This is a genomic window from Streptomyces sp. S.PNR 29 (assembly GCF_030386795.1).
Taxonomy (GTDB): Bacteria; Actinomycetota; Actinomycetes; order Streptomycetales; family Streptomycetaceae; genus Streptomyces.
In genome coordinates this window covers 283,843-340,021 of the sequence record NZ_JANUQM010000010.1, presented here as the reverse complement: position 1 = coordinate 340,021, position 56,179 = coordinate 283,843, and the positions used below count along the sequence as shown (strand labels likewise).

54 protein-coding genes (2 of these 54 running past the window's edge) are annotated in these 56,179 nt (G+C 71.9%); 27 read left to right on the top strand and 27 right to left on the bottom strand.

Annotated elements, in window-relative coordinates; genetic code table 11:
• The 3 genes in view from NW895_RS27065 to NW895_RS27055 are tightly spaced (each overlapping or abutting the next) and all read right to left on the bottom strand, a layout consistent with a single transcriptional unit that may run on beyond the window.
• A protein-coding gene (locus NW895_RS27065) for an iron-containing alcohol dehydrogenase family protein (RefSeq protein ID WP_289938715.1) crosses the window boundary here: on the bottom strand, positions 1-269 show its 5' end (the start). Its footprint begins 793 nt before the window's first position; the window shows 269 of its 1,062 coding nt (coding positions 1-269); its start codon is at positions 267-269; the stop codon falls past the left edge of the window.
• On the bottom strand, positions 257-1,009 hold the full coding sequence (locus NW895_RS27060) for a phosphocholine cytidylyltransferase family protein (protein WP_289938714.1): 753 nt from the start codon (positions 1,007-1,009) through the stop codon (positions 257-259). The genes NW895_RS27065 and NW895_RS27060 overlap by 13 nt, the downstream gene beginning before the upstream one ends.
• On the bottom strand, positions 1,006-2,850 hold the full coding sequence (locus tag NW895_RS27055) for a DUF5941 domain-containing protein (protein ID WP_289938713.1): 1,845 nt from the start codon (positions 2,848-2,850) through the stop codon (positions 1,006-1,008). Before NW895_RS27055 ends, NW895_RS27060 begins: the two co-directional genes overlap by 4 nt.
• Positions 2,851-3,126: 276 nt before the next feature.
• Between NW895_RS27055 and galE the strand changes: the two genes are divergently transcribed.
• The 3 genes from galE (at position 3,127) to idi (ending at position 5,976) form a co-directional block, all read left to right on the top strand.
• Positions 3,127-4,098, top strand: a complete 972-nt coding sequence (galE, locus tag NW895_RS27050; protein WP_289938712.1) for a UDP-glucose 4-epimerase GalE — start codon at positions 3,127-3,129, stop codon at positions 4,096-4,098.
• A 146-nt stretch (positions 4,099-4,244) separates the two neighbouring features.
• Entirely contained in the window at positions 4,245-5,183 is a 939-nt protein-coding gene (locus NW895_RS27045) for a cation diffusion facilitator family transporter (RefSeq protein ID WP_289938710.1), read from the top strand.
• A gap of 199 nt (positions 5,184-5,382) precedes the next feature.
• Entirely contained in the window at positions 5,383-5,976 is a 594-nt protein-coding gene (gene idi / locus NW895_RS27040; protein ID WP_289938709.1) for an isopentenyl-diphosphate Delta-isomerase, read from the top strand.
• 6 nt (positions 5,977-5,982) lie between these two features.
• Here the strand turns inward: idi and NW895_RS27035 are convergent, their stop codons facing one another.
• Positions 5,983-6,489: an ATP-binding protein gene (locus NW895_RS27035; RefSeq protein ID WP_289938748.1), complete on the bottom strand. Its 507-nt coding sequence runs from the start codon at positions 6,487-6,489 to the stop codon at positions 5,983-5,985.
• 269 nt (positions 6,490-6,758) lie between these two features.
• Here NW895_RS27035 and NW895_RS27030 point away from each other — a divergent pair, with 269 nt between their 5' ends.
• Positions 6,759-7,568 (top strand): enoyl-CoA hydratase/isomerase family protein, encoded by an 810-nt coding sequence (locus NW895_RS27030; RefSeq protein ID WP_289938707.1) that lies wholly within the window; start codon positions 6,759-6,761, stop codon positions 7,566-7,568.
• Here NW895_RS27030 and NW895_RS27025 read toward each other — a convergent pair.
• On the bottom strand, positions 7,555-8,190 hold the full coding sequence (locus NW895_RS27025; RefSeq protein WP_289938706.1) for a DJ-1/PfpI family protein: 636 nt from the start codon (positions 8,188-8,190) through the stop codon (positions 7,555-7,557). The genes NW895_RS27030 and NW895_RS27025 overlap by 14 nt on opposite strands.
• Before the next feature lie 15 nt (positions 8,191-8,205).
• On the bottom strand, positions 8,206-9,165 hold the full coding sequence (locus NW895_RS27020; RefSeq protein WP_289938705.1) for a GlxA family transcriptional regulator: 960 nt from the start codon (positions 9,163-9,165) through the stop codon (positions 8,206-8,208).
• A gap of 113 nt (positions 9,166-9,278) precedes the next feature.
• Here NW895_RS27020 and NW895_RS27015 point away from each other — a divergent pair, with 113 nt between their 5' ends.
• The 4 genes from NW895_RS27015 to NW895_RS27000 all read left to right on the top strand — a co-directional run bounded on the left by NW895_RS27015 (position 9,279) and on the right by NW895_RS27000 (position 13,766).
• Entirely contained in the window at positions 9,279-10,148 is an 870-nt protein-coding gene (locus tag NW895_RS27015) for a hypothetical protein (RefSeq protein ID WP_289938704.1), read from the top strand.
• A 390-nt stretch (positions 10,149-10,538) separates the two neighbouring features.
• Complete coding sequence (locus NW895_RS27010; protein WP_289938703.1) at positions 10,539-10,670, top strand: LPFR motif small protein; 132 nt, start codon at positions 10,539-10,541, stop codon at positions 10,668-10,670.
• 97 nt (positions 10,671-10,767) lie between these two features.
• Positions 10,768-13,125 carry a Tex family protein gene (locus NW895_RS27005; RefSeq protein WP_289938702.1) on the top strand — a complete coding sequence of 786 codons (2,358 nt, stop codon included), beginning with the start codon at positions 10,768-10,770 and terminating at the stop codon, positions 13,123-13,125.
• A gap of 71 nt (positions 13,126-13,196) precedes the next feature.
• Positions 13,197-13,766, top strand: a complete 570-nt coding sequence (locus tag NW895_RS27000) for a putative glycolipid-binding domain-containing protein (RefSeq protein ID WP_289938701.1) — start codon at positions 13,197-13,199, stop codon at positions 13,764-13,766.
• Here NW895_RS27000 and NW895_RS26995 read toward each other — a convergent pair.
• Positions 13,763-15,400: an ABC-F family ATP-binding cassette domain-containing protein gene (locus tag NW895_RS26995; RefSeq protein WP_289938700.1), complete on the bottom strand. Its 1,638-nt coding sequence runs from the start codon at positions 15,398-15,400 to the stop codon at positions 13,763-13,765. The genes NW895_RS27000 and NW895_RS26995 overlap by 4 nt on opposite strands.
• A gap of 13 nt (positions 15,401-15,413) precedes the next feature.
• Positions 15,414-16,472 (bottom strand): oxidoreductase, encoded by a 1,059-nt coding sequence (locus tag NW895_RS26990; RefSeq protein WP_289938698.1) that lies wholly within the window; start codon positions 16,470-16,472, stop codon positions 15,414-15,416.
• Between the two features lie 66 nt (positions 16,473-16,538).
• Here NW895_RS26990 and NW895_RS26985 point away from each other — a divergent pair, with 66 nt between their 5' ends.
• Complete coding sequence (locus tag NW895_RS26985) at positions 16,539-17,495, top strand: FAD-dependent oxidoreductase (protein ID WP_289938697.1); 957 nt, start codon at positions 16,539-16,541, stop codon at positions 17,493-17,495.
• A gap of 2 nt (positions 17,496-17,497) precedes the next feature.
• Here the strand turns inward: NW895_RS26985 and NW895_RS26980 are convergent, their stop codons facing one another.
• Complete coding sequence (locus NW895_RS26980) at positions 17,498-18,739, bottom strand: M14 family metallocarboxypeptidase (RefSeq protein ID WP_289938696.1); 1,242 nt, start codon at positions 18,737-18,739, stop codon at positions 17,498-17,500.
• Complete coding sequence (locus tag NW895_RS26975; protein WP_289938695.1) at positions 18,736-20,691, bottom strand: Xaa-Pro dipeptidyl-peptidase; 1,956 nt, start codon at positions 20,689-20,691, stop codon at positions 18,736-18,738. Before NW895_RS26975 ends, NW895_RS26980 begins: the two co-directional genes overlap by 4 nt.
• Before the next feature lie 200 nt (positions 20,692-20,891).
• Here NW895_RS26975 and NW895_RS26970 point away from each other — a divergent pair, with 200 nt between their 5' ends.
• Together NW895_RS26970 and NW895_RS26965 are read left to right on the top strand one after the other, a co-directional pair.
• Positions 20,892-22,415 (top strand): M1 family metallopeptidase, encoded by a 1,524-nt coding sequence (locus NW895_RS26970; RefSeq protein ID WP_289938694.1) that lies wholly within the window; start codon positions 20,892-20,894, stop codon positions 22,413-22,415.
• 6 nt (positions 22,416-22,421) lie between these two features.
• Positions 22,422-22,553 carry a hypothetical protein gene (locus tag NW895_RS26965; RefSeq protein ID WP_289938693.1) on the top strand — a complete coding sequence of 44 codons (132 nt, stop codon included), beginning with the start codon at positions 22,422-22,424 and terminating at the stop codon, positions 22,551-22,553.
• Between the two features lie 197 nt (positions 22,554-22,750).
• Here the strand turns inward: NW895_RS26965 and NW895_RS26960 are convergent, their stop codons facing one another.
• Entirely contained in the window at positions 22,751-24,217 is a 1,467-nt protein-coding gene (locus NW895_RS26960) for an amino acid permease (protein ID WP_289938692.1), read from the bottom strand.
• Between the two features lie 263 nt (positions 24,218-24,480).
• Between NW895_RS26960 and NW895_RS26955 the strand changes: the two genes are divergently transcribed.
• Positions 24,481-25,197: a MerR family transcriptional regulator gene (locus NW895_RS26955; protein ID WP_289938691.1), complete on the top strand. Its 717-nt coding sequence runs from the start codon at positions 24,481-24,483 to the stop codon at positions 25,195-25,197.
• On the opposite strand, the gene NW895_RS26950 is transcribed toward NW895_RS26955, so the two are convergent.
• The 4 genes from NW895_RS26950 to NW895_RS26935 all read right to left on the bottom strand — a co-directional run bounded on the left by NW895_RS26950 (position 25,183) and on the right by NW895_RS26935 (position 30,359).
• Positions 25,183-27,366 carry a 3-hydroxyacyl-CoA dehydrogenase NAD-binding domain-containing protein gene (locus NW895_RS26950; RefSeq protein WP_289938690.1) on the bottom strand — a complete coding sequence of 728 codons (2,184 nt, stop codon included), beginning with the start codon at positions 27,364-27,366 and terminating at the stop codon, positions 25,183-25,185. The two genes, NW895_RS26955 and NW895_RS26950, sit on opposite strands and share 15 nt — an antisense overlap.
• A gap of 40 nt (positions 27,367-27,406) precedes the next feature.
• Positions 27,407-28,621, bottom strand: a complete 1,215-nt coding sequence (locus NW895_RS26945; protein WP_289938688.1) for an acetyl-CoA C-acetyltransferase — start codon at positions 28,619-28,621, stop codon at positions 27,407-27,409.
• Positions 28,622-28,734: 113 nt separating this feature from the next.
• Entirely contained in the window at positions 28,735-29,865 is a 1,131-nt protein-coding gene (locus NW895_RS26940) for a CaiB/BaiF CoA-transferase family protein (protein WP_289938687.1), read from the bottom strand.
• Positions 29,866-29,978: 113 nt separating this feature from the next.
• The gene (locus tag NW895_RS26935) at positions 29,979-30,359 is read right to left on the bottom strand and encodes an MmcQ/YjbR family DNA-binding protein (protein ID WP_289938686.1); all 381 of its coding nucleotides are present in this window, start codon (positions 30,357-30,359) and stop codon (positions 29,979-29,981) included.
• 91 nt (positions 30,360-30,450) lie between these two features.
• Between NW895_RS26935 and NW895_RS26930 the strand changes: the two genes are divergently transcribed.
• Positions 30,451-31,629, top strand: coding sequence for a saccharopine dehydrogenase NADP-binding domain-containing protein (locus NW895_RS26930; protein WP_289938685.1), 1,179 nt, complete (start codon positions 30,451-30,453; stop codon positions 31,627-31,629).
• Between the two features lie 12 nt (positions 31,630-31,641).
• Here the strand turns inward: NW895_RS26930 and NW895_RS26925 are convergent, their stop codons facing one another.
• Entirely contained in the window at positions 31,642-31,782 is a 141-nt protein-coding gene (locus tag NW895_RS26925; protein ID WP_289938684.1) for a hypothetical protein, read from the bottom strand.
• Positions 31,783-31,986: 204 nt separating this feature from the next.
• On the opposite strand from NW895_RS26925, the gene NW895_RS26920 reads away from it, so the two are divergent.
• Positions 31,987-32,181, top strand: coding sequence for a hypothetical protein (locus tag NW895_RS26920; RefSeq protein ID WP_289938683.1), 195 nt, complete (start codon positions 31,987-31,989; stop codon positions 32,179-32,181).
• Here NW895_RS26920 and NW895_RS26915 read toward each other — a convergent pair.
• Complete coding sequence (locus tag NW895_RS26915) at positions 32,169-32,864, bottom strand: endonuclease V (protein WP_289938682.1); 696 nt, start codon at positions 32,862-32,864, stop codon at positions 32,169-32,171. The genes NW895_RS26920 and NW895_RS26915 overlap by 13 nt on opposite strands.
• 624 nt (positions 32,865-33,488) lie before the next feature.
• Here NW895_RS26915 and NW895_RS26910 point away from each other — a divergent pair.
• On the top strand, positions 33,489-33,785 hold the full coding sequence (locus NW895_RS26910) for a YciI family protein (RefSeq protein WP_289938681.1): 297 nt from the start codon (positions 33,489-33,491) through the stop codon (positions 33,783-33,785).
• A 10-nt stretch (positions 33,786-33,795) separates the two neighbouring features.
• On the opposite strand, the gene NW895_RS26905 is transcribed toward NW895_RS26910, so the two are convergent.
• Positions 33,796-34,119: a plasmid stabilization protein gene (locus NW895_RS26905; protein ID WP_289938680.1), complete on the bottom strand. Its 324-nt coding sequence runs from the start codon at positions 34,117-34,119 to the stop codon at positions 33,796-33,798.
• Between the two features lie 72 nt (positions 34,120-34,191).
• Positions 34,192-35,232: an oxidoreductase gene (locus NW895_RS26900; RefSeq protein ID WP_289938747.1), complete on the bottom strand. Its 1,041-nt coding sequence runs from the start codon at positions 35,230-35,232 to the stop codon at positions 34,192-34,194.
• A 319-nt stretch (positions 35,233-35,551) separates the two neighbouring features.
• On the opposite strand from NW895_RS26900, the gene NW895_RS26895 reads away from it, so the two are divergent.
• The gene (locus NW895_RS26895; RefSeq protein WP_289938679.1) at positions 35,552-35,968 is read left to right on the top strand and encodes an SsgA family sporulation/cell division regulator; all 417 of its coding nucleotides are present in this window, start codon (positions 35,552-35,554) and stop codon (positions 35,966-35,968) included.
• On the opposite strand, the gene NW895_RS26890 is transcribed toward NW895_RS26895, so the two are convergent.
• A complete protein-coding gene (locus NW895_RS26890; protein ID WP_289938678.1) occupies positions 35,965-36,789 on the bottom strand; it encodes an isocitrate lyase/phosphoenolpyruvate mutase family protein in 825 nt (274 codons plus the stop codon). The genes NW895_RS26895 and NW895_RS26890 overlap by 4 nt on opposite strands.
• 64 nt (positions 36,790-36,853) lie before the next feature.
• Entirely contained in the window at positions 36,854-37,480 is a 627-nt protein-coding gene (locus tag NW895_RS26885) for a GPP34 family phosphoprotein (RefSeq protein ID WP_289938677.1), read from the bottom strand.
• A gap of 312 nt (positions 37,481-37,792) precedes the next feature.
• On the opposite strand from NW895_RS26885, the gene NW895_RS26880 reads away from it, so the two are divergent.
• Together NW895_RS26880 and NW895_RS26875 are read left to right on the top strand one after the other, a co-directional pair.
• Positions 37,793-39,415, top strand: a complete 1,623-nt coding sequence (locus NW895_RS26880) for an ABC-F family ATP-binding cassette domain-containing protein (protein ID WP_289938676.1) — start codon at positions 37,793-37,795, stop codon at positions 39,413-39,415.
• Between the two features lie 10 nt (positions 39,416-39,425).
• Positions 39,426-41,693: an excinuclease ABC subunit UvrA gene (locus NW895_RS26875; protein WP_289938675.1), complete on the top strand. Its 2,268-nt coding sequence runs from the start codon at positions 39,426-39,428 to the stop codon at positions 41,691-41,693.
• On the opposite strand, the gene bla is transcribed toward NW895_RS26875, so the two are convergent.
• Entirely contained in the window at positions 41,690-42,631 is a 942-nt protein-coding gene (gene bla / locus NW895_RS26870) for a class A beta-lactamase (protein WP_289938674.1), read from the bottom strand. The genes NW895_RS26875 and bla overlap by 4 nt on opposite strands.
• Before the next feature lie 158 nt (positions 42,632-42,789).
• Between bla and NW895_RS26865 the strand changes: the two genes are divergently transcribed.
• The 5 genes from NW895_RS26865 (at position 42,790) to NW895_RS26845 (ending at position 47,254) form a co-directional block, all read left to right on the top strand.
• Positions 42,790-43,698 carry a LysR family transcriptional regulator gene (locus NW895_RS26865; protein WP_289938673.1) on the top strand — a complete coding sequence of 303 codons (909 nt, stop codon included), beginning with the start codon at positions 42,790-42,792 and terminating at the stop codon, positions 43,696-43,698.
• Positions 43,695-44,645 carry a serine hydrolase gene (locus NW895_RS26860; protein WP_289938672.1) on the top strand — a complete coding sequence of 317 codons (951 nt, stop codon included), beginning with the start codon at positions 43,695-43,697 and terminating at the stop codon, positions 44,643-44,645. The genes NW895_RS26865 and NW895_RS26860 overlap by 4 nt, the downstream gene beginning before the upstream one ends.
• Positions 44,646-44,714: 69 nt before the next feature.
• Positions 44,715-45,086, top strand: coding sequence for a hypothetical protein (locus NW895_RS26855; protein ID WP_289938671.1), 372 nt, complete (start codon positions 44,715-44,717; stop codon positions 45,084-45,086).
• A 209-nt stretch (positions 45,087-45,295) separates the two neighbouring features.
• A complete protein-coding gene (gene ddaH / locus NW895_RS26850; RefSeq protein WP_289938670.1) occupies positions 45,296-46,072 on the top strand; it encodes a dimethylargininase in 777 nt (258 codons plus the stop codon).
• Between the two features lie 207 nt (positions 46,073-46,279).
• Positions 46,280-47,254 (top strand): acyl-ACP desaturase, encoded by a 975-nt coding sequence (locus tag NW895_RS26845; protein WP_289938669.1) that lies wholly within the window; start codon positions 46,280-46,282, stop codon positions 47,252-47,254.
• Between the two features lie 407 nt (positions 47,255-47,661).
• Here the strand turns inward: NW895_RS26845 and NW895_RS26840 are convergent, their stop codons facing one another.
• Positions 47,662-47,940, bottom strand: coding sequence for a WhiB family transcriptional regulator (locus NW895_RS26840; protein WP_289938668.1), 279 nt, complete (start codon positions 47,938-47,940; stop codon positions 47,662-47,664).
• A gap of 262 nt (positions 47,941-48,202) precedes the next feature.
• On the opposite strand from NW895_RS26840, the gene NW895_RS26835 reads away from it, so the two are divergent.
• Positions 48,203-48,988, top strand: coding sequence for a VOC family protein (locus NW895_RS26835; RefSeq protein WP_289938667.1), 786 nt, complete (start codon positions 48,203-48,205; stop codon positions 48,986-48,988).
• A 45-nt stretch (positions 48,989-49,033) separates the two neighbouring features.
• Here NW895_RS26835 and NW895_RS26830 read toward each other — a convergent pair whose 3' ends face one another.
• Positions 49,034-50,080: a LacI family DNA-binding transcriptional regulator gene (locus NW895_RS26830; RefSeq protein WP_289938665.1), complete on the bottom strand. Its 1,047-nt coding sequence runs from the start codon at positions 50,078-50,080 to the stop codon at positions 49,034-49,036.
• 113 nt (positions 50,081-50,193) lie between these two features.
• Positions 50,194-51,216 (bottom strand): non-homologous end-joining DNA ligase, encoded by a 1,023-nt coding sequence (gene ligD, locus NW895_RS26825; protein ID WP_289938664.1) that lies wholly within the window; start codon positions 51,214-51,216, stop codon positions 50,194-50,196.
• A 74-nt stretch (positions 51,217-51,290) separates the two neighbouring features.
• Here ligD and NW895_RS26820 point away from each other — a divergent pair, with 74 nt between their 5' ends.
• Positions 51,291-52,355, top strand: a complete 1,065-nt coding sequence (locus tag NW895_RS26820; protein WP_289938663.1) for an ATP-dependent DNA ligase — start codon at positions 51,291-51,293, stop codon at positions 52,353-52,355.
• Positions 52,356-52,367: 12 nt separating this feature from the next.
• On the opposite strand, the gene NW895_RS26815 is transcribed toward NW895_RS26820, so the two are convergent.
• Positions 52,368-53,558 (bottom strand): zinc-dependent alcohol dehydrogenase, encoded by a 1,191-nt coding sequence (locus NW895_RS26815; RefSeq protein WP_289938662.1) that lies wholly within the window; start codon positions 53,556-53,558, stop codon positions 52,368-52,370.
• Between the two features lie 205 nt (positions 53,559-53,763).
• Here NW895_RS26815 and NW895_RS26810 point away from each other — a divergent pair, with 205 nt between their 5' ends.
• Positions 53,764-54,741 (top strand): DUF3048 domain-containing protein, encoded by a 978-nt coding sequence (locus tag NW895_RS26810; RefSeq protein WP_289938661.1) that lies wholly within the window; start codon positions 53,764-53,766, stop codon positions 54,739-54,741.
• A gap of 28 nt (positions 54,742-54,769) precedes the next feature.
• On the opposite strand, the gene NW895_RS26805 is transcribed toward NW895_RS26810, so the two are convergent.
• Positions 54,770-55,234, bottom strand: a complete 465-nt coding sequence (locus tag NW895_RS26805; RefSeq protein WP_289938660.1) for a MarR family transcriptional regulator — start codon at positions 55,232-55,234, stop codon at positions 54,770-54,772.
• Positions 55,235-55,445: 211 nt separating this feature from the next.
• Between NW895_RS26805 and NW895_RS26800 the strand changes: the two genes are divergently transcribed.
• A protein-coding gene (locus NW895_RS26800) for a CoA transferase subunit A (protein WP_289938659.1) crosses the window boundary here: on the top strand, positions 55,446-56,179 show its 5' portion. The gene runs 22 nt beyond the window's last position; the window shows 734 of its 756 coding nt (coding positions 1-734); its start codon is at positions 55,446-55,448; the stop codon falls past the right edge of the window.

Below are 56,179 nucleotides of genomic sequence, written 5' to 3'. Positions count from 1 at the left end.
ACCGCGTCGTAGTGGCCGGCCTTTATGTCGCTCGCCAGCCGGACCGCGTCGTCGAGGGTGCCGCCGCCGACCTCGTACCAGGTGGCGCCGGGCAGGGACGGGGCGATGCGCTCGCGCAGCGCGGCTCCCGAGCCGCCGCTGACGGCGACGGCGAGGCGGCCGGAGTGCGAGATCCGCTCGTCGGCGAGCACACAGGCCAGGTCTTCGAGGGCACCCGGGCGGATGTCCACGACGACCGGCGAGGGGATGAGCCGGGTCAGTACTGGCACGCGATCTCCCGTCCGCGGGCGAGATCGTCATGGTTGTCGATCTCCACCCACTTGACGTCGCCGATCGGCGCCACGTCGATACGGAAGCCGCGGTTGACGAGCTCCTGGTAGCCGTGCTCGTAGAACTGCTGCGGGTCGGTCTCCCACACGGCCTTCAGGGCGTCGGCCAGTTCGGGGGCGGCGTCGCCCTCGATCAGGGTGACCCCGATGTACTCGCCGGTGGCCTCGGCGGGGTCCATCAGCTTGGTGATCCTCGTCATGCCCTTCTCGGCATCGACGACGACCTTCATCTCCTCGTCGGCGAGCGGCTTCACGGTGTCCAGGGCGAGGATGATCTTCTTGCCGTCGCCGCGGGCGGCGAGCAGCGTCTTCTCGACGGAGACCGGGTGCACGGTGTCGCCGTTGGCGAGGATCACACCGTCCTTGAGGGCGTCACGGCCGCACCACAGGGAGTAGGCGTTGTTCCACTCCTCGGCCTTGTCGTTGTCGATGAGGGTGAGCTTGAGGCCGTACTTCCGCTCCAGGGCCTCCTTGCGCTCGTACACGGCCTCCTTGCGGTAGCCCACGATGATCGCGACCTCGGTCAGGCCGATCTCGGCGAAATTGCCGAGGGTGAGGTCCAGGACCGTCGGTTCGCCCTCTATGCCCGCGGGCCCCACCGGCACCAGCGCCTTGGGAAGGCTGTCGGTGTAGGGGCGAAGACGCCGTCCGGCGCCGGCCGCCAGCACGAGGCCGATCATGCGGGTTCTCCTTCATCGTGTACGGCGGGCGCCCCTGCGGACGCCCAGAAGCGGATGCTCTCGACGAGCACCACCAGAGCCACGGCCACGGCGATGGCCGTGAGCGCGACCGTGAACTGCGAGGCGGTGAGCAGCGCGGCGAGGACGGTGACGAGCAGGGTCCGCCCTTCGTGCCCCCCGATGGCACGCACCAGCCAGGCCGGGGGCGCGCCGGCGTTGCCGCGGATGCGGTACACCGTGTCGTAGTGATGGTAGGCGACCGCCGCCACCAGGCCGAAAGCCGCAGGAAGGGCGCCGTTCACGTCCGCCCTGGCGGCCAGGATCAGGACCGTGAGGTATTCGGCGGCGCGGAAGAACGGGGGGACGAGCCAGTCGAGGGCGCCCTTGAGGGGGCGGGTGACGGCCAGGCCGGACGTGACGGCGTACACGAAGGCGCCGATGACCGGCCACGGTGCGCCGAAGTCACCGGTCAGGGCCAGGGCAGTCACCGCGAGGCCGCCGAGCAGGGCGACGACGGGGGCCGTGAAACCGGGCAGCCGGCGCGCGGGGTTCCTGAACGCCTGGGCGAAGCCCTGTGCGAGCGGGCCCGAGTCCGCGAGGTCCGCCAGTGCCCGCGCCGCCCGGTCCGTGCGCTGCGCTTTCCGCGTCAGCGACCGCAGCACCCGCCCCGCCGTGGTGTACGTGGCCGCGAAGGCGCAGCCGACGAGCAGGGCGTAGAAGGTGATCCGCGGGGTCGTGGCCGCCGTGAGCACGGCGATCAGCGCCCAGCGCTCGCCGATCGGCAGGACGATCATCCGGCGTACCCACACCGTCCAGCCGACGCTGTCGAGCCTGCCGGAGAGGGCGGCGGTGGGGCTGGTGTTGGCGGTGGCGTCGTGGTTGGCCTCGTTGAAGGAGAAGTCCACGACGTGCCGGCAGGTCTGCAGGACCATCGCGCCGAGGGCGAGGGCCCACACGTCGTCGCCGCCGCGGGCGGCGCCCAGGGCGAGGCCCGCGTAGTAGGCGTACTCCTTGGCGCGGTCGAAGGTGGCGTCCAGCCAGGCGCCGAGGGTGGAGTACTGCAGGGAGTAGCGGGCGAGCTGGCCGTCGGTGCAGTCCAGCACGAAGGAGGCGATGAGCAGCACGCCGGCCGCGACGAAGCCGCCGCGGGTGCCGGTGGCCGCGCAGCCGGCCGCTATGAGCGCGGTGAGCAGGGAGGCGGTGGTGACCTGGTTGGGGGTCAGGCCGCGGCGGGCGCACCAGCGGGCGACGTAGCGGGAGTAGGGGCTGATGAAGAAGGTGGTGAAGAAGCCGTCGCGGGCCTTCACCGCCGACTTCAGGCGTACGGCCTCGTCGTCGACGGAGGCGACGGACTGCCGTGCCTCGTTACGGGCCTGCGGGTCGGCGGGGACGACGGCGACGAGACTGCCCAGCTCGGGGCGGTGCACGTCGGTGCCGTCGGCGTCGAGGGCGGTGACGATGCGGTCGGCGAGACTGTCGACGGCGCTGACGCCGGACTTCGCCCGCGCGGGGGCGCCCCCACCCGCGGCACCGCCGCCCAGGGAGTTCTCCCGGGCCATCGCACGGGTCAGGGCCTGGCGTCCCGCGGGCTGGGCCGTCACGGCGCCCGGGATCGCGGCGAGCGGGAAGCGGGGGTCGGTGAGGCCGAGACGCAGGGCGTGCAGATGGCCCACGAACCGGGCGTCGACGACGGCGACCCGTTCCCCGGCCGGCACCCTGGCCAGCAGCGTCTCGGCGTCGGCGGCGTCGGCGGCGACCTGCACGTCGAAGCCGAGCGACCGCAGATCGCCCTCGATCGACGAACCGGGGACCGGCTGACCGGTGAGGATTGCGGTCGACAACCGAACTCACTCCCTGGGTGCCGACGTGTCGCGCCGGCCGTGTACATGGCGGGGCGCCCGTGCCTGCGGCACCCGGGCGGCATGTCGGCAGAGGCTATCGGATGCCGGGAAGGCCGTGTTCACCGCCCGTTTCACGGCCCGATCAACACGGTTCGCGCAAGCTCCTGCCGCGATCATCATCGGGGATCCGGGGCCCGGCCCACAAACCGCGCTCCCAGAACGGGCATTGAGGACAATGAGCGCCTCGCCTGCCGCATCGGCATAGGGTGGGCGACCATGACGTGGCTGATCACCGGCGGTGCCGGATACATCGGGGCCCATGTGGCGCGGACCATGGCCGACGCCGGAGAGCGTGTCCTCGCCCTGGACGACCTCTCTGCCGGCCTCGCCGCACGACTGCCCGCCGGTGTCCCGCTGGTCGCGGGCTCGTCGCTCGACGCCGCTCTGCTGAAGCGGATCTTCGCCGAGCACGAGGTGACGGGCGTGGTGCATCTCGCAGCGCGCAAGCAGGTCGCCGAGTCGGTCGCGCAGCCGGCCCGGTACTACGCGGAGAACGTGGGCGGTCTCGCGACGCTTCTGGAGGCGGTCGCCGAGGCCGGGATCAGGCGCTTGGTGTTCTCCTCGTCCGCGGCCGTGTACGGCAACCCGGATGTGGGCCTGATCACCGAGGACACGCCGTGCGCCCCGGTGAACCCGTACGGCGAGACCAAGCTCGCCGGGGAGTGGCTGGTGCGGGCGGCGGGGCGGGCGCACGGCATCGCGACCGTGTGCCTGCGCTATTTCAACGTCGCCGGGGCGGCCTCGCCGGAGCTGGCCGACACGGGCGTCTACAACATAGTCCCGATGGTCTTCGACCGGCTCAGGCGCGACGAGGCCCCCCGGATCTTCGGTGACGACCATCCGACGCCGGACGGCACCTGCATCCGCGACTACGTCCACGTCTGCGACCTGGCCCAGGCGCACCTGGCGGCGGCCCGGCGGCTGGCCGACGAGAGCTCTACGGGCGACCTGACCCTCAACATCGGCCGCGGCGAGGGGGTCTCCGTCCGGGAGATGATCTCGGTCATCGGCGAGGTCACCGGCGATCGCCGGGCGCCCGTCATCGAGGAGCGCCGCCCCGGGGACGCGCCGCGCGCGGTCGCCTCCGCCGCCCGGGCCGCCCAGGAGCTCGGGTGGACCGCCCGGCGCGGGGTACGCGAGATGATCGAGTCGGCATGGCAGGGATGGCTGCTGCACCACGGCGGCTGAGCCCTCCGGCGCCCTGACCTGCGTAACGTTTCCGCAGGTCACGGCACATGACAACGGTGTTCAGTGCAGCGTTGCCCCATACCCCCCGCCCGTAGTTCACTGTGCTCGGCGGACGATCCGGGCGACCACGAGGAGGGCGGCCTTTCATGGGGGCTGGGCACGATCACGGGCATGCGCACGGCGCGCCTGCCGGCGCTACGGCGACCGCGGCGTACCGCGGCAGGCTGCGGGTCGCGCTGGCGATCACGCTCACCGTCATGGTCGTCGAGATCGTCGGCGGCGTGCTCGCCGACTCCCTCGCGCTGGTCGCCGACGCCGCGCACATGGCGACGGACGCGCTCGGCCTCGGGATGGCGCTGCTGGCGATCCACTTCGCGAACCGCCCGGCGAGCGATCGGGCCACCTTCGGGTACGCCCGGGCCGAGATCCTCGCCGCACTGGCCAACTGCCTGCTGCTGCTCGGCGTCGGCGGTTACGTCCTGTACGAGGCGATCCAGCGGTTCATCACCCCCGCCGGCACCGAGGGCGGGCTGACGGTCGTGTTCGGTGCCATCGGCCTGGTGGCCAACATGGTGTCGCTGACGCTGCTGGTGCGCGGCCAGCGGGAGAGCCTGAACGTGCGCGGCGCGTTCCTGGAGGTGGCGGCGGACGCGCTGGGCTCGCTCGCGGTGATCGTCTCGGCGCTGATCATCCTGGCCACCGGCTGGCAGGCCGCCGACCCGATCGCGTCGCTCGTGATCGGTCTGATGATCGTGCCGCGGACGTGGAAGCTGCTGCGCGAGACCCTGGACGTCCTGCTGGAGGCGGCACCCAAGGGCGTGGACATGGCAGAGGTACGGGCCCACATACTGGACCTGGACGGCGTCGAGGACGTCCACGATCTGCACGCCTGGACGATCACCTCCGGTATGCCGGTGCTGTCCGCGCACGTGGTCGTGCGCTCCGACGTCCTGAACGCCATAGGCCACGAGAAGATGCTCCACGAGCTCCAGGGCTGCCTCGGTGACCACTTCGACGTGGAGCACTGCACGTTCCAGCTGGAGCCCAGCGGGCACGCGGAGCACGAGGCGCGGTTGTGCCACTGAGGCACCCCCGGTCCGCTCCGGGCGGTTCCCCGCGCCCGGCGCCGGGCACGATCACCAGTCGGGCCCCGCTTCCGGCGTCCGAGCGGTGACGGCCGCGCCCGCGCCGCCGCGCGCGGGACATGCGGTGCGCCGCGAAGTGCCGGGAGTGCCGGACCGGTACGGCAGACTTGGGGCGCGAAGACCGATGTGAAGGATGGGTATGCCGATCACACCTGCCACCGCGACGCACAGTCCGTCGAACGGCGCCGCAGACGCGATTTTGCTGGAACTGGTCGACGAGAACGGTGTGACGATCGGCACCGCGGAGAAGCTCGCCGCGCACCAGCCGCCGGGGCAGCTGCACCGCGCCTTCTCCGTGTTCCTCTTCGACGAGCGCGGCCGGCTGCTGCTGCAGCAGCGGGCGCTGGGCAAGTACCACTCCCCCGGCGTGTGGTCCAACACCTGCTGCGGTCACCCCTACCCCGGTGAGGCGCCCTTCGCGGCGGCCGCCCGGCGCACCCACGAGGAGCTCGGTGTCTCGCCGTCACTGCTCGCCGAGGCGGGGACGGTCCGCTACAACCACCCCGACCCGGACTCCGGTCTGGTCGAACAGGAGTACAACCACCTCTTCGTCGGCATGGTGCAGTCCCCGCTGCGGCCGAACCCCGAGGAGGTGGCGGCGACGGCCTTCGTGACCCCCGCCGAGCTGGCGGAGCGGCACGCGAACGACATCTTCTCGTCGTGGTTCATGACCGTGCTGGACGCGGCCCGTCCGGCGATCAGGGAGCTGACGGGCCCGTCCGCCGGCTGGTGAGGGCGCCTACAGCAGGCCGGTGGGTTTGAGCGGCAGGGCGGTCCAGATCACCTTGCCGCCGCTCGCCGTGTGCTCGACGTCGCACACCCCGCCGGCCTCCCGGGCGATCTCGCGCACCAGGAGCAGTCCGCGACCGCCCGTCCGGCACTGATCGGCCTCCAGGGCGGTCGGGCGGTAGGGGTGGCTGTCCTCCACCGCCACCCGGATCCACTCGGCGCCGACGGCGACCTCCAGGCCGAGCACCGGCGACAGCAGCGCCGCGTGCCGGACCGCGTTCGTGACCAGCTCCGAGACGATCAGCAGTAAGCCCTGCGTCAGATCGTCCGAGATCGGCACGCCCTGGCGCAGCAGCAGGTCCCGTACGGCGTGCCGCGCCTGGGGGACGGAGGCGTCGACGGCGGGAGCGGTGAACCGCCAGACACCTTCGTAGGGCAGGGGACCCGCGGGCCTCGGGTCGAGGGGGGCGTCTGCGCCCTCTGGGCGTGGGCCGGGCCCGCGCCCGTGCATGTCCATCGTCCGGTCGCCACCCTTGCACTCGATTGTCACCACACCCTGAGTGTTGGTAACGCGCCGCTCCTCACCCCAGAGCTGAACAGAAGTCAGCGATTATCGAGCGCATTTGACCGTTGGCGTATGACAGCGTCAGTTGTGGGACCGATCCTGTCCCGGTTGTGCCGACCCGGCGAACTATTCGGGTTATACAGGTACGACACGGATCACCAGACTCCGGCCATCAGCGCCTCCTCGCCGTGCGCTCGGCCCCGGCGGATAGCATCCGGCCCATGGAGCCGCACCTGCAGCACAGCGTCACCGACTCGGTCGCCACCGTCGTCATCCGCCATCCGGCCAAGCGCAACGCCATGACGGCCGCGATGTGGCGGGCGCTGCCGCCCCTGCTCGACGGCCTCGCCGCCGATCCGGCGGTGCGGGCGCTGGTGCTCACCGGTGAGGGCGGGACGTTCTGCGCGGGGGCCGACATCTCGACGCTGCGGGGCTCTCCGGAGGAGGCGCAGCGGCTCGCCGAGTACGCCGAGGAGGCCCTTGCGGCCTTCCCGAAGCCGACGCTGGCGGCGGTCCGCGGCCACTGTGTGGGCGGTGGGGCGCAGCTGGCGGCGGCCTGCGATCTGCGGTTCGCCGAGCAGGGGGCGCTGTTCGGGGTGACCCCGGCCAAGCTCGGCGTCGTCTACGCGGCCTCCGCGACCCGGCGGCTCGTGTCGCTGGTGGGACCCGCCACCACCAAGTACCTGCTCTTCTCCGGTGAGTTGATCGACGCCGAGCAGGCGCTACGCACCGGCCTGGTCGACGAGGTGCTGCCCGAGGGTGAACTCGGCAAGCGCGTCGCCGAGTTCACCCGGATCCTGGTGTCGCGCTCGCAGCTGACGCAGGCCGCGGCGAAGGAGTTCGCGAACGGGCGTACCGACCGGGACGCCTACTGGGCCGGGCAGGCGCGCGGGAGCGGCGACACCGCGGAGGGGGTCGCCGCGTTCCTGGAGCGCAGGCGGCCGGAGTTCACGTGGAGCGTGCCGCCCTCGCCTGCGTCGCCTGCGTCGCCTGCGTCGCCTACGTCGCCTACGTCGCCTACGTCAGGATGAACCGGCTGCGGGCCCGGAGCCGGTCGACGATGTGCGCGGGCGCCTTCTCGGGGCTGCCCGCGTCGTAGGGCGGCTGCGGGTCGTACTCCGCGGCCAGCTGGACGGTCTGGGCGTGCTCGTCGCCGGCGATCCTGCCCACCAGGGTGAGCCCCATGTCGATGCCGGAGGAGACGCCGGCCGCGGTGACGTACTTGCCGTCGAAGACCACCCGCTCCCCCGTGGGCCGGGCCCCGAAGTGCTTCAGCTGGTCCAGGGCCAGCCAGTGGGAGGTGGCGCGGCGACCCGCCAGGAGCCCGGCGGCCCCCAGGAGCAGGGAGCCGGTGCACACGGAGGTCGTCCAGGCACTCGTGGCGTCGGCGGTACGCAGCCAGTCGAGGAGCGTCTCGTTCTCCATCTGTGCGCTCTGGCCGGGACCGCCGGGCACGACGACGATGTCGGGACTCGGAACCTCGGCCAGGGACCGGTCGGCCGTGAAGGCGAGGTTCCCCGTGTCGGTGCGGACCGGGCCGGTCCGTTCGGCCACGAAGACGGTCCGCGCGTCCGGGAGGCGGCCGAGGGTCTCGTACGGGCCCACGGCGTCGAGGGCGGTGAAGCGGTCGAAGAGGACGATGGCGATCTGCATCGGTTGACTTTCGGTTCAGTGGGCGGGTGCGGGGCGGAACCGGCGGCGGTATTCGGCCGGTGAGGTTCCGAGGGCCTTGAGGAACGCGCGCCGCATGGCCTCGGGGGTGCCGTAGCCGCTGGCGCGGGAGATCTCCTCGACGCCGTCGCCGGTGTCCTCCAGGAGGCGGCGGGCGTGTTCGAGGCGGACCCGGTCGACGTACCGGCCCGGTGTCATGCCGGTCTCGGCCTGGAAGGCGCGGGCGAAGTGGCGGGGCGAGAGGCTGGCGCGGGCGGCGAGGGACTCGACGGTCAGGTCGGCACCGGGGTGCTCGGTGATCCACAGCTGGACCTCCCGCAGTGGCTCGCGCTGCGCGGTCTGGGCGGCGAGCTGGGCGCTGAACTGGGCCTGGTTGCCCGGCCGGCGCAGGAAGACCACCAGGTGGCGGGCGATGGTGAGGGCCACGTCCCGGCCCAGGTCCTCCTCGACCAGGGCGAGGGCGAGGTCGATGCCCGCGGTGACGCCGGCGGAGGTGGCGACGTTCCCGTCGCGTACGTAGATCGGGTCGGGGTCGACCTCGATAGCGGGGTGGTCGCGGGCGAGCCTGTCGCAGTACGCCCAGTGGGTCGTCGCACGGCGTCCGTCCAGCAGCCCGGCGTCGGCGAGCAGGGCCGCGCCGGTGCAGACGGAGACGAGGCGTTCGGCGCGCGGACCGTGCTCGCGCACCCAGTCGACCAGGCGCGGGTCGGGGCGGCGGGTGCCCTGCCCACCGGGGACGAGCAGGGTGTGCGCGTCGGGTGCCGCGGCGAGGGACTGGTCGGGTACGAGGGTCAGGCCGCTGGAGGTGCGCACGGGGGCCCCGTCGAGAGAGGCCGTACGGATGCGGTACGTGCCCGGGGTGTGCTTCTCGGCGCCCGCGAAGACCTCCACGGGGCCGGTGACATCCAGGCTCTGGACCTCGTCGAAGACGACGACGAGAACGGTTCGCTGCGCCATGCGGATGATTCTTGGCGGACGGGATCACGGCGGCAATGACGCCTTCCCCACCTTTTCTGCCATGCGGTACACGACCCTGGAGGACGTACCAAGCGGTTGGTAACCTGCCCGCCATGACGACTGCCGCCATCGATCCGCGCGCCGGACGACGCTGCCACAACGTGCTGAACTCGCTGCACTCGACGCACTACTTCGCGCCCGAGCTGGGCAAGGAACTGGGCGATCTGGGGATCACCCACCCGCGGGCCGTCAACTTCGCGGTCCGGGCGGCCGCCCTGGGGCCGGTCGGGGCCGGCGCGGTGGCGGCGACGTTCTACAACTACAAGTACGAGCTCGTGGCCGAGCACGTCCCCGCGGTGTGGGCGACCGCCACGCCCGAGCAGGTCCTGGCGGCACGCGCGCGTGCCGTCGACGCGACGCTGCGCCGCCTGCTGGGCGATGAGGCCGTGGCCTCCGCGGAGATGGCGGAGGCCGCCCGGCTGGCGCTGCGGGCCGCCGAGGGCTGCTCGCGCAGCGCTCGTCCGCTGTACTCCGCGCACGCCGATCTTCCCGTCCCCGAGGAGCCGCACCTCGCGTACTGGCATGCCGCGACGCTGCTGCGTGAGCACCGGGGCGACGGGCACCTCGCCGCGCTGATGGCCGCGGGCCTCGACGGTCTGGAGGCGCTGGTGACGCACACCGCGACCGGAAAGGGCATCGCCCCGAAGTGGGTGTTCTCCACGCGGGGCTGGAGCCGGGAGGAGTGGGACGCGGCGGTGGACCGGCTGCGGGAGCGCGGGCTGCTCGACGCCACGGGCGAGCTGACCGAGCAGGGGGTCGCGCTGCGCGAGGGCATCGAACGGGAGACGGACCGGCTGGACCGGGCGCCCTACGAGCATCTGGGCGCGGAGGGCGTGGCACGCCTGACGGAGCTGGGCACGGAGTTCGCCCGCGCCGTGCTCGGCGCGGGCGCCTTCCCGGCGGACCTGATCGCCAAGCGCTGAAAGGCGCCGGTCCTCCGACGGACCCGCCCGGCAAGCGTCCCGCCGCGCGCGACTCTCCGACGGGCCCGACCGGCAAGTGGTCCCTGGCCGGGCGACTCTCCGGCGGACCCGACCGGCAGGCGAGCCGTGACCCGGCGGCTCCCCGGGGGGCCTGATCGGCACCCACTGAAAGGCGCCGACTCCCCCGACGGGTCCGACCGGCAAATGGTGCAGGGCCGGGAGACTCTCCGGCGGACCCGGCCGGCAGGGGAGCCGTGGCCCGGTGGCTCTCCGGTGGGTCTGATCGGCAAGCGGTGAGGAGCGGGCCGGGTGTCGCGAGCATGCCCGGGCGCTGTCGAGGTACCCGTGCCTCTCCCGGCCGCACCGGTCGGGAGAGGAAAGGGGAATCACGTGTTCCGTGCTATCGCAGATGTGCTGCGCCAGATCGGTGGCGCGATCGCCACTGTCGTGACGCTGCCCTTCCGGGCCCTGGCCCGCCTCTTCGGCGGCGCCTCGTCCACCGCGCGGGGACACAGGGTCTGACGTTTCACCCGCCTCGCGCGCCGCGCCCTGATCCCCGAGTGTCGGTGTCACCTGCCACAATTGCCGCGCAACCTCAGTGAGAAGGCGGTAAGGGATCGTGACGACACCCCTCGTAGGGTCCATCGAAGGCAGGATCGCCGAGGAGCTCGGCGTACGGGAGCGGCAGGTAAAGGCTGCCGTGGAGCTGCTCGACGGCGGTTCGACGGTGCCCTTCATCGCCCGCTACCGCAAGGAAGCGACCGAGATGCTCGACGACGCGCAGCTGCGCGTGATCGAGGAGCGGCTGCGCTACCTGCGGGAGCTGGAGGAGCGGCGGACGGCGATCCTCGACTCGGTGCGCGAGCAGGGCAAGCTCACCGAGGAACTGGAGGCGCGGATCCGCGGCGCGGAGACCAAGGCGCGCCTGGAGGACATCTACCTGCCGTACAAGCCCAAGCGGCGTACGAAGGCGCAGATCGCGCGCGAGGCGGGGCTTGAGCCGCTGGCGGAGGGGCTGCTCGGTGACCCGGGCGTCGAGCCCCTCGCCGCGGCCGCCGCCTTCGTCGACGCCGACAAGGGCGTCGCCGATGCGCAGGCCGCCCTGGACGGCGCCCGGGCGATCCTCACCGAGAAGTTCTCGGAGGACGCCGACCTGATCGGCGAGCTGCGCGAGCGCATGTGGGTGCGCGGGCGGCTGGCCGCCAAGGTACGGGAGGGCAAGGAGGAGGCGGGCGCCAAGTTCGCCGACTACTTCGACTTCGCCGAGCCGTTCACCGAGCTGCCCTCGCACCGGATCCTGGCGATGCTGCGCGGCGAGAAGGAGGAGGTCCTCGACCTCGTCCTGGAGCCCGAGGAGCCCACGGACGGGCCGTCCTCGTACGAGGGCATCGTCGCGCACCGCTTCGGGATCGCCGACCGCGGCCGCCCCGCCGACAAGTGGCTGCAGGACACGGTCCGCTGGGCCTGGCGCACCCGCATCCTGGTGCACCTCGGCATCGACCTCAGGCTGCGGCTGCGCACGGCCGCCGAGGACGAGGCCGTGAACGTCTTCGCGGCGAACCTGCGCGACCTGCTGCTCGCCGCCCCGGCCGGCACCCGCGCGACGCTCGGCCTCGACCCCGGGTTCCGTACGGGTGTGAAGGTCGCCGTGGTCGACGCGACCGGCAAGGTCGTGGCCACGGACGTGATCTACCCGCACGTCCCGGCCAACAAGTGGGACGAGGCGATCGCCAAGCTGGCGCGGCTCGCCGAGGAGCACTCCGTCGAACTGGTCGCCATCGGCAACGGCACGGCCTCCCGCGAGACCGACAAGCTGGCCGGTGAGCTCATCGCCAAGCACCCCGAGCTGAAGCTCACCAAGGTGATGGTGTCCGAGGCCGGCGCCTCCGTGTACTCCGCCTCCGCCTTCGCCTCCCAGGAGCTGCCGGACCTGGACGTGTCGCTGCGCGGCGCGGTCTCCATCGCCCGCCGGCTGCAGGACCCGCTGGCCGAGCTGGTGAAGATCGACCCGAAGTCGATCGGCGTCGGGCAGTACCAGCACGACCTGTCCGAGGTGAAGCTGTCCCGCTCGCTGGACGCGGTGGTCGAGGACTGTGTGAACGGCGTGGGCGTGGACGTCAACACGGCATCCGCGCCGCTGCTCGCCCGGGTGTCCGGCATCACCTCCGGGCTCGCGGAGAACATCGTGGCGCACCGGGACGCCAACGGGCCGTTCAAGTCCCGGTCGGAGCTGAAGAAGGTGCCGCGGCTGGGCCCGAAGGCGTACGAGCAGTGTGCGGGCTTCCTGCGGATCCGGGGCGGGGACGACCCGCTGGACGCCTCCAGCGTGCACCCGGAGGCCTACCCGGTCGTACGGCGCATGGTGAAGACGACCGGTCAGGAAGTCGCCTCCCTCATCGGCAACACGTCCGTCCTGCGCTCGCTGAAGCCGCAGCAGTTCGTGGACGAGACGTTCGGCCTGCCGACCGTCACCGACATCCTGAAGGAGCTGGAGAAGCCCGGGCGCGACCCACGGCCCGCCTTCAGGACGGCCACCTTCAAGGAGGGCGTGGAGAAGATCTCCGACCTGTCCGCCGGGATGATCCTGGAAGGCGTCGTGACCAACGTCGCCGCCTTCGGGGCGTTCGTGGACGTGGGTGTGCACCAGGACGGGCTGGTCCATGTCTCCGCGATGTCGAAGACCTTCGTGAAGGACCCGAGGGACGTGGTGAAGCCCGGGGACATCGTCAAGGTGAAGGTCCTCGACGTCGACATTCCGCGCAAGCGGATCTCGCTGACGCTGCGCCTGGACGACGAGGCGGCCCCGCAGGGCCAGGCACCCGGTGAGCGCCGGCAGCGCGGCGGGCGTCCGCCGCAGCAGCGCCAGGGCCGCGGCGGTGGCGGCGGCTCCCGCCAGGCGCCCCCGCCCGCCAACAGCGCCATGGCCGACGCCCTGCGCCGCGCGGGCCTCGTCGACCCGAAGCGCGGCGGGCGCTGACCCGTCCCGGGCCCGGGCTCCCCGTGCGTCCCCCGGGGGCCCGGGCCCGGTGCTGCTCGTAGGGTGGCGGTATGACCACTTCGCGCGTACTCACCTGGGACGTCACGGCGAGCCGGGGCTACGAGACCGCCTGGATCGACGTCGACGGCGACACCCTGCGCGCCCGCGGCCGGGCGGTCGGGACCGCACCCGAGCCGTACTGGATCTCGTACGAGCTCGACACAGGTGAGGGCTTCGTGACGCGCCGGCTGCTGGTGACGGCGGAGACGGCGGCCCGCACCCGCACCCTCGATCTGCGGCACGACGGCCGGGGCGGGTGGACGGCCGACGGGGAGCGGCTGCCGGACATGGACGGCGCCCTCGACTGCGATCTGGGCCTGTGCCCGCTGACGAACACCATGCCGGTGCTCCGTCACGGGCTGCACCGCTCCCCCGGCGAGCAGGAGTTCTTGATGGCCTGGGTGTCGGTGCCGGGTCTGACGGTCCGGCGGTCCCGGCAGACCTACACCCACCTCGCGCGGACCGACGGCGGTGGGCGGGTCCGCTACGCGTCCGGCGAGTTCCGCAGCGATCTGGAGTTCGACGGCGACGGCTTCGTGACCCACTACCCGGGGCTGGCCGCGCGCCTGACGCCCCGTTAGCGCTCCGTCACCTTGCCGTCCGCGACCTCCAGGCGCCGCGTCACCCGTACCGCGTCCAGCATCCGCCGGTCGTGGGTGACCAGGAGCAACGTGCCCTCGTAGGAGTCGAGGGCCGACTCCAGCTGCTCGATGGCGGGCAGGTCGAGGTGGTTGGTCGGCTCGTCCAGGACCAGGAGGTTGACGCCTCGGCCCTGGAGCAGGGCCAGGGCCGCCCTTGTGCGTTCGCCCGGGGAGAGGGTGGCCGCCGGGCGCAGGACGTGGTCCTGCTTCAGACCGAACTTGGCCAGGAGGGTGCGGACTTCGACGGGTTCCGTGTCGGGGACGGCAGCGCAGAAGGCGTCCAGCAGGGACTCCGGGCCGTGGAACAGTTGGCGGGCCTGGTCGACCTCGCCGAGGAGGACCCCCGAGCCCAGGGCCGCGTGTCCGGCGTCGAGCGGGACGCGGCCCAGCAGGGCGCCGAGCAGCGTGGACTTGCCGGCTCCGTTCGCGCCCGTGACCGCCACCCGGTCCGCCCAGTCGATCTGCAACGACACCGGGCCGAGGACGAAGTCGCCGCGCCGCACCTCCGCGTCCCGGAGCGTGGCGACGACCGCGCCCGACCGCGGTGCGGCCGCGATCTCCATACGCAGCTCCCACTCCTTGCGCGGCTCCTCGACGACCTCCAGGCGCTCGATCATGCGCTGCGTCTGGCGGGCCTTCGCGGCCTGCTTCTCGCTGGACTCGCTGCGGAACTTGCGGCCGGTCTTGTCGTTGTCGCCCGCCTTGCGGCGGGCGTTCTTCACGCCCTTGTCCATCCAGGCGCGCTGCATCTGCGCCCGCTCCTGGAGGGCCGCCTTCTTGTCGGCGTACTCCTCGTACTCGCCCCGGGCGTGCCGGCGGGCCACCTCCCGCTCCTCCAGGTAGGCCTCGTAGCCGCCGCCGTAGAGGTTGATCTGCCGCTGGGCCAGGTCGAGTTCGAGGACCTTGGTGACGGTGCGGGCGAGGAACTCCCGGTCGTGGCTGACGACGACCGTTCCGGCGCGCAGGCCGGCGACGAAGTGCTCCAGTCGCTCCAGGCCGTCCAGGTCGAGGTCGTTCGTCGGTTCGTCCAGCAGGAACACGTCGTAGCGGGAGAGCAGCAGCGACGCCAGTCCGGCTCGTGCCGCCTGGCCGCCGGACAGGGACGTCATCGGCTGGCCCAGGTCGACGGCCAGGCCCAGCGAGTCGGCGACCTCCTCCGCGCGGTCGTCGAGGTCGGCGCCGCCCAGCGCCAGCCAGCGCTCCAGGCTCGTCGCGTACGCGTCGTCGGCACCGGGGGCGCCGTCGACCAGTGCCTGGGTCGCCTCGTCCATCGCCCGCTGCGCGTCGGCGACGCCGGTACGCCGGGCCAGGAATTCCCGTACGGTCTCGCCGGGCCTGCGCTCCGGCTCCTGCGGCAGGTGGCCGACGGTCGCGGTCGGCGGGGAGAGGCGCAGCTCGCCCTGTTCCGGGGCGAGAAGCCCGGCGAGCATCCTGAGCAGCGTGGACTTGCCCGCGCCGTTGGCTCCGACCAGTCCGATCACGTCCCCGGGCGCGACGACGAGGTCGAGCCCGGTGAACAGGGAGCGGTCGCCGTGGCCGGCGGCGAGGTTCTTGGCGACGAGGGTGGCAGTCATCAGACCGCAGATCCTAACGGCCGGCCTTCGCTGCGTGCCTCCCGGTTTCTCCGTGTGTCATCGCCTCCACCAGCACGCTTCCCGACGCCCGTGCCACCACGAAGGACTCCCCCTTCACCGCTTTCGCGTCCAGGGCGATGCGGTGGCTGCCCGGTTCGAGGACGCCGTCGAAGAGTTCGTGGGTGTGGGTGCGGTACAGGCGGTCGAGGCGGTACGCGGTGAGACGGACCCGGCAGGGTGAGGTGACCTCGACGTCCGCCTCGCCGTCGGCGGCGACCAGGCGAGTGAGGCGGCGTTGTTCCGCCGGGCTGCGGTCCAGGGCGTGTTCGATCTGGGCGACGAGAAGCGGCACGATCGGAGCGAGTCCGTCGACGTAGGCCACCTCGACCCCGGCCCGTTCGAAGGCGCGGCGTACGGCGGTGCGTTCTTCCGCGGTGATCGCGCGGCCGAAGGCGACGGCGCCGTAGGCGCGCAGTTCGTCGGCGGGGACGTCGCCGGCGTCGCGGGTGATGTCGGCGCCGATGCCGATGGTGCGCAGCGCGGCGGCGAGCTTGGCGAGGAGGGCGACGCGGGCGCCGATCAGGAGGACCCGGCGGCGGGGCCCCTGGCCGGTGCCGTCCAGGAGGGGGCCCAGGGCCGCGCGGTACTCGGCGCCGTGGAAGCGGAACGGGCCGATGCCGTGGTAGCCGTTGAGCTCCAGGTCGGCGCGGGTGCCGGTCTGCCAGGCGAAGTCCCGCCAGACGACGTCGTCGCCGTCCCGCTCGATGACGGCGGTCACGGCGCCGCACGCCAGGTCCTCGCACTCCGGACAGCCGTAGATGACGTACCGGCCGTCCGGTAACGGTGGCTCCGTCTCCAGGAGCAGGCCCCGGACCTGCGCGGTGAAGATCGCGGGCGGGACGTCGGAGGCGAGCGGGGAGACGGCGTCCAGGTCGGAGAGCTGGAACAGCAGCGGGCGCCCGTCGACCACGAAGTCCATGAACTCCCGGTGGACCTGGTAGTCACCGTTGGCGAGGACTCCACCGGCCCGCATCGCCGGTGCCAGGCCGAAGGTCGCGTACTCGGCAGACATGCTGCGAGTATTCCCGGAACGGGACGTAGGTGAGCGCGGCATGACATATTCCGCTAACGTCCCCGCATGGGATACGAACACAGTGGCGATGTCGTCGTGGTCGGCGGTGGAATCGTCGGGCTGACCACGGCCGTCGTCCTCGCCGAGCGCGGCCGGCGCGTGCGGGTGTGGACGCGGGAGCCGGTCGAGGGGACCACCTCGGCCGTTGCGGGGGCACTGTGGTGGCCGTACCACGTCGAGCCCGTCGCGTCGGCGCGCGGCTGGGCCTTGCGCTCCCTGGACGTGTACGAGGAGCTGGCCGCGCGGCCCGAGGCGACCGGCGTACGGATGGTCGAAGGGGTACTGGGCGAGACCGCGCTGGACGAGGTCGGCGCGTGGGCGTCCGCGCGGCTGCCGGGGCTGCGTGCCGCGACACCTGAGGAGTACGGCGGGGCCGGGCTGTGGGCACGGCTGCCGCTCATCGACATGGCGACCCATCTGCCGTGGCTGCGGGAGCGGTTGCTGAACGCGGGCGGGGTGGTGGAGACGCGAGCGGTGTCCCCCGGGTTCGCGGAGGCCGACGCTCCGGTCGTGGTCAACTGCACGGGCCTGGCCGCCCGGGAGCTGGTGCCGGATCCGGCCGTGCGTCCGGTGCGCGGGCAGCTGGTCCTCGTGGAGAACCCGGGCATCCGCACCTGGCTGGTCTCCACCGCCCCTTCCGGGGAGATGGCGTACTTCTTCCCGCAGCCCGGGCGGCTCGTGCTGGGCGGCACATCCGAAGAGGACGTGTGGTCCCTGGAGCCGGATCCGGCGGCGGCGGAGGCGATCGTGCGGCGCTGCGCGGCGCTGCGGCCGGAGATCGCCGGGGCGCGCGTCCTGGAGCACCGGGTGGGGCTGCGGCCCGTGCGGGACGCGGTGCGGCTGGAGCGCGAACCACTGCCGGACGGGCGGGTGCTGGTGCACAACTACGGCCACGGCGGCGCGGGCGTCACCGTGGCCTGGGGCTGCGCGGAGGAGGCGGCCGGGCTGGCCGCCTCCCCCTGAGTTCAGCAGTCGGTGACGGGCTCACCGGCCGTGAGGTGGTACGGCGCGCGGGCGTCGAGGAGCAGGGGGACCAGGGCGCGCAGGGACTGGCGGAGGGGGACGTAGGTGCCTGACGTCCTCACTCCATGCAGGGCGAGTTCGTCCTTCACGTCCGTGTACTGGGCGGCGGTGAGCCGGTAGCCGCAGGGCGGATCCTGGATCACTTCCGAGGGCTCGGGCGGGTCGTTGTCGGCGCCGCCGAGGTGGACCGGCCCCGTGTCGCGGTGGCCCGCGAGCCGGGCCGTGGCCGTCGTCACCTCGATCCGGCGGCGCCGCTCGTCGGCGAAATCGAACAAGCCGTTCAGCGCCGCCAGCTGGGAGTTCACCCGGCGCCGGTTGTTGACCGCTTCGCGCACGTCGGTGAGCGCCTCGACGCGGCTTTCGATGAGCAGGCCGACCGCGTGTTTGATGCCGGACATGTTTCGCAGGATGCGCTCCTGGCCGTCACCGGCGGTCTGTTTGACCGGGTCGCCGGTGACGGGGTCGGTCCAGATGCCGTACGTGCCGGTGGAGTATCCGGCGCGCCCCGCGGTGGGGCGGACGTAGTCCCGGGACAGGGTCTGGGCCTCGTCGTGGACGGCCGGGTCCGTGTTGAGGTTGCGCGGCCACAGGTCGAAGAGGTCCTTGTCGTAGTACGGGGGCGTGGCTCCGTACTCGTGCAGGTCGTACACCACGTCGGGACGTTGGTCACGGATGACCCCGGCCAGCGCCCGCGCCTCGGCGGTCTTCAGGGAGAGGTGGTCGCGGTTGACGTCCACTCCGTCGCTGTTGCCGCGGGTGTCGGCGGCCCGCCCGTCGGGGTTGGCGGTGGGGAGGACCAGCACGGTCGTGCGGTCCAGGAAGCGCCGGGTCCGCCGGTCGTCGGCGTAGGCCAGGTCGCGGACGGTGGTGAGGCAGGCCTCGCGGCCGGACGGCTCGTCGCCGTGCTGGCTGCACACCAGGAGAACCGTGTTCGGGGCGGGGCGGGTGCCGACCCGTACGAGCTGGAGCGGGCGGCCCTGCTTCGTGGTGCCGATGGTGGTCATGGAGACCCGGCTGCTCGCCCGGTCGACGGCGGCGAGGAAGGCCCGCTCCTCGGGCTGGGTGGTCCAGCGGGCGCCGTTCGACTGCTCGAAGCCGGTGCGCGGCGGCGAGGAGTCGGCCGCGTGGGCCGGGCCCGCCATCAGGGACGCGGCGACGGCCGCTGTGGTGAGTAAGCGGATCATCGGCCTCCCTCCGGGATGCGGTGGGCGGTGCGCGGCGGCCGTACGCCGTCCAGCGCCGTGGCCTCGGGGGCGGCGGACTGCGAGCCGGCGGTGGCGCGGGCGAACGCGGCGGCTTTGCCGACGAACGGGACGCGGGCCGACGTGCGGGACAGGTCGAGCGTGAGGGTCGGCCGGTCGGCGGGTGGGTCGATGAGGTCCTTGTCGGTGCCCGCAACGATCAGCGCCAGGCGGTGGCCCTTGGGGATCACGTGGTCGGTGGCCGCGAGGTCGAGGGTGATGGTGTAGGCCTTGCCCGGGGTGAGCGGGACGCCCTTGCGGTCCGAGGCGTGGTTGCCGAGGTCCGCCCAGCCGCGGCTGACCACCGTGTAGTCGACGTCGGCGGTCCTGGCCCGGGTCTCCTTGAAGCAGGCGCTGTCGCCCGATGTGCTCGCGCCCCAGCAGGTGCGGTCGGTGAGGGTGGTGATGCCCTCGCCGCTCGCGGCGTAGTCGCGGATGGTGTCGGGCCCGAGGTCGACGAGGACGGCGGAGAGGTGCGCCGTCGGGGTGCTGGGCGTCGCGGTGACGGTGACCTCGGAGGAGCCGGACAGGCGCAGGTCCCGGGTGAGCGGGCCGGTGACGAAACCCGCCTTCTCCGGTGTCGACTTGTCGATTTGAGCGGCCCATTCGGTCTCGCTCAGCCGTGGGTCGTCGGTGAGGGTCTCGGTGCCGTGGCCTCTGGTCAGGCCGAGTGTGCCGACGCCCGGCCGGGTGCCCTGGGCGGGACGCAGGGTCGCGGTGCCGGTGCCGCGCGGCGGCCAGCTCTTCGAGGTGACCCACTGGTCGGGGTGGCGCTCGATGTCGGCCATGGGCTCACGGTCGATGCCGTTGTCGTAGCCGAGGAGTTCGTGGTCGAACCAGCGGTGCAGGGTGTCCACCCAGGCGGCGCGGCGGAAGTCGAAGGGGTCGACGTGGCCGGTCTGGGAGAGCCAGATCTTGCGCTCGACGCCGTTCTTCGCGAGGGCGTCCCACCACGGGCCGACGTGCTGCATCCGCACGTTCAGGTCCTGCTGACCGTGGATCAGGAAGACGCTCGCCTTCACCCGGCTCGCGGCCTTCACGTAGTCGCGCTCGGTCCACAGCGGCGTCCAGTCTCCGGTGCGCGGGGCGCCGTCGACGAGCTTCTGCTGGACCGCGGCGCACCTGGCGCGCGCGTCGGGGCTGTCGACGTAGTCGGACAGCCAGTCGGGGCCGGAGTTGTACAGCGGGGCGCCCTTGGTGAAGTAGTACTCGTACCAGGTGGAGATGGCGCTGATCGGGACGATGGTCTCCAGGCCCTCGACCCCGGTGGCGGCGACGCCGTTGGCTACTGTCCCGTCCCAGCTCTTGCCGATCATGCCGGTCCTGCCGTTGGTCCAGCCGGCCTTGGCGCGGACGGTGCCGGTGCGGGTGGTGTACGCCCTGGCCCGGCCGTTGAACCAGTCGACGACGGCCTTCGCGGACTGGATGTCGGAGCGGCCGCCGACGTCGGCGCAGCCGTCGGAGCGGTTGGTGCCGGCGAGGTCGACGCCGACGAAGGCGTAGCCACGCGGCACGAAATAGTTGTCGTAGAACAACGGCATCCGGACGACGTTGCCGTCGGCGTCGTACGTCTTCTTCTGGCTCTCGTTGCCGCGGCCGCAGCAGGAGTAGTACGGGCTGGCGTCCATGATGACCGGGACCTTGCGGCCCTGCTGGGCGGGTTCGCGCGGGCGGACGATGTCGACGGCGACGCGGTCGGTCTTTCCGTCGCCGTCCCCGTCGAGTCCGGTGTCCACCCAGACGGCCTCGCGGATGGCGTTGTCGTACGAGTAGACGGGCTTGCTCTCGCGCGGGGCGGCGTGCGCCGCGGCGGGCGTGAGGAAGGCGGCCACCAGGGCGGTCGTGGCCACCGCCGCGAGCGGTCTCCAGATCGTGAAGCGCATGCGAGTCGGCATGCGCGGGACGGTACATCGGTCAACTCCCCCGCAGAAGAGGGCAACCAGGCGTGTCGTGGGGCCGGTGAGCGCCTGCGGGCCGGTCGGCCCATGACGGCCGAATGGCGATCGTGTGACGGTGGGGGCCATGGACACGCCCGGGGACACAGGGAATCAATAGGCTTCGAACAGGCTTCCCGACCCTACGACTTGGAGCTTTCGTGCACCGCAGAATCCTCGCACCGGGCGCGCTCGCCTCGGCCTCCCTGCTGCTGGCGATCCCGGCATCGGCCGCGAGCTACTCCCCTGGTGCTCCGGGCATCGGCGACCCCTATTACCCGGCCTACGGCAACGGCGGATACGACGTCTCCCACTACGACCTGCGGCTGAAGTACCAGCCGGCCACGGACGAGCTGCAGGGGACGGCGACCCTCCTGGCCCGGACCACGCAGGACCTGTCGCGGTTCAACCTCGACTTCCTGCTGGACGTCAGTGAGGTTCGTGTGAACGGTGCCAAAGCGTCGTTCACGACCTCCGGCGAGCACGAACTGGAGATCACTCCGAAGGCTCCGCTGCCCAAGGGCACGTCCGTCACGGTCGTCGTCCGCTACAGCGGGGTGCCCTCGTCGAAGCAGGCGTACGGCTTCACCAGCTGGCACCGCACCCCGGACGGCGGTGTCGCGGCGAACGAGCCCGAGGCGGCCTGGTGGTGGTTCCCGAGCAACGACCACCCGCTCGACAAGGCCACCTACGACGTGTCGGTCCTGGTGCCCGACGGATCGCAGGCCATCTCCAACGGCACGCTGCAGTCGACGAGTTCACGGATCGGCTGGACGCGGTACAACTGGCGGTCCGACAAACCGCAGGCCCCGTACCTGGCCACGCTGGCGGTCGGCAGGTTCGACATCACGACCGGCACGACCGAGGGTGGCATTCCGGTCATCAACGCCTACAGCAAGGACCTCGGCGACAACTACGCGGCGGCGCGGGCGAGCATCGAGCGGACCGGGGAGATCGCCGACTGGCTGGCCGGATACTTCGGGCCGTACCCCTACAACGCGCTCGGCGGCTATGTTCCGAACACCACCACCTCGTACGCGCTGGAGACGCAGACCCGGCCGTTCTACAGCCCGCGGCGGTTCACCAGCGGGGCGAACACCTCCGTGGTCGTGCACGAACTGGCCCACCAGTGGTACGGCGACCTCGTGTCCGTCGCCGGATGGAAGGACATCTGGATCAACGAGGGCTTCGCGCGGTACGCGGAGTGGCTGTGGTCCGAGCACGAGGGGGAGGGCACGGCACAGGAACTCGCCGACTACGTGTACGCCTCGCACCCGGCCGACGATCCGTTCTGGACGGTCAGGCCCGGTGACCCGGGGCCGGAGAACCAGTTCCACTCCGCCGTCTACGACCGGGGTGCGCTGGCCGTCCAGGCGCTGCGCAATGAGATCGGGGACGAGGCGTTCTTCGCCGTCCTGAAGGGTTGGCCGCGGAAGTACGCCTACGGCAACGCGACGGTCGCCGACTTCCAGAAGTACGCCGAGCAGGTGTCCGGCAAGAGTCTGACCGCGCTGTTCGACGCGTGGCTGTTCCAGCCGTCGAAGCCGAACGCGTCCGCGGCACGCGCCGCGTCCCTCGCGGGTGCGTCGGCCGCGCCGGTGCAGCCGAAGTCGTGGAAGAAGATCGCGGCGACGAACGACGTGCATGGGCACGGGCGCGGGCAGGACCACGGCGACGAACGCTGACGCCGCGTGTCGCTGCTGGAAGAGACCGGCCCCGTCAACGCCGTCCTGGCCATGCGCCGTCCGGCTGTCCCCACGTCGTCCGGCGCGCAAGCCCGCCGCAGGCCGCCGGGCGGGACGCGGCCCGACGACCACGCATGACCCGCACGGTGCACGGCCAGCACGGCACGTGAGCCCGACCACCCTGCGGGAGCCGGGGCGGCGCGTGGGCCAGGACGACGCATGCGCCGTCCCAACCGTGCGTGGGCCAGGACGAAGCCTGCGCCGTCCCGACCGTGCGTGGGCCGGGACGGCGTATGCGCCGGATCGGGCAGGGGCCCACGCCGATGCCCCGCCTGCTACTTCGTGAACTGGGAGAGTTCCTGGTCGGCCGTCCGCGCCACCCGGCGGCGGATGCCGAACCAGCCGGCGACCAGCATGGCCGCGATCAGGGGGATGAGCAGGAGGGTGCTGCGGCCGACCTCGGGGTCGTTCCACATCATGCCGAGGCAGGCCAGCAGGAAGACGATCGTGGCGATCTCCGTGACGGGGCTGCCGGGGAGGCGGAAGTGCGGGCGGGTGACCTGGCCCGCGCGGGCGCGGCGGACGAAGACCAGGTGGCAGATCATGATGATCACCCAGGTGCTGATGACGCCCAGGGAGGCGACGTTCAGCACGATCTCGAAGGCCTGGCTCGGCACGAGGTAGTTCAGGCCGACGCCGAGCACGCACACCGCGCAGGTGAGCAGGATGCCGCCGTACGGGACCTGGCTGCGGCTCATCAAGCGGGTGAACTTGGGCGCGGAGCCCGCCATGGCCATGGAGCGCAGGATGCGGCCGGTGGAGTACAGGCCGGAGTTCAGGGACGACATCGCGGCCGTGAGGACCACCAGGTTCATCACATCTCCGGCCGCCGGGACGCCGATCTTCGACAGGACGGTCACGAAGGGGCTCTCGCCGGCCGAGTAGACCGAGTTCGGCAGCAGCAGGGCCAGCAGGACGACCGAGCCGCAGTAGAACAGGCCGACCCGCCACATGATCGAGTTCACCGCGCGGGGGACGACCTTCTCCGGTTCGGCGGTCTCCCCGGCGGCGACGCCGACCAGCTCCAGGGCGGCGTACGCGAAGATCACGCCCTGCATGACGAGCACGACGGGCATCACGCCGTGCGGGAGGACGCCGCCGTTGTCGGTGATGACACCCACGCCCGGGGTCCGGCCGCCCACCTCGTGCTGGGTGGCCAGCAGGAAGACGCCGATCAGCATGAAGCCGACGAGGGTGGCCACCTTGATGATCGCGAACCAGAACTCCATCTCGCCGAAGATCTTCACCGAGATGAGGTTCACCGCCAGGACCACCGCGAGAGCGACCAGGGCGAGCACCCACTGCGGGATGTCGGTGAACAGGCTCCAGTAGTGCGTGTAGAGCGCGATCGCGGTGATGTCGGCGATACCGGTCGTGGACCAGTTGAGGAAGTACATCCAGCCGGCGACGTACGCGCCCTTCTCGCCGAGGAACTCGCGCGCGTACGACACGAAGGAGCCGGACGAGGGCCGGTACAGGACGAGCTCGCCGAGCGCGCGGACGACGAAGAAGGCGAAGACACCGCAGACGAGGTAGGCCAGCGCGAGCGCCGGGCCCGCGTCGTGCAGGCGGCCGCCGGCGCCCAGGAACAGTCCGGTTCCGATGGCGCCGCCGATGGCGATCATGTTGACATGGCGGGCCTTGAGGCCCTTGCTGTAGCCGGCGTCGCCCGCGTCCTCGTGCGTCGGGGTCGCGTCGCTGCGGGATACGGCCGTAGCCGTGTTCACGGCGTCCTTGCTCACAGGTGGTTCCACTCTCTGGTGCCCCGGGCGGATCCCGCCCGGGTGTCCGGATGTGCCTGGGTCGGCGCTCTCGGATCAAGGCACAGACCGACGGAGCACCTTTCCACACGGCTCGACCGGCATGCGGTGGCTTGCGTCACAGAGCGTGACTTCTTACAGGATCAACCGGCTGTGGTCACGACGGTCACCGGAGGTTCACCTCGTGGTCGTTCAGAGGGCCCGCGAGGTTTCACAGCACTGGTGGGACAGCGATACTGCTCCACATGACGAGCGACGCCGAGGAGCCGACCCTCACGATCGACGAGCTGGCCGCGCGGGCCGGCGTCACGGTGCGCACGGTCCGCTTCTACGGCACCAGGGGCCTGCTGCCGCCGCCGGTGATCGGTCCCCGCCGGGTCGGTCACTACGGCAGGGAGCACCTGGCCCGGCTGGCGCTGATCGAGGAGTTGCAGGGCCAGGGCATGACGCTGGCCGGCATCGAGAGGTACCTGCGGCAGCTGCCGCCCGACCTGACCCCCCATGATCTCGCCGTCCACCGGGCCGTGGTGGCCTCCTGGGCGCCGGACACCGAGGCGACCATGCCCCGGGAGGAGCTTCAGCGGCGGGCCGGACGGGTGCTCGGCGACGACGACGTCGAGCGGCTCGTCGCGATGGGCGTGGTCCGGTCCGAGGGCGGCGCCTACCGTGTCGACCTCGGTCTGCTCCGGCTCGGTGTCCGGTTGCTGGACGTGCCGCTCTCCCAGGAGGCGATCGCCGCGGCGCGCACGGTTCTCATCGAACACTCGCGCGCCGCGGCCCACGAACTCTCCCGGCTCTTCCGCAGCGAGGTGTCGGAGCGTGACACACGGGATGCGAAGTCCCTGTCGGCGCACATGCACCCCCTGGTGGTGCAGGCGCTGCTGACGACGTTCCAGCGGTCGCTGCGGGAGGAGCTGGGCGAGTGGCTCACGCAGTCACAGGCACCGTCACGGGCGGGCTGAGTCGGTGAAGCGCTCCCCCCTCTCAGCCTTCTCCACCAGCAGCGCCGGGGGCGTGAAGCGCTCGCCGTACCGCTCGGCGAGTTCACGCGCGCGTGCCAGGAAACCGGGCAGGCCACCGTCGTAGCCGTTGATGTACTGCAGCACGCCGCCGGTCCAGCCGGGGAAGCCGATGCCGAAGATGGAGCCGATGTTGGCGTCGGCGACCGAGGTCAGCACGCCCTCCTCCAGCAGCCGGACCGTGTCGAGGGCCTCGGAGAAGAGCATCCGCTCCTGCATGTCCCTGAAGGGGATCTCCGCACCGTCCCGGGTGAAGTGCTCCCGCAGCCCCGGCCACAGGCCGAGGCGCTTGCCGTCGTCCCCGTAGTCGTAGAAGCCCGCTCCCCCGCTGCGCCCCGTGCGGCCGAACTCGTCGACCATGCGGTCGATGACCGCCTCCGCGGGGTGTGCGGTCCAGGTGCCGCCCGCCTCCTCGACGGCCCGCTTGGTCTCGCCGCGGATCTTGCGCGGCAGGGTGAGCGTCAGGTCGTCCATCAGGGCGAGCACCTTGGCCGGGTAGCCCGCCTGGGCCGCCGCCTGCTCCACGGAGGCGGGCTCGATGCCCTCGCCGACCATCGCCACGCCCTCGTTGATGAAGTGCCCGATGACGCGGGAGGTGAAGAAGCCGCGCGAGTCGTTGACGACGATCGGGGTCTTCTTGATCTGCCGGACCAGGTCGAAGGCGCGCGCCAGCGCCTCGTCGCCCGTTCGCTCGCCCTTGATGATCTCGACGAGCGGCATCTTGTCGACAGGCGAGAAGAAGTGCAGCCCGATGAAGTCGGCCTGGCGCTCCACGCCCTCGGCGAGGGTGGTGATGGGGAGGGTGGAGGTGTTGGAGCACAGCAGCGCGTCGGGAGCCACGACGTCCTGGATCTCCTGGAACACCTTGTGCTTGAGGGCCGGGTCCTCGAAGACGGCCTCGATCACCGCGTCGCAGCCCGCGAGGTCGGCCACCTCGGCGGTGGGGGTGATGCGGGCGAGCAGCGCGTCCGCCTTCTCCTGGGTCGTACGGCCCTTGGACACGGCCTTGGCGCACAGTTTCTCGGAGTACCCCTTGCCCTTGACGGCCGCTTCCAGGGACACGTCCTTGAGGACGACGTCGATGCCCGCGCGGGCACACGAGTAGGCGATGCCCGCGCCCATCATGCCGGCGCCGAGGACGGCGACCTTGCGGACCTTGCGCGATGCGATGTCCTTGGGGCGGTTGGCGCCGGAGTTGACGGCCTGGAGGTCGAAGAAGAACGCCTGGATCATGTTCTTCGACGTCTGTCCGGCCGCTAGTTCGACGAAGTAGCGGGCCTCGATGACCTGCGCGGTCTCGAAGTCGACCTGGGAGCCCTCCACGGCGGCCGCGAGGATGTTGCGCGGGGCCGGGTAGGGGGCGCCGTTCGTCTGCTTGCGCAGGGTGGCCGGGAAGGCGGGCAGGTTCGCCGCGAACTTGGGGTTGGCCGGGGTGCCGCCGGGGATCCGGTAGCCCGGCCGGTCCCAGGGCTGCTGGGACTCGGGGTGGGCGTCGATGAAGGCGCGGGCCTTGGCGAGCAGTTCCTCCTGGGTGTCGGCCACCTCGTGGATCAGGCCGTTCTCCAGGGCGCGCCGGGGGCTGTACTGGGTGCCCTGCAACAGCACCTTCAGCAGCGCGTCGGCGATGCCCAGCAGGCGTACCGTGCGGACGACGCCGCCGCCCCCCGGGAGCAGGCCGAGGGTGACCTCGGGGCAGCCGATCTTGGAGCCGGGGGCGTCGAGGGCGACGCGGTGGTGGCAGGCGAGGGCGATCTCGTAACCGCCGCCCAGGGCCGCGCCGTTGAGGGCCGCGACGACCGGCTTGCCGAGGGTCTCGATGCGGCGCAGGTTGCGCTTGATGGCCATACCGCCGTCGAAGAGCTCCTGGGCCGTCTCCGGGGTGACCCGGATCAGGTCGCGCAGGTCGCCGCCGGCGAAGAAGGTCTTCTTGGCGGAGGTGATGATGACGCCCCGGATGGTGTCCTTCTCGGCCTCCAGGCGGTCGGTGACCACCTGGAGCGAGTCACGGAACGCCTGGTTCATGGTGTTCGCGGACTGGTCGGGGTCGTCCAGGACCAGGGTGACGAGGCCGGTGCGGTCCTGTTCCCAGCGGATGGTGGTGCTCTCGGTCATGACAGGGTCTCCGTAGAAGTCTGGTGAAAGCCGCTGGGGGTCAGATGCGTTCGACGATGGTCGCGATGCCCATGCCGCCGCCCACGCACAGGGTGACGAGTCCGTAGCGCTTGTCCTGGCGTTCCAGTTCGTCGACGAGCGTGCCGAGGATCATCGCGCCGGTGGCGCCGAGGGGGTGGCCGAGGGCGATCGCGCCGCCGTTGACGTTGACCTTGTCCAGGGACAGGCCCATGTCCTTCACGAAGCGCAGCACGACCGCCGCGAACGCCTCGTTGATCTCGACGAGGTCGATGTCGTCGATGGTCAGCCCGGCCTTGGCGAGCGCCTTGCGGGTGGCGGGCGCGGGGCCGGTGAGCATGATGGTGGGCTCGGATCCGGAGACCGCCGCCGAGACGATCCGGGCACGCGGCCGCAGACCGTACCGCTCGCCGGCCTCCTTCGAGCCGATCGCGACGAGCGAGGCGCCGTCGACGATGCCGGAGGAGTTGCCCGCGTGGTGGACGTGGTCGATCTTCTCGACCCAGTGGTACGTCTGCAGGGCGACGGCGTCGAATCCGCCCAGTTCTCCGATGTCCGCGAAGGACGGCTTCAGCTTCGCCAGGGAGTCGGCGGTGGTACCGGGGCGCAGGTGCTCGTCGTGGTCGAGGACGACCAGGCCGTTGCGGTCCCTGACCGGCACGACGGAGCGCTCGAAGCGGCCCTCCTTCCAGGCCGTGGCCGCGCGCTCCTGCGACAGCGCCGCATACTCGTCGACGTCCCTGCGGGAGAAGCCCTCGATGGTGGCGATCAGGTCGGCGCCGATGCCCTGCGGCACGAAGTTGGTGGCGATGTTGGTCATCGGGTCGTTGAACCAGGCGCCGCCGTCCGAGGCCATCGGCACCCGGGACATGGACTCGACGCCGCCCGCGAGCACGAGGTCCTCCCATCCCGACCGCACCTTGGCGGCGGCCAGGTTGACGGCCTCCAGGCCCGAGGCACAGAAGCGGTTCTCCTGCACGCCCGCGACCGTGTCCGGCAGCCCGGCGGCGAGGGCGGAGATCCGGGCGATGTCGGAGCCCTGGTCGCCGACCGGGCCGACGACGCCGAGCACGATGTCGTCGATCGCGGCCGGGTCGAGTTCCGGGAAACGCGCGCGGATCTCGTGGATGAGCCCGACGACCAGGTCGACGGGCTTCGTGCCGTGCAGGGCGCCGTTCGCCTTGCCGCGCCCGCGCGGGGTGCGGATCGCGTCGTACACATACGCTTCGGTGCTCACGGATCAGGCCTTTCGGATGGCAGGGAGTGGGCAGGCTCGGGGCCGCCGCGGGCCGGGTGTCAGCTGTCGTCGATCAGTCGCTCAGTCGCTCAGTCGCTCAGTCGCTCATTCATTCAGTCGTTCAGGAGACCGGGTACGTCCCAGTCTCGGGCCACGTCCGCCGTGTCGGCGCCCGGGCGGGCGGGGCCGGTACGGACGGTGGTGGGGGTGACGGAGAAGCGGGGTGCGGGGGCGGGCTGGGTGGTGCCGCCATGGTCGGTGAAGGTGCCACGGGCGGCGAGGTGCGGGTGGTGCGGGGCCTCGCGCAGCGACAGGACGGGGGCCACGCAGGCGTCGGTTCCCTCGAAGACGGCCGTCCACTCGTCCCTCGTACGGGTCTTGAAGCGGGCCGCCACCGCCTCGCGCAGGTCGCTCCATCGGGTGACGTCCGTGCGGGCCGGCGCGCTGTCCGCGATGCCGAGCAGGTGCACGAACTCGTCGTAGAACTGCTGCTCCAGGGCGCCGACCGCCATGTACTGGCCGTCGGCCGTCTCGTACGTGCCGTAGAAGGGACAGCCGCCGTCGAGGAGGTTGGCGGCGCGGCGGTCCTGCCAGCGGCCGGCGGCGAGCATGCCGTGGATCATGGCGGTGAGATGGGCGGCACCGTCGACGATGGCGGCGTCGACGACCTGGCCGGTGCCGGTCGCACGCGCGTGGTGGAGGGCGGCGAGGACGCCGACGACGAGGTAGAGGGAGCCGCCCGCGTAGTCGCCGATGAGGTTGGCCGGGACGGCGGGCGGCTGGTCCGGGCTGCCGATCATGCCGAGGGTGCCGGTGAGGGCGATGTACGCGATGTCGTGGCCGGCGCGGTGGGCGAGGGGGCCCTGCTGGCCCCAGCCGGTCATGCGGCCGTAGACGAGCGCGGCGTTGCGGGCGTGGCAGTCCTCGGGTCCGACGCCGAGGCGTTCGGCGACGCCGGGGCGGTAGCCCTCGATGAGGATGTGGGCGCGTGCGGCGAGGCCGAGGACGCGGGCGGGGCCGTCCGGGGACTTCAGGTCGACGATCACCGAGCGTTTGTTGCGGTTGGTGACGTCGTGCTCGGGGTTCAGGGCGAGGCCGGTGCCGCCGGGGCGGTCGACGCGGACGACGTCGGCGCCGAGGTCGGCGAGCAGCATGGCGGCGAAGGGGCCGGGCCCGATGCCGGCCAGCTCCAGCACGCGGACGCCGGCGAGCGGGCCGTGCGCGGGTGTGCGTGCCGCCGTCATCGAACCCCCTGTGACATGACTGATGTAACACCGGTGATGCTAGGAACCGCTCCCGGAGGACACAAGAGCAAGCGCTTAGTCGATTCGCGTGGTGGTGGCCGGGCGGTGCCCGCTCAGTGCCCGTCCAGCTCCGCCGTCAGCCGCTTCGGCGCGATGGTCCGGTAGCTCTCCTCCACCCAGTCGCAGAGCAGTTCGGCGGCCGGGGCGCCCTTCTCCTGCAGCGGGATGCTCACCCAGCCGGACTTGCCCAGGCCGTATCCGGCGGGCGCGGCGCCGGGGCAGGACAGGGCGTGGGCGTGGGCCGACGCCTCCTTGAGCTTGACCGTGACGCCCAGCGGATGGCTGCCGTCGTCGACGCCGAGGAAGACGAACACCTTCTTGTTGACCTTCGCGACGGACTCGCCCCAGGGGAACTCCTCGACGGCGCCCGGCAGCCCGAGGGCGAACTCGCGCACCTTCTCCCACTTTTTCAGGGCGTTGCTGGGCACGGCCACCAGATACCTCCGGGCTCGTCGTCGGGCTCCGCACCCCCTCACGCTAGCCTCAGCCACCGACAACGGCGCGTGCTGCGGAGCAAGGGGTGTCATGAGCAGGCTGAACAGGACGGATCGCCCGTACGACATCGTGCTCTTCGGAGCCACGGGCTTCGTCGGGACGCTCACCGCGGAGTATCTCGCCGCCCACGCGCCCGAGGGGCTGCGCTGGGCGATCGCCGGCCGCAGCGAGGACAGGCTGCGGCGGCTGCGGGAGCGGCTGCCCGGCGGTGCCGGGATCGGGGTGCTGCGGGCGGACGTGTCCGATCCGGCCTCCGTGCGCGGACTCGCCGAGCACGCGCGCGTGGTGGCCACGACGGTGGGTCCCTATGTGACGTACGGGGAGGAACTCGTCGCCGCCTGCGCGGACACCGGCACGGACTATCTCGACCTCACGGGTGAGCCGGAGTTCGTGGACCTGATGTACGTCCGCCATGACGCACGCGCGCGTGAGACGGGGGCGCGGCTCGTGCACGCCTGTGGCTTCGACTCCGTCCCGCACGATCTGGGCGTGTACTTCACGGTGCGGCAACTGCCGGAGGGCGTGCCGCTGTCCGTGGACGGGTTCGTGACCGCCGACGCGGCCTTCTCGGGCGGCACCTTCGCCTCGGCGCTGAACCAGTTCGCGCGCGGGCGGCAGATGCGGGCCGCCGCGCTGGACCGCCGGCGGCACGAGCCGCGGCTGGTGGGCCGGCGGGCGGTGACACCGGCCGGTGCGCCGCGGTTCGCCAAGGAGGTGGGTGCCTGGGCACTGCCGCTGCCGACCATCGACCCGCAGATCGTGAGGCGCTCCGCGAAGGCCTTGGAGCGCTACGGCCCCGACTTCCGCTACCGGCACTACGCGGCCGTGCGGCGCCTGCCCGTCGCGGTCGGCGGGGTCGCGGCCGTGGGGGCACTGGTGGCGGCCGCCCAACTGCCGCCCGCGCGACGCTGGCTGTCGGACCGGCTCAAGCCCGGGGACGGGCCGAGCCCCGAGAAGCGCGCGAAGAGCTGGTTCTCGCTCCGCTTCGTGGGAGAGGGCGGTGGCCGGCGGGTGTTCACCGAGGTCGCGGGCGGCGACCCCGGCTACGACGAGACGGCGAAGATCTTCGCCGAGTCGGCGCTGTCCCTGGCCCTCGACGACCTGCCGGGGACGGCCGGGCAGGTCACGACGGCGGTGGCCATGGGGGACGCGTTGATCGAACGGCTGCGCGCGGCCGGGATCACCTTCCGGGTCGCGGCACAGCAGTAGCGGGCGCCGGGGCTACCACCCCGCGACGGTGTAGATCATTCCGGCTATCCAGCCGAGCCCCGCCAGCACGGCGAGGACCAGCCCGATGGTCACGGCACGCTCGACGGGCTGGCTGGGGTGGGCAACGGGCTTCGGGGCGCGGTGCGTCGTCATGCGGCCCAGCCTGCCGAGCGGGCCGGTGCCGTCACATCCGTACGGGTACTCAGACCCAGTACTCAGATCACACCGGGGCCGTCTTCGGCGCCGGCTCCCCTGCCTTCTCGTGGGGTTTGAGACTTTCCCGGCCCTCTGCGGCAGCCCACCAGCGGCGTCCGGCGAAGAAGTACCAACAAGCACTTGAATGAAACACTTGAAGGCATGAGATTTCTTCTCGAAGTGACTCTGGACGATGGAGCGTTGGCGAAGGATCCGGCGGGTGAACTCGGCCGGATCCTCAGGTACTGGGGCGGGAATCTCCGCCACTACGCGCTCGATCCGGGCGACGGATCGGCCGTCTACGACTCCGACTACCGTGAGGTGGGCCGCTGGCACATAGAGGATCAGGCCGGGTAGGCCGCCTCCCGCAAGGCCTTCCGGCACAGGGCGTCCGCCCTGCGGGTCGTCTCCGGCAGCCGGTGGGCGGGGGTCAGGGCCAGGGTGTGGGCGCAGGCGTTGTCGAGGCTCACGCGGTGGCCGACGGAGACGAAGACCGGCTTGACACCGTCCCGGGTGCGCAGGGCGCGGCCGACCTCCTCGGTGCCGGCGAGCAGGGCGGACGCGCTGCCGCGCGGTGCGTCCGGGACGTCGTAGGTGAAGGTGAAGGGGTTCTTCGCCACGCCGATCGTGGGCAGGCCGGTGAGGACGCCGAGGTGGCTGGCGAGGCCGAAGCGGCGCGGGTGGGCCACACCGTAGCCGTCGCAGACGACCAGGCCGGGAGGGCAGGGCAGGGCGTCGAGGGCGGCGAGGACCGTGGGGATCTCACGGAAGGCGAGCAGGCCGGGGACGTACGGGAAGGAGACCCGTCCGACGGCCGTGGCCTCGGCGACCACGCCGAGGGTCGCCGCGTCCAGCACGACGGCCGCCGCCGCGACGACGTCCCGCTCGTCGTCGTACGCCACGTCGACCCCGGTCACGTGCCCCTCCCCCGGCGCCGGCCCCACCTCGTCGAGCACCACCCGCCCCCGCAACTCGTCCTGCACAGCACGGGCCTGCTCCTCGGTCGCGGGCCAGCCCGCGGGAATACGTACGGTCGTCATGGTGGCCTTGAGCCTAGAACCCCTGCCGTCGGCTTGCCGTGGTCCCACCTCCGTCGCAGCGCATGGCGACATGGGTCCGTCGGGTCTGGGCGGAGCTGCGAGGCGCCGGGGCTCGGGGGCACCCGGCAGCCGATGGCGGCATCAGGCCCCGCACGACCGCCGCGCCGGAGGGCCGCCGGCCACCGGAGCGCGGGGCGCCGGAGCGCCGGGCCCCGGGCACTGGGGCACGGGCCCCGGGCACTGGGGCGCCGGAACTCCGAGCGTCGAACCGCCGGAGACTCTGGAGGTCGAGGCGCCGGGCCGCAGCCCATCAGGCCATCAGGCCACCGGTCCGCTGGGCTCACCAGGCCGCCGGCGAAGCATGGCGTCCCCTAGCCGACGAGCCACTCGGCAACCCGGCAACCCGGCGCATGACGTTCCCGTGCTCATGCCCGCCGCGCACCCCCCGTCGTCCACCCGGACCGCCGGAGTGCCCGGCCGTCAGGCCGCCGGGCCCCCTGCCATCGCGGGCCCGAGTCCCTCCCCCACCCCCTCCCCGGCGCGTGCCCGAAGGCCACTGCCCACCGACGCCGGACGCCAGGGTCCCGGAACCGCCCCGCGGGCGGCGAGGGTAGGCTGCCGATCATGTTCGTGATGGAGCTGACCTACACCGCCCCGCTCGACGCCGTCGACGCCGTGCTGGAGCGGCATGTGGTGTGGCTCGACGAGCAGTACGAGAAGGGGGTCTTCCTGGCGTCCGGGCGGAAGAACCCCCGCGACGGCGGGGTGATCATCGCCGTCGCGGAGGACCGCGCGCGGATCGAGGAGATCGCCGCGGGGGACCCGTTCGTCACCGCCGGCGTGTGCGCGTACCGCATCACCGAGTTCACCGCCACGAAGACGGCACCGGACCTGGAGCGGTACCGGGAGACGCTCGGCTGAGTCGTCCGGCTCACTTGCCGAGCGCACGCTGCAACTCGCTCTTGTTCATGCCCGAACGACCCTGGATGTCACGGCGCTTGGCCTCCTGGTACAGCTGGTCGTAGGTGGGCCCCTGGGACCCGCGGCCGGACCGCTGGCCGCCCCGCTTGCCGGACGACATGTCCTGGGTCGAGGTGCGGCCGGCGCTCTTCGACTCGCCGGACCGGGCGCGCTCCTTGTTCACCGTCCGGGCCGCCATCTCCTTGGCACGCCCGGTGCTCGCGCCCCGGTCCTCCGCGCTCTTCTTGATGTGCTCGTACTGCCGCTCCCGCTTGGAGCTCGAACCGCGTGGCATGTCCGCTCACTTCCTTTCACGTTCAGCGAACGGATACCCACGTTACGGACAAACACCGCACACCGCGCGGCGTCATCCTTCCAGGCGGGCGGCCCTTCCCCGCTCGCCGGCGGCCCAACACGCCAGGTCCGGAGTGCAGTCCACGGTGTCGTACGACCCGGTGTCGACCGTCCGCCAGGTGAGGCCGCCGTCCGTGGTGAGGTCCGTGCCGGTGGGGCCGACCGCCAGGGCTACGGTGCGGCTGTGCGGGAGCCAGGCGACGCCGGAGCGGTAGGAGGGCGGGGGCCGGTCAGCGGGCCGCCAGGTGCGGCCGGCGTCGGCGGTGCGCGCCGCCGCCTGCGGTGAGGCCTGGTCCGGACGGTAGTCGCCGCCGACCGCGAGACCGTGGGCGCGGTCGCGGAAGGCGAGGGCGAAGACGCCCCGGGCCGGGTCCCCCGCCGGGATCGGACTGTCGGTGGCCGTCCAGGTGAGTCCACGGTCGGCGGAGTGCAGCACGCGCGCGCGTGCGCCCCCGCCGGTGGCGAGCCACACGTCCTTCCGTCCGGACGCGACGAGGCACTGCCCGCTCGCCGCGAACCCGGCCTCGCCCGGGAGAGCCGCCGGCATGCCCTCGTTCGGCAGCACCTTCCAGGAACGGCCGCCGTCGCCGGTCGACAGGATGCGGAACTTCCCGTCCACCGGGTCGCTCATCGCAAGGCCGTGGCGGCGGTCGAAGAAGGTGAGGCAGTCGTAGAAGGCACGCTCGTCGGTGTTGCGGAACGACTCCGTCCAGGTGGCTCCGCCGTCGTCGGTGCGGTAGACGCGTGACGCCTCGCCCTCCCCGATGGCGAGGACCACGGCCCGGCGCGCGTCGAACGCCTCGATGTCCCGGAACTGCAGCTCGCCCGCGCCCGGCGGCGAGACGTCACGCCAGTTCGCTCCCCCGTCCGTGGTCCGCAGGACGGTGCCCTGGGTTCCGGCCAGCCAGGCGGTGTTCCGGCTGACGGCGGACAGGCCCCGGAAGCGCACGGCGGGCGCGGAGGTGTCCGTGAGCTCCCAGTGCGGCGCCCGGTGTTCCGGCTGACGCGCCTCGGCCGGTACGGCCGTCAGGGCGGCCAGTGCCGCCGCGCACACCACCCCCGCGGTCACCGCCGGGCCCGTACGCCTCGGTGGTGTCGTCGGTCGCGTGATCCCCAAGCGCCTCATGGCGGGCGAAGCTAGCCCACCGCCCGAGTGCCGTCCAGAGGGCCCGGACAACCCCGCGGAGGTACCGCCGGGTGTCACAACTGCCCTTCGGGGCACGTGGGGAGAACCGCATCACTTCTGTGAATGAACGCGGTGACAGAGGTCACTCGCATTTCGTGTGCACGGATTGGCTGATTCCGTCGTCTCTTCCAGTGCATGGCCTCGTCCGCCCGGAAGCCCGTCCAGCCGTCACCAAGGGAGCAAGGCGTTGTCCACCGTCATCGAGCAGCCCGTTGAGGCCCGCCTCGTCGCCGCCGCGCCGCGTATGCCGAGCATTCCCGCCACGCTGCATTACGACCGGCGCGACCCGTTCGCCGTCCGCATGACCTTCCCGGCGCCGGCCACGCTGGAGGGCGTGGAGGTCTGCTGGACCTTCGCCCGCGAGTTGCTCGCCGCGGGTCTGAAGGGTCCCGAGGGCCACGGCGACGTGCGGGTGCGGCCGTACGGGTACGACCGCACCGTCCTGGAGTTCCACGCCCCCGAGGGCACCGCCGTGGTGCACATCCTCTCGGGTGACGTGCGCCGCTTCCTGGAGGCCACGAGCGAGCTGGTGCCGGTCGGTCTGGAGCATCTGCAGCTCGACCTGGACCACGACCTGGCGGAGCTGATGCGGGACGCCTGCTAGGGCCTGGTGCCCAGCAGGGCGTTGAGCTCCCCGTAGCCGAGCCCGCCCGCCAGGGACTCGTACGTCCCCGCATCCAGCAGCTCCCGCGCGGCACGGCGGACCAGGGCGTGCGCGGCCTGGGCGATGCCCGACCCCACGCTCACGCGGGCGACACCCAGCGCCGCCAGTTCGGCGACCGGCGGCGCACCCGGGCCGGCCATCACGTTCAGCGGCGCGTCGATGCCGTCGGCGAGCTCCTTGACGATCCCCGGGTCGACGGCCCCGGGGACGAAGACCCCGTCGGCGCCCGCGGCGAGGAAGGCGGCGGCCCGCTCCAGGGTGAGGTCCACTCCCCCGGCACCCCGCAGGAAGGTGTCGATGCGGGCGTTGACGAACAACGGCACTCCTGCCGCGTCGGCGGCCTCACGCGCGGCGGCGATCCGTTCCGCCTGCTCCGCGACGGGTCGCAGCGGGTCCCCGCCGTCGTACCGGGCGTCCTCGATGTTCACGCCGACCGCGCCCGCGGCGAGCACCGCGCGGACGGTGTCGGCGACGCCCGCCGCATCACGCCCGTAGCCGCTCTCGATGTCCGCGGTGACGGGCACCCCGACCGCGGCGGTGATGTCCGCGACCGCGGCCAGCGCCCGGTCCCGGTCCAGCCGGTCGCCGTCCGCCGCGCCCAGGGTCCAGGCCAGCCCGGCGCTGGTGGTCGCCACGGCGGCGGCGCCCGCGTCCTCGATGATGCGGGCGCTCGTGGTGTCCCAGGCGTTGGGCAGTAGCAGCGGTCTCCCCGGGACGTGCAGGGAGCGGAAGGCCAGGGCGTGGTCGGTCCGGTTCGTCATGCGGATCACTCAACCAGCCCGGGGCGGGCCGGGGCTGGCAGGAATCCGACAGGGACGTAGGGTTTCAGCCGCCCGTCGAGGCCGTGACCGCCGTGGCCGCGGTCACGGCCGCACACACCTCGCGCACGACGTTGTGCAGCCCGGGCCCGCTGCGCTCGGTCAACCGCGCGACACGCTCGCGGTCGCCGGCGGGCTCCAGCAGCCCGCCGGCGACCGCGAGGGCCGCGAGGGCCGCGTCCCGCTCGGCGACCTCCCCGACGGGCACCGCCCCGTCGAGAAGGCTCCGTGCCTCCTTCCGCAGCGCGTCCACGGCGGCGCCCCGTTCCAGGACGTACTCCACGGACGGGAACACCCCGAGCACCCGCTTCCTCTCGGCGCCCAGGTATCCCTCGGCGACCAGCTGCTCCCGGACGGCGGCGAGGGTGGTCCGCGCCCGCAGCGTCACCCACGTCCGCCACCGGTGCGGCAGGGATTCACGGACGAGTTCCAAAAGCCCGTCGAGCACGGGGTCCCCGGTGCGGGAGTCCAGGTCGACCGGGGTGGCGATGCCGTCCTCGTCGACGAGCAGGCCACGTTGCGCCAGCTCGGTGAGGGCGCCGGACCGGACCAGGGGGCCGGCGCCCTCGGGCCGCGCGGCGTCCCAGGCCAGCAGGTGGAGCCGGGCCGGCAGCGAGAGCGAGCCGTTGGGCACGGGGTCTCCTTCGCGGGGTCGAGGGCCGATCACGTTAATGCGTTGACAGCCACCCGGCCCGCTCATACGGTGTACAGCGGTCCTGTTGCCGTCGATTGGAGAAGGACGTTGCTCGTCTGAGGTCCTGAGACACCGCGTCACACCCGTGAGGTGTGGATGCCGCGTGCGACCTCGGCATTCGAGCCGTCCCCGACGAGCAGGGCTTTTCTCATGCCCAAGGGCTCCTCCCTCTCGTTCCGTGGCTGGTCGCCGCCTCCCGGTGTCTCCATACGCGTTTGCCCCTGACCGCATCACGCAACCGCGGAGGCCCGCATGTCTACTTCCCTCACCTGTACGTCCCTCTCCTACGCCTGGCCGGACGGCACCCCCGTCTTCGAGGGACTCGACGTCGCCTTCGGCCCCGGCAGGACCGGCCTCGTCGGCGTCAACGGATCGGGAAAGTCAACTTTGTTGAAACTCGTCGCCGGGGAGCTCACCCCGTCCGACGGCGTCGTCCGCGTCGCGGGCGAGGTCGGCTACCTCCCGCAGAACGTCACGCTCGACACCGCTCTCCGGGTCGACGAGGCGCTCGGTATCGCGGCGCAGCGCGCCGCACTGCACGCCATCGAGTCGGGTGACGTGGCCGAGGAGCACTTCGAGACCCTCGGCGACGACTGGGACGTCGAGGAGCGCGCACTCGCCACGCTCGGCGAACTCGGCCTCGGCCACGTCGAGTTGGACCGCACCATCGGCGAGGTGTCGGGCGGCGAGTCGGTGCTGCTGCGACTGGCCGCGCTGCTGCTGCGCCGGCCGGACGTGCTGCTGCTGGACGAGCCCACCAACAACCTCGACCTGTACGCACGCCGGCGGCTGTACGCGGCCGTCGCCTCCTGGCCGGGCGTGATGGTGGTGGTCAGCCACGACCGGGAGCTGCTGGACCTCGTCGACCAGATCGCGGACCTGCGCTCCGGAGAGATCACCTGGTACGGCGGCAACTTCTCGGCGTACGAGGAGGCCCTCGCCGTCGAGCAGGAGGCGGCCGAGCGCATGGTGCGGGTCGCCGAGGCCGATCTGAAGAAACAGAAGCGCGAACTGGCCGACGCCCAGGTCAAGCTGGCCCGCCGCAAGCGGTACGGGCAGAAGATGTGGGACCAGAAACGTGAGCCGAAGATCGTCATGGGAGCGCGCAAGCGCGCGGCGCAGGAGTCCGCGGGCAAGCACCGGATCATGCACGAGGAGAAGCTCGCCGAGGCCAAGGAGCGGCTGGACGAGGCGGTGGAGGCCGTACGGGACGACGACGAGATCCGTGTCGACCTGCCCTCCACCGCCGTACCACCGGGCCGTGCCGTCCTCACGCTCCTGGACCTGGAGCCGGTGTACGGAGCACGCGTGGCGGGCGGGTTCGACCTGCGCGGCCCCGAGCGGGTCGCGCTGATCGGGCGCAACGGCGCGGGCAAGACGACGCTGCTGCGCACGATCGCCGGGGAGCTCCAGCCGGTGTCGGGCGAGGCGAAGGCGCACGTGCCGCTGCGGTTCCTGCCGCAGCGCCTCGATGTCCTCGACGATGAGCTGAGCGTCGCCGAGAACGTGGCCCGGTTCGCGCCGGACGCCACCAACAACCGGGTCCGGGCGCGGCTGGCACGCTTCCTGTTCCGGGGCGCCCGGGCCGACCAGAAGGCGGCGACGTTGTCCGGCGGCGAACGCTTCCGGGCGGCGCTGGCCGCGCTGATGCTGGCAGAGCCGGCACCCCAGTTACTGATGCTGGACGAGCCGACGAACAACCTGGACATCGCGAGCGTACGGCAGCTCACCACGGCCCTGGAGTCGTACGAGGGGGCACTGATCGTGGCCAGCCACGACCTGCCGTTCCTGGAGTCGATCGGCATCACGCGCTGGCTGATGCTGGACGGGGAACTCAAGGAAATCACGCCAGAAGCTGTCGGGTATCCCGCCTAGCTTCGACCGCATGACCGAGTTCATCACCATCACCGGAGCCAGGGAGAACAACCTCAGGGACGTCACCCTCCGCATCCCGAAAGGCCGGCTGACCGTGTTCACCGGCGTTTCGGGATCGGGGAAGTCGTCGGTCGTCTTCGACACGATCGCGGTCGAGTCGCAGCGCCAGCTGAACGAGACGTATACGTGGTTCGTGCGCAACCGGCTGCCCAAGTACGAGCGGCCGCACGCGGACGCCCTGGAGGACCTGACGCCCGCCATCGTCGTCGACCAGCGGCCGATCGGGGGCCACTCGCGCTCCACGGTCGGCACGATGACGGATGTCTACTCGGTGCTGCGGGTGCTGTTCTCCCGGCACGGCAGCCCGAGTGCCGGGGCGGCGACGGCGTACTCGTTCAACGACCCGTCGGGCATGTGCCCCGGCTGTGACGGCCTGGGCCGGACGGTACGGCCCGACTGGGACAGGATTCTGGATCCCCGGCGGTCGCTGGCGGACGGGGCGGTCCGCTTCCCGCCGTTCGCTGCGGGAACCTGGCAGGGACAGGCGTACACGAACACGGCCGACCTGGATCCGCACAAGCCCGTGGGCGAGTTCACCGCCGCCGAGCGGGAGTTCCTGATGCGCGGGCGGCCCGGCAGCAAGGTCAGTGTCAACGGCTCGGGCGGCACCTGGACCACGGAGTACGAAGGGCTGGCGGACCGTTTCGAACGGCTGTACCTGAAACGGGACCTGTCGGGCATGAGCCAGAAGACCCGGGACCTCGTGCGCGAGTTCCTGGTGGAGGGCACCTGTCCGGAGTGCCGGGGAGCGCGGCTGAACGCGGCGGCGCTCGCGACCCGGATCGACGGGCGGACCATCGCGGACTGCACCCGTATGCAGGTCACCGACCTCATCGCCGTCCTGAAGGAGATCGACGACCCGGTCGCCCTGCCCATCGCCCGGGCTGCCGTCGCCGCGCTGGAACGCATCGAGGCGATCGGTCTCGGCTACCTGAGCCTCGACCGGGAGACCGCCACGCTGTCGGGTGGCGAGGGACAGCGTCTGAAGACGGTCCGGCACCTCGGCTCCAGCCTGACCGGGATGACGTACATCTTCGACGAGCCCAGCGTCGGACTGCATCCGCGCGACGTCGGCCGCCTCGGCGACCTGTTGCTGCGGCTGCGGGACAAGGGCAACACGGTGCTGGTCGTCGAGCACGACCCGGATGTCATCGCGCTGGCCGACCACGTCGTCGACATGGGTCCGGGTGCGGGCGTGGACGGCGGACGGGTGGTGTTCGAGGGGACGCCGGGCGAGCTGGCCGGGTCGGGCACGCTGACCGGGCGGTGCCTGCGTCGCCGTACGGCGGTGAAGGAGGAGGTGCGGCCGGCGACCGGTGGGCTGTGGGTGAAGGGGGCCGGCCGGCACAACCTGCGGGACGTGACCGTCGAGTTCCCGACCGGTGTGCTGACCGCCGTGACCGGTGTCGCCGGGTCGGGAAAGAGCACGCTGGTCGCGGAGTTCACCGACGCCCACCCGGACGCCGTGGTCGTCGACCAGTCGTCGATCGGGATCTCGGCGCGGTCGACTCCGGCGACGTATCTGGGGATCATGGACACGGTACGGAGGATCTTCGCCCGCGAGACGGGAACGGATCCGGGACTGTTCAGCTTCAACTCCGCCGGCGCGTGCGGCACGTGCGAGGGCCGCGGGATCATCCACACCGACCTCGCCTTCATGGACCCGGTGACGACGACCTGCCACGACTGCGAGGGACGGCGCTTCAAGGAGGAGGTGCTGCGGCTGACGGTGGGTGGCCGCTCCATCGCGGACGTACTGGAGTTGACGGCCGACCAGGCACTCGGTTTCTTCGACGACGCAGGCGTACGGCGGCGGTTGCGGGCGCTGCGGGACGTGGGCCTCACGTATCTGACGCTGGGGCAGCCCCTGTCGACGCTCTCCGGTGGTGAGCGGCAGCGCATCAAGCTCGCCACCCGGTTGCACCGGACCGGCGCGGTGTACGTCCTCGACGAGCCGACGACCGGCCTGCACATGGCCGACGTGGCAGGACTCGTCGCGCTGCTGGACCGGCTGGTGGACGCGGGGAACACCGTCATCGTCGTCGAGCACAACCTGGACGTGATCGCACGGGCCGACTGGGTGATCGACCTCGGCCCGGACGGCGGGAGGGACGGCGGACGGGTCGTGTTCGAGGGAACGCCCCGTCAACTCGCGCTGGCTGACGGGACGTTCACCGGAGAGCACTTGCGGCGGACGGTGAGGGGCGAGGGGCGCTAGCGGCCCAGGCCCTTGGCCGCGACCGTGGCGGCCTCGGCGACCAGGGCGTCGCGGCGTTCGGCGTCCTTCTTGTCGCGGCTCGTCAGGACGGCCATGACGATGGGGTCGCCGCCGTCGTCCGGCCAGGCCACGGCGATGTTGTTGCGGCCCCCGTATCCGGCAGTGCCGCTCTTGTCGGCCACGGTCCAGTCGTCCGGGAGACCGGCCCGGATGAGCGTCCTGCCGGTCATGTTCGTCTCCATCCACTGCCTCAGGAGCCTGCGTTCGTCCCGTTCCAGGGCGTCGCCGAGCAGGAACGCCCGCAGGCTCCCGGCCATGGCGCGCGGTGTGCTGGTGTCGCGGATGTCGCCCGGCACGCCGTCGCTCATGTCCGGCTCGTACCGGTCCATCTCGGTGACGTCGTCGCCGAGTTCCTCCAGCACCTTCTCCAGGCCGTCGGGCCCGCCGAGCTCGTCCAGGAGCAGGTTGACCGCCGTGTTGTCGCTGTACCAGAGGGTGGCGGCACACAGCCCGCGCAGGCTCATCCCGGTCTCGACGAAGCTGTCGGTCACGGGCGAGTTCTCGATCAGGTCGTCGCGCGAGTACCTGACCACCTTGTCGATGCCCTCCGTACCGTACTTGCGGAGTACGGCACCCGCCGCCAGCGCCTTGAACGTGGAGGCGTACGCGAACCGTTCGTCCGCCTGGTAGGCGACCGTCCGGCCCGTGCCGGTGTCGAGGGCGTAGACGCCCAGCCGCGCGTCGAACTCGCGCTCCAGTTTCCGGAACTCGGGAGCGGTGGGCTTCGTGGCCGCCGCCGGTGCCGCGGACCGCCCGGCGCCCGCGGACGTGCCGGACGCGGACTCCGTCTGCTGACCGCAGCCCGGCAGCGCGCCGAGCGCGAGTAAGCCGGCCGCCGCCCAGGCGGCGCCCCGGCGTGTGCGCAGCGGATGCTTCATGGAATGGACCTCCAAGCCGTCGAAAGACCTGTGGAACGCGAAGTCCGGGAAACGGGGAACGAACGCTTCCCGGAGCGAAGACCACTGTCCGGCCTGATCCGTGCGGTGGTCCAAGACCCGGACGCTCGGTTCCATGCTGTTTTGGCATAGTGGGGCCCGTGGATCTTGTAGCGGCATGCCGGGCGTTCGTTCATGTGAGCGAGCACGGCAGTTTCACGGTGGGCGCCGCTGCGGCCCGGACGGCCCAGTCCGTCGTCAGCCGCCGGGTCGCCGCGCTGGAACAACGCCTGGGTGAACGGCTGTTGGAGCGGTCGTCACGCGCGGTGACGCTGACCCCGTTCGGCCGGGACATGCTTCCGCTGGCCAGGCAGCTGGTGCAGGTCGCCGACCGGCTGGAGACCGAGGCGGAGGCCGCGCGGCGCAGGCCACTGCGGCTCGCCGTCCCCGCCATCTGCTCCACCGGGGCCCTTGCCCGCCTCATCGCCGAGGCCCACGACCAGGGAGTCCTCCTCGACCCGCGTCCAGCCGGGCCCGCGGAGCGCGCCGGACTCGTCACGTCCCGGCAGGTGCGTGCGGCGCTGCTGGCGGTGGCTCCCACCGAGGCGGCCTGGACGGTGCGGCTGGGTCTGGCGGTGGCGGACGACCCGGGCGGCGGGCCGGTCTACCTGGACACCCTGCGACCCGGCCGGGCCGATCGTGATCAGCGGGCCCGGCGTGTATGGCTCCAGCCGGAGGACGACGTGCCGCATGTCAGAGACCGTCTCGCCCGCTTACGTGACGCCGTCGGGCTGCGCCCGGCGCAGCTGGCCGTGGCCCCGTCCGTGGCCGCCGCCGCGGCGGACGTGCTGAGCCGGGGTGACGCCCTGCTGTGCTCGGCCGCGCAGGCCCGGGAACTGAGCCTGCACTGGCGTCCCGTAGGCGAGCTCGACGCAGGCTTCGCACGTGGCTTCTCCTTGGTCGTCGCCGACGAGACGGACGCCGAGGCCGCCCGCGTGCGCCAGGCGTGCGCCCGCGGTATCGCCCGGTGTCTCGGCGCCCCGGCGGAGCGCGCGGAGGAGGCCGCGTGACCACGGGTACCGACCGGCTCCTGAGGGAACTGCGCCGGACGCTGCGCGACGGCGGGCTGCACGGCTCGTTCCTGGTACGCGACCTGGAGACGGGCGAGGAGGTCGGGATCGACCCCGACATCGAGTACCCCGTCGCGTCCCTCGTGAAGGTCCCCCTCGCCCTGGCGACGCTGGAACGCGTCCGGCTCGGTGAGCTCGACGGCGCCATGGTGATCGAGGTGCCGCCCGGACGGATCACCACCCCGGGGCCGACCGGCCTGAGCCGGTTCCGTCACGCCGCCCACATCGCCGTGGACGACTTGCTCTACCTCAGCATCAGCATCAGCGACAGCGGCGCCGCCGACGCCCTCTTCGCGCTCACCCCGCCCTCCCGGGTCGCGGCAAGTCTGCAGCGGTGGGGGTTGCGGGGCATCGCGGTACGCCACACCATGCAGGAGCTGATGGAGACCCCGGAGGAACGATTCGACCCGGAGGACGTGCATCTCGCGCACGCCCTCGCGATCGACGCAGGCACCCCCGGGCGCGGCCACCGGCTGCCGCAGCTCGACATCTCGCGCGCCAACACCGGCACGGCACGCGCCTTCGTCGACCTCCTCCAGGCGGTCTGGCAGTCGCGGCCCGGCGCCGCGGGCACCGAGGAGTCGGCGATCCACCCCGACGTCGCGGCACGCGTACGCGGCCTCATGGCCGACAACCTCATGCGCCACCGCCTCGCCCCGGACTTCGCCTCCGACTCCTCCACCTGGTCGTCGAAGACCGGCACGCTGCTCAATCTGCGCCACGAGGTCGGCGTCGTCGAGCACGCCGACGGCCGGAGCTACGCCATCGCCGTGCTGACCGAGTCCCGGGTGGCTGCCGGCAGGCAGCCCGGCGCCGAGGCCCTCATGGGCCAGGTCGCCCGGCGGCTGCGGGACGAACTCCGGTCCAGGTGGGCCCCGCTCGCGTGACCGGCCCGCCGGGACATCTGAGTACGCGGACGGATGGTGCGGCGGCATACTCCGGCGCAGGATGCGGGCATGACGGACTCTCCGGACACGACGCCCGCGCGCGGCACTCGCACGGTCGTCACGCTTCTCGTGGTGACGGCCGTGCTCCTGTTGCCTCTGGTGGTGGGGCTGGGGTACGCGGCTCATGACGCGATCGAGAACAAGAGCGACTTCGACTGGCGCGCCAACCACGAGGCCAGGCGATCGCTGGAGAACGCCGCCGTGCTGATATGCGGGGCGCCGTCGTTCGGAGCGGGCCTCTTCTGGATGGTCGGCACGGCGCTGGGCCGTCGCCCGGGAGTCTCGGCCGCCACGGGCGCGTTGCTCGGCACCCTGGGTCTGTGGGTCGGCGGTGTCGTCGCGTTCTGCCTCGCCCTGCGCAACGCCACGTTCGTCATGTGAGCCCGGCCCGGTGCCGACGGCCGAAGCCCGGACCACGCCCAGGTGCCCCTTTCGGATGCCCGGGGGTGTCGCCCCGCGGCCCCGCCCTGCATGATGGTTCGTCGGCCCCGACGGTTTTCGGCCGATCCCGCAAGCACCGTCGAAGCCGTCCCGGACACGTCCGACCGACACGCACCATCCGATACGTCCCCTCCCACGGAGTCCCGCTCGTGCCCAGCAAGAAGGCCCTCGTACGCCGCCCCAGCCCGCGCCTCGCCGAAGGCCTGGTGACCCACATCGAGCGGGAGAAGGTCGATGTCGACCTCGCGGTCGCGCAGTGGGAGGCCTATGTCGAAGCCCTGCGCACGCACGGCTGGGAGACCATCGAGGTGGATCCGGAGGACGACTGTCCCGACTCGGTGTTCGTCGAGGACGCGGTCGTCATGTACAAGAACGTGGCGTTGATCACCAGGCCCGGTGCCGAGTCCCGGCGCGCCGAGACCGCCGGGGTCGAGGAGGCCGTGGCCCAGCTGGGCTGCTCGGTGAACTGGATCTGGGAGCCGGGCACCCTGGAGGGCGGTGATGTGCTGAAGGTCGGCGACACGATCTACGTCGGCCGCGGCGGCCGCACCAACGCGGCCGGCGTCCAGCAACTGCGCGCCGCCTTCGAGCCGCTCGGCGCGCGGGTCGTCGCCGTCCCCGTGAGCAAGGTGCTGCACCTGAAGACGGCGGTCACGGCGCTGCCGGACGGGACGGTCATCGGGCACATCCCGAAGATGGACGCGCCCTCGCTGTTCTCCCGCTTCCTGCCGGTGCCGGAGGAGTCCGGGGCGCACGTGGTGCTGCTCGGCGGCGCCAAGCTGCTGATGGCGGCCAGCGCGCCGAAGACGGCGGAGCTGCTGGCGGACCTCGGTCATGAGCCGGTCGTGGTCGACATCAGCGAGTTCGAGAAGCTCGAAGGCTGTGTGACGTGCCTCTCGGTGCGGCTGCGGGAGCTGTATGCCTGACCGGGTGGCGCGACCGCCCGTTCAGCCCCGGGACCTGCGGGTCCCGGGGCTGTCGTGCATGCCCGCAGGGGCCTGGCTGATCAGCGCTCTTTACAGCGCACTTAACCTACGACTTCGTAACCTACGGGTTCGTAGCCTACGATCCCGTAGGTTCCCGGCGCCGCCCGCCGGTTTCTCCGTTGTGCCGCACGTCCCCCTGGAGTACCCGTGACGATCACTTCCCCTCACCTCGGCAGCCCCTCCGTCTGGACCGATGCCCGGCTGCTGTACGCACTGGAGGAAGTCGTCGAAAAGGAGCTCAACCGCCATCTGAAGATCGCCAAGGACTGGATGCCGCACGAGTACGTGCCGTGGAGCGACGGCCGCAACTTCCCCGGCCTGTTCGAGGACGGCGAGGCCTGGGACAAGGAGCAGTCCAAGGTCACCGAGATCGGCCGGATCGCGCTGGTGGTGAACCTGCTGACGGAGGACAACCTCCCCAGCTACCACCACGAGATCGCCTCCCTCTTCGGCCGCGACGGCGCCTGGGGCACCTGGGTGCACCGCTGGACCGCGGAGGAGGGCCGGCACGGCATCGTGATGCGGGACTACCTGCTCACCTCGCGCGCGGTCGACCCGGACAAGCTGGAGCAGTTCCGCATGGCCCACATGAGCGAGGGCTTCGAGTCGGACAACCGCCACTCGATGCTGCACTCGGTGGCCTACGTCGCCTTCCAGGAGCTGGCCACCCGCATCTCGCACCGCAACACCGGCCACCAGTCCGGTGACCCGGTGTGCGACCGCATGCTGGCCCGCATCGCGACCGACGAGAACCTGCACATGGTCTTCTACCGGAACCTGCTGAAGGCCGCCTTCGAGATCGCGCCCGACCTGACCATGCAGGCGGTGCGGGACGTGGTCGTGAACTTCCGCATGCCGGGCCACGGCATCCCCGGCTTCGAGCGCGCCGCCGCCCAGATGGCCATCGGCGAGGTGTACAACCTGCGCATCCACCACGACGACGTGCTCCAGCCCGTGCTGCGCTTCCTGAAGATCATGGAGATCGACGGCCTCGGCCCCGAAGGGCGGCAGGCGCAGGAGGAGCTGGGCCTGTTCATGGGCGGGCTGGACGCGGAGGCCGCCAAGTTCGACGAGAAGCTGGCGGCGCGGAAGGCGCGGATGGCGGCCCGGGCCGGGGGCTGACGGACCGGGGGCACGGGGCCCGGCCCGGCGAGGGCGCGAGGGCTGCGCGTCGCTTCACCCGAACGCCGTCGCCTCCTCCAGTGCCGCGTCCCGTACGTCGGCGACCGGGTGGCGGCGCAGGGCGCGCGGCTGGTCGCGGCCCGGGGGCGGGTCCGTGCGCGGCGAGCCGCCCCGCCTCGGCCAGGAGGGCCTGCCGCCCGTAGGACCCGCGGCGTTCGAGTTCGTCGAGCACCGGCTGAAGCGGCGCCGGCGCCCTTGCCCACCGGGTGAGTTCCCGCAGGCTGCGCGTGGGAAAGCGGGTCGAGGAGGTCCAGCAGGCTCTCGGCCTCGTGCCGCGGGGTGGTGCGGGTCATGCGGGGAGCCCGTCCTGCGGGGGTCTTCGCGCCGTTTAAGGGCGTCCGTGTCCGTCAAGCGGCGTCGGTGGGGGCGACGACCCGAAACCCGGGGCGCGCGCGCCTGAGCTCCAGCCGTTCCTTCTCGGACAGACCGCCCCAGACGCCGAAGCGCTCGTCGTTGTCCAGCGCGTACTCCAGGCAGGCCGAGCGGATCGGGCACAGGCCGCAGATCCGCTTCGCCTCTCGTACCGAGCTGCCGGGCTCGGGGAAGAAGAAGTCGCCCCCGGTCTGTGCGCACAACGCCTGCTCCTGCCACGCGAGATCGGGCGACGTGATCGTTTCGATGAGCATGACCAGGATCGTGCCGGGCGCCGAAAAACGTTCGATCAACGCGGGATCAACGCGGCCGTTCAGGCCCTCCGGCCGCCCCGATGCTGCCCCGCCGCACCCGGGAGCGCACGGCGGCGCGCGGACACACGCGAAGGCGGAAACGAACGAGGACGGAAACACACGAGAGTCAAGGGAACACCCCCCGTCACCGGCGAGGCGATTGTCAGTGGGCGGTGCAAGACTCGGCAGTACGGACAACGGGACTTGGCAGAGGAGGGCAGCGATGCTCACCACCCGTTATGTCACCGGCGCTCCGAACTGGATCGATCTCGGCACACCCGACATCGAGGGCGCCAGCTCCTTCTACGGCGGCCTGTTCGGCTGGCAGTTCCGGTCGGGCGGGCCCGAGGCCGGCGGTTACGGCTTCTTCCAGCTCGCCGGGAAGACCGCCGCCGGCGGCATGCAGACCGCACCGGAACAGGGCCCGCCGTCCTGGACGGTGTACTTCCAGAGTCCGGACGCGGACGCCACGGCCAAGGCGGCCGAGCAGGCACACGGCTCGGTGCGCATGCAGCCGATGGACGTGATGGACCAGGGCCGCATGGCCATCCTCGCCGACCAGGCGGGCGTGTCCTTCGGGATATGGCAGCCCGGGCGCACCAAGGGACTCGACGTGGTCCAGGAGCCCGGCTCGCTGTGCTGGGTCGAGCTGTACACGGCGGACGAGGCGGCGGCCGCCGCGTTCTACCGCGCCGCGCTCGGTCTGGAGACCTTCGCCGTCACCTTCCCGGGCGGCACGTACACCACCGTCAACCCGGCTGGTGAAGGGGAGGACGCCATGTTCGGCGGCATCGTCCCGCTGGCCGACGACCCGGCGGAGGACGAGGCGTACTGGCTGCCGTACTTCGAGGTCTCCGACACCGACGCCGTGGTCGCCAAGGCCCAGGAACTCGGCGGCACGGTCCGCATGCCCGCCACGGACCTGGAGGGCGTCGGCCGCATGGCCAAGCTCACCGACCCGTACGGGGCCCGCTTCGCGGTGATCAAGAGCGCGCCGCCGCCGGCGTGAGGTGCGGGAGGCCTGGACGACGGGGTGGACGGGCCGCAGTCCCGTCTACGCCGAGGCGCGGCGTACCAGGGTCGTCGGCAGGATCACGCCGGACGGCGCGCCGCCCACGCCCTCGGCGGTCCCGTCGCCGCTTCGCCGGTCGAGGTCGCGCAGCAGCAGGCGGGCCATCAAGCGGCCCATCTCCTCTATGTCCTGACGGACCGTCGTCAGAGGCGGGTCGGTCTGTTCGGCGATGGGCAGCATGTCGTCGAAGCCGACCACGGCGATGTCCTCGGGCACGCGCCGCCCGCGTTCACGCAGTACGCGCAGGGCGCCCGAGGCGGTGAGGTCGTTGGCGGCGAACACGGCGTCCAGGTCCGGGCAGCGGTCGAGCAGTTCCCGCATCGCTCGCTCACCGCCGCCCGGGGTGAAGTCGCCCTCCGCGACCATCCTCGGGTCGGCGTCGGTCATGACGTCGCGGAAGCCGTCGAGCCGGTCCACCGCGGAGGTCTGGTCGAGGGCGCCGGTGATGTGCGCGATGCGGGTGCGGCCGAGGCCGACGAGGTGGCGTACGGCCTCGCGGGCGCCGCCGCGGTTGTCGCTGTCGACGTACACCGCGCTGCCGCGTCCGTCGCTCCAGCCGGGCCTGCCGCCGAACACGGTCGGCACTCCGGCGCGCCGGATCAGCTCGGGCAGCGGGTCGTCGAGGTGCAGTGAGAAGACCAGGGCGCCGTCGACATGGCCGCCGGCCAGGTAGCGGCCGACGCGGGCGTGGTCCTCGCGGCCCTCGGTGAGCAGCAGGACGAGTTGGTTGTCGTGGCTGGTCAACTCCTTGCTGATGCCGCGGAGTTGCAGGGCGAAGAAGGGGTCGGCGAAGACCCGGTTCTCCGGTTCGGCGATGACGACGGCGACGGCGTCGTGCCGCCGCGTCACCAGGCTGCGGGCGGCCTGGTTGGGGACGTATCCGAGTTCCTCCACGGCCCTGCGGACCCGCTCGACGAGGGGTTCCCTGACGCCGTCCGCGCCGTTGACCACCCGGGACACGGTGGCCCGCGACACCCCCGCCCGAGCGGCCACGGCCTCCAGCGTGGGACGCGGCGCTGTCTCGGTCACTTCGGGACTCCTCACCTGCGGGTGCGGATCAGGATAGCCCCGGGCGGTGGGGAGGTGAGAGCGCTCTCGGCTCCGGAAAGAGAGGTGCCGGCGGCCCCATCCCGTCCGCCTGGTCAAGTGGCGGCAGGCGGCTGCTTCCTGGCCCGGCTCGGCTGCACCCGCCTGGGTTCTCCCGGCATCTTCGGATACTCGGGCGGGTACGGCAGGTCGCCGAGCCCGTGGTCACGCTCGTCCTTCCTGGCCAGCTCCAGGAGTGGTTCGAGGGAGTAGGCGTGGTCGTCCATGTCCGCGTGAACGTCGCCGAGTTCGGCGAAGCGCGCGGGCATGGACGCGAGATCGAAGTCCTGGGGGTGGGCGACACCCACCTCCTCCCAGCGCAGGGGTGCGGAGACGGGAGCGTGCGGGCGGGGGCGTACGGAGTAGGCGGAGGCGATCGTCCGGTCTCGCGCCGTCTGGTTGTAGTCCAGGAAGATGCGCTGCCCTCGCTCCTCCTTCCACCAGTTGATGGTCACGTGCTCCGGCATCCGCCGCTCCATCTCCCGCCCGACGGCGATGGCGGCGCGCCGGACCTGGGTGAAGGTCCAGCGGGGTTCGATCGGCACGAAGACGTGGATGCCGCGGCCGCCGGACGTCTTGGGCCAGCCGCGCAGGCCGTACTCGTCGAGGACGGCGTGCAGTTCGTGGGCGGCGCGGACGGCGTCCTCGTAGTCGGTGCCGGGCTGGGGGTCGAGGTCGATGCGGAGTTCGTCGGGGCGGTCGACGTCGTCACGGCGGACGGGCCAGGGGTGGAAGGTGAGGGTGCCGTACTGGGCGGCCCAGACGACGGCTCCGACCTCGGTCGGGCACATCTCGTCGGCGCTGCGGCCGCTGGGGAAGGTGATGTGGGCGGTCGGGATCCAGTCGGGGGTGTTCTTCGGCGCCCGCTTCTGGAAGAAGGACTCGCCGGTCACCCCCTCGGGGTAGCGCTCCAGCATGGTGGGCCGGTTGCGCAGGGCGCGCAGGATGCCGGGGCCGACGGCCAGGTAGTACCGGGCGAGGTCCAGCTTGGTGAAGCCGCGCTCCGGGAAGAAGATCTTGTCCGGGCTGGACAGCCGTACGGTCCTGCCGCCCGCTTCCAGTTCCACCGCGTCACCCATGCGGCCACGGTAGGCGTACCGGGCACACCTCGCACACCGGGCGATCCCCGCCGTATGCGAGCAGAATCAGAGGCATGGATCTGCCGGTGATGCCGCCCGTGCTGCCGATGCTCGCCAAGTCGGTGGCGAAGATTCCGCCGGGCATGCAGTACGAGGCGAAGTGGGACGGGTTCCGGGCGATCGTGTTCCGCGACGGCGACGAGATCGAGCTGGGCAGCCGTACCGGCAAGCCGCTGACCAGGTATTTCCCCGAGCTGGTGACGGCGGTGCGGGAGCGGTTGCCGGGGCGCTGCGTGGTGGACGGGGAGATCGTGATCGCGCGGGAGGGGCGGCTGGACTTCGACGCGCTGACCGAGCGCATCCACCCCGCGGACTCCCGGGTGCGAATGCTGGCCGAGAAGACTCCGGCGTCCCTCGTCGTCTTCGACCTGCTGGCGCTGGACGACGAGTCGCTGCTCGACGTTCCGCTGAACGACCGCCGGCCGCTGCTCACCGGGGCGCTGTCCGGGGTGACGGCGCCGGTGCACGTGGCGCCGGCGACGACCGACATCGACGTGGCCCACGAGTGGTTCGAGCGGTACGAGGGCGCGGGCCTGGACGGCGTGATCGCCAAGCCGCTCACCGTCCGCTACCTCCCGGACGAACGCGCGATGTACAAGATCAAGCACGAGCGTACGGCGGACGTCGTGGTGGCCGGCTACCGCTACCACAAGAGCGGTCCCGTGGTGGGCTCGCTGCTGCTCGGGCTGTACGACGACCGGGGCACCCTGCAGCACGTGGGCGTGTGCGCCGCCTTTCCCATGAAGCGGCGCAGCCAGCTGGTGGAGGAGCTGGAGCCGCTGCGGATGCAGGACGTCACGGGGCACCCGTGGTCCGCCTGGTCGGACGAGGCCGCCCACGAGAAGGCCCGGCTGCCCGGCGCGCCCAGCCGCTGGTCGGCGAAGAAGGACCTGTCGTGGGTGCCGCTGTGGCCGGACCGGGTGGCCGAGGTGGCGTACGACCACATGGAGAACGGGCAGCGGTTCCGGCACACGGCCCAGTTCCGCCGCTGGCGTCCGGACCGGACGCCGGAGAGCTGCACGTACGCCCAGCTGGAGGAACCGGTCCGCTATGACCTCGCGGAGATCTTCGGCCGGTAGCCCGGGCCTCCCTCAGGGCTCCATCAGCACCTTGACCGCGCCGTCCTGCTTGCGCTGGAACATGTCGTAGGCGTGCGGCGCGTCGCTCAGCGGCACCCGGTGGGTGGCGAAGTCCTCGACGCCCAGCGGGTCCTCGTCCGTCAGGTACGGGATGATGTCGTCGCTCCAGCGGCGCACGTTGGCCTGTCCCATCCGCAGCTGGATCTGCTTGTCGAACAGGGTGAGCATGGGCAGCGGGTCGGCCATGCCGCCGTAGACGCCGGTGAGCGAGATGGTGCCGCCGCGGCGCACCAGTTCGATGGCGGTGTGGAGGGCGGCGAGCCGGTCGACGCTGAAGCGTTCCGCCAGGGGGCCGCCGATCATACGGGGCAGCATCCCGGAGGCCTGCTGGACGAGCTTGGCCGCCGCGCTGCCGTGGGCCTCGGTGCCGACCGCGTCGATCACGGCGTCGGGGCCGCGGCCGTCGGTCTCGTCGCGGATCGCGGCGACCAGTTCCTTCTCGTTGTGGAAGGACCTCAGGTCGTACGTCTCCACGCCTCGCTCACGCGCCCTGCGCAGCCGTTCCGGGACCAGGTCCACGCCGAACACCCGCCCGGCGCCCCGGACCTGGGCGACCCGGCAGCACATGTCGCCGATGGGACCGAGCCCGAGCACGGCGACGCTGCCGCCCTGCGGGACGTCGGCGTAGGCGACCGCCTGCCACGCGGTGGGCAGGACGTCGGAGAGGTAGAGGAAGCGGTCGTCGGGTGGCCCTTCCGGCACCTTGATGGGACCGTACTGGGCCTGCGGCACCCGCAGGTACTCGGCCTGCGCGCCCGGCACCGAGCCGTACAGGCGGGTGTAGCCGAACAGGGCGGCGCCCATGTTCTCGCCGGTGACCTGGGTGGTCTCGCACTGGGTCTGGAGCGCGTTGAGGCACATCCAGCAGTTGCCGCAGGCGATCTGGAACGGCACGACGACCCGGTCTCCCGCCTGCAGGTCCGGCACCCCCGCGCCGACCTCCTCGACGATGCCGATCGGCTCGTGGCCGAGGATGTCACCCGGCGTCATGAACGGGGTGAGCACCTCGTACAGGTGCAGGTCGGAGCCGCACAGCCCGGTGGAGGTGACGCGGATGACCGCGTCCGTGGGCTCCTGGATCTCCGGATCGGGCACGTTCTCCACCCGTACGTCCCGCTTGCCCTGCCAGGTCACTGCCTTCATCGCCCTCGCGCTCCCTCCGTCACCCGTGCGCGTCGGTCGTACGGTGGCGCCCGGGTACCCGGCCCGTCTCCCGCCGAACCGTGAGCCGGCCGATCGGCGATGCAGCGCTTTCCCCGCGAAAGGGGCGACTATGGCCAAGAAAGGCAGATAAGCGCACAATCGACGATACGTACGTGGTGCCGTACGTGGTGGGCGGGTGGCGCGGATGGGCCGAAGGATGCGTAGGCGGCGGGGTGCGGTGACGGCCGCGCTCCTGGCCGCCGTGGTGGTGGTCCCGACGGTCACGGGCTGCACGTCGGGCTCCGGGGGCGACGACGGACGCGTGCGGAGTCCGGAGCCGACGGGGAGCCGCGCCGACGGGAGCGGCCATGGCCCGGTACTCGCCGTGAAGATCGACAATGTGCCCGCGGCCCGGCCGGCCACGGGCCTCGGCGCCGCCGACGTCGTGTACGTGGAGCAGGTGGAGGGCGGCCTGAGCCGGCTGATGGCGGTGTACGCGACCAGGCTCCCGGAGACCGTCGGGCCGGTGCGCAGCGCACGGGAGTCGGACCTGGAGCTGCTGCGCCAGTTCGACCAGCCGACGTTCGCCTTCTCCGGGGCGCAGAGCCGTCTGATGCCGTTGATCGACAAGGCACCGCTGCGGGCGGTGACGCCGGGCGACGCGCCCGACGCCTTCTTCCGCGGCGCCGGCAGGCCCGCCCCGCACAACCTCTTTCTGCGGCCGGCCGGACTGCTGTCCTCCGCGCCCGGCACGGACGCCTTGACGACCGGATTCCGCTACGGGCCGGCCCCTGCGGGCGGCACCGCAGAGACCACACGCACGGTGCGCTATCCCGCGGCGCGCTTCTCCTTCACCTGGTCGGAGAGCCGTCACCGCTGGCTGGTCACGATGGACGGCCGGCCCGCCGTCATGACCGACGGGCAGCGGATGGCGCCCGCGACCGTGGTCGTGCAGTACGTGAAGGTGCGTGAGTCGGCCTTCCATGACTTCCGCGGCAGCAACTCGCCGTACACCGAGACGGTGGGTTCCGGCAAGGCTCAGGTGATGCGCGACGGGCGGGTGTTCGACGTCGCGTGGAAGCGCCCGACGGCGATGGACGGCACGGCGTTCACGACCAACGACGGCGCGCCGGTGAACTTCGCGCGGGGCCAGGTCTGGGTGGTGTTCGCGAAGGCGCCCTGATCGGCCGTCCCGGTCAGGGGTGTCCTGATCAGTGAGGTGCCACCAGGGGTTCCGCAGGGTTGCGCAGCCCCTCGGCGGCGTCCGCGACCCTCCGGATCAGATCGAAGAAGACCGTCTGCTCCTCGGCGGAGAGCGGCGCCAGGAAGACCTGGTTCATCCGGGCCGTGCGCACGGTCAGCTTGCGGTGGGTGCGCAGGCCCTCGTCCGTCGCGCGCAGCAGGAAACGGCGGCCGTCCTGTGGGTCGCGCACCTTGTCGAGCAGCCCGCGACGGCTGAGCCGGCTGATCACCTCGGCGATGGTGGACCGGTCGAGTCCCACCCGCTCCCCCACCGTGCGCTGGTCCAGGCCCGGTTCGGCGACGAGCGTGTTGAGGACCGCGAACTGCGGCGAGGTGATCTCCTCGGAGACCATCGTGTTCCACAGCAGGTAGTGCGCCTGCTGCAGCCGCCGGGCGAGGTGCCCGGGGTGGGTGGTGAGGTCCACCGCGGCCATGTGCGCTCCCGTGGTCGCATTCGTTGGTGCACTGAACAATACCCGGGGACGAGCGGCCTGTCCGCCCCGCCTCACCTCGAAGCGACAGTACATTCTCCGAGGTCTTGACGCCTCGACTGCTCGATGGCAGCGTGAGGGGCAACCTCACTGAAATACTCAGTGCCCTGACTAAACGAGGGTCGGGGCGCTCGGAAGAGATGGGGCTTCACGGATGGACAAGGTGGTCGCCACGGCCCGGGAGGCGGTGGCCGACGTGCCGGACGGCGCGTCGCTGGCGGTGGGCGGATTCGGGCTGAGCGGCGTACCCAACGTGCTCATCGAGGCCCTGTACGAGCGCGGCGTGACCGGGCTGTCGGTCGTCTCCAACAACTGCGGGGCGATGGAGTCCGGCCTTGCGGTGCTGCTGGCCGCGGGGCGGATCGCCCGGGTGACCGGCTCCTACATCGGCGCGAACAAGGAGTTCGCCCGGCAGTACCTGGCCGGCGAGCTGGAGGTGGAGCTGATTCCGCAGGGCACGCTCGCGGAGCGGCTGCGGGCCGGCGGCGCCGGCATCCCCGCCTTCTACACCCCGGCCGGGGTCGGAACCCAGGTCGCCGAGGGCGGACTGCCCTGGCGCTACGACGGTGCGGGCGGGGTCGCGCTGGCCTCGCCGCCGAAGGAGGTGCGGGAGTTCGACGGGGTGGAGTACGTGCTGGAGCGCGGTATCCGCACCGACTTCGCCCTGGTGCGGGCGGCGAGGGGCGACCGGCACGGGAATCTCGTCTTCAACAAGTCCTCCCGGAACTTCAACCCGCTGGCGGCGACGGCCGGACGGGTCACGATCGCCGAGGTCGAGGAACTGGTCGAGCCGGGCGAGATCGACCCGGACGCGGTACATCTGCCGGGGATCTTCGTGCAGCGGGTCGTCGCGCTGACCCCGGAGCAGGCGGCGGACAAGAAGATCGA

Coding starts and splice junctions, on each gene's coding strand:
- NW895_RS27060 (WP_289938714.1), bottom strand. CDS start 1,009: ATGATCGGCCTCGTGCTGGCGGCCGGCGCCGGACGGCGTCTTCGCCCC.
- galE (WP_289938712.1), top strand. CDS start 3,127: ATGACGTGGCTGATCACCGGCGGTGCCGGATACATCGGGGCCCATGTG.
- NW895_RS27045 (WP_289938710.1), top strand. CDS start 4,245: ATGGGGGCTGGGCACGATCACGGGCATGCGCACGGCGCGCCTGCCGGC.
- idi (WP_289938709.1), top strand. CDS start 5,383: ATGCCGATCACACCTGCCACCGCGACGCACAGTCCGTCGAACGGCGCC.
- NW895_RS27035 (WP_289938748.1), bottom strand. CDS start 6,489: ATGGACATGCACGGGCGCGGGCCCGGCCCACGCCCAGAGGGCGCAGAC.
- NW895_RS27030 (WP_289938707.1), top strand. CDS start 6,759: ATGGAGCCGCACCTGCAGCACAGCGTCACCGACTCGGTCGCCACCGTC.
- NW895_RS27025 (WP_289938706.1), bottom strand. CDS start 8,190: ATGCAGATCGCCATCGTCCTCTTCGACCGCTTCACCGCCCTCGACGCC.
- NW895_RS27020 (WP_289938705.1), bottom strand. CDS start 9,165: ATGGCGCAGCGAACCGTTCTCGTCGTCGTCTTCGACGAGGTCCAGAGC.
- NW895_RS27015 (WP_289938704.1), top strand. CDS start 9,279: ATGACGACTGCCGCCATCGATCCGCGCGCCGGACGACGCTGCCACAAC.
- NW895_RS27000 (WP_289938701.1), top strand. CDS start 13,197: ATGACCACTTCGCGCGTACTCACCTGGGACGTCACGGCGAGCCGGGGC.
- NW895_RS26995 (WP_289938700.1), bottom strand. CDS start 15,400: ATGACTGCCACCCTCGTCGCCAAGAACCTCGCCGCCGGCCACGGCGAC.
- NW895_RS26990 (WP_289938698.1), bottom strand. CDS start 16,472: ATGTCTGCCGAGTACGCGACCTTCGGCCTGGCACCGGCGATGCGGGCC.
- NW895_RS26985 (WP_289938697.1), top strand. CDS start 16,539: ATGGGATACGAACACAGTGGCGATGTCGTCGTGGTCGGCGGTGGAATC.
- NW895_RS26980 (WP_289938696.1), bottom strand. CDS start 18,739: ATGATCCGCTTACTCACCACAGCGGCCGTCGCCGCGTCCCTGATGGCG.
- NW895_RS26975 (WP_289938695.1), bottom strand. CDS start 20,691: ATGCCGACTCGCATGCGCTTCACGATCTGGAGACCGCTCGCGGCGGTG.
- NW895_RS26955 (WP_289938691.1), top strand. CDS start 24,481: ATGACGAGCGACGCCGAGGAGCCGACCCTCACGATCGACGAGCTGGCC.
- NW895_RS26950 (WP_289938690.1), bottom strand. CDS start 27,366: ATGACCGAGAGCACCACCATCCGCTGGGAACAGGACCGCACCGGCCTC.
- NW895_RS26940 (WP_289938687.1), bottom strand. CDS start 29,865: ATGACGGCGGCACGCACACCCGCGCACGGCCCGCTCGCCGGCGTCCGC.
- NW895_RS26930 (WP_289938685.1), top strand. CDS start 30,451: ATGAGCAGGCTGAACAGGACGGATCGCCCGTACGACATCGTGCTCTTC.
- NW895_RS26925 (WP_289938684.1), bottom strand. CDS start 31,782: ATGACGACGCACCGCGCCCCGAAGCCCGTTGCCCACCCCAGCCAGCCC.
- NW895_RS26920 (WP_289938683.1), top strand. CDS start 31,987: ATGAGATTTCTTCTCGAAGTGACTCTGGACGATGGAGCGTTGGCGAAG.
- NW895_RS26915 (WP_289938682.1), bottom strand. CDS start 32,864: ATGACGACCGTACGTATTCCCGCGGGCTGGCCCGCGACCGAGGAGCAG.
- NW895_RS26910 (WP_289938681.1), top strand. CDS start 33,489: ATGTTCGTGATGGAGCTGACCTACACCGCCCCGCTCGACGCCGTCGAC.
- NW895_RS26905 (WP_289938680.1), bottom strand. CDS start 34,119: ATGCCACGCGGTTCGAGCTCCAAGCGGGAGCGGCAGTACGAGCACATC.
- NW895_RS26890 (WP_289938678.1), bottom strand. CDS start 36,789: ATGACGAACCGGACCGACCACGCCCTGGCCTTCCGCTCCCTGCACGTC.
- NW895_RS26880 (WP_289938676.1), top strand. CDS start 37,793: ATGTCTACTTCCCTCACCTGTACGTCCCTCTCCTACGCCTGGCCGGAC.
- NW895_RS26875 (WP_289938675.1), top strand. CDS start 39,426: ATGACCGAGTTCATCACCATCACCGGAGCCAGGGAGAACAACCTCAGG.
- bla (WP_289938674.1), bottom strand. CDS start 42,631: ATGAAGCATCCGCTGCGCACACGCCGGGGCGCCGCCTGGGCGGCGGCC.
- NW895_RS26855 (WP_289938671.1), top strand. CDS start 44,715: ATGACGGACTCTCCGGACACGACGCCCGCGCGCGGCACTCGCACGGTC.
- NW895_RS26840 (WP_289938668.1), bottom strand. CDS start 47,940: ATGCTCATCGAAACGATCACGTCGCCCGATCTCGCGTGGCAGGAGCAG.
- NW895_RS26835 (WP_289938667.1), top strand. CDS start 48,203: ATGCTCACCACCCGTTATGTCACCGGCGCTCCGAACTGGATCGATCTC.
- ligD (WP_289938664.1), bottom strand. CDS start 51,216: ATGGGTGACGCGGTGGAACTGGAAGCGGGCGGCAGGACCGTACGGCTG.
- NW895_RS26820 (WP_289938663.1), top strand. CDS start 51,291: ATGGATCTGCCGGTGATGCCGCCCGTGCTGCCGATGCTCGCCAAGTCG.
- NW895_RS26815 (WP_289938662.1), bottom strand. CDS start 53,558: ATGAAGGCAGTGACCTGGCAGGGCAAGCGGGACGTACGGGTGGAGAAC.
- NW895_RS26810 (WP_289938661.1), top strand. CDS start 53,764: ATGGGCCGAAGGATGCGTAGGCGGCGGGGTGCGGTGACGGCCGCGCTC.
- NW895_RS26805 (WP_289938660.1), bottom strand. CDS start 55,234: ATGGCCGCGGTGGACCTCACCACCCACCCCGGGCACCTCGCCCGGCGG.